This window comes from Diplocloster agilis, from assembly GCF_019042275.1.
Classification (GTDB): Bacteria; Bacillota; Clostridia; order Lachnospirales; family Lachnospiraceae; genus Diplocloster; species Diplocloster agilis.
In genome coordinates, this window is sequence record NZ_JAHQCW010000003.1 from 115,343 (window position 1) to 173,013 (window position 57,671).

The 57,671-nt window shown below is 47.9% G+C and carries 53 protein-coding genes (2 of these 53 running past the window's edge); 45 read left to right on the forward strand and 8 right to left on the reverse strand.

Features of this window, described 5'->3' with window-relative positions:
* Together gatA and gatB are read left to right on the forward strand one after the other, a co-directional pair.
* Nucleotides 1-69, forward strand: partial view of an Asp-tRNA(Asn)/Glu-tRNA(Gln) amidotransferase subunit GatA gene (gene gatA / locus KTH89_RS02985; protein WP_238720569.1) — the 3' portion only. The gene continues 1,398 nt to the left of window position 1, outside the view; 69 of the gene's 1,467 nt are visible here — the last part of the coding sequence; its start codon lies off the left edge, out of view; the stop codon is at nucleotides 67-69.
* A gap of 1 nt (nucleotide 70) precedes the next feature.
* Complete coding sequence (gatB, locus tag KTH89_RS02990; protein WP_238720570.1) at nucleotides 71-1,516, forward strand: Asp-tRNA(Asn)/Glu-tRNA(Gln) amidotransferase subunit GatB; 1,446 nt, start codon at nucleotides 71-73, stop codon at nucleotides 1,514-1,516.
* Nucleotides 1,517-1,812: 296 nt separating this feature from the next.
* On the opposite strand, the gene KTH89_RS02995 is transcribed toward gatB, so the two are convergent.
* The 6 genes from KTH89_RS02995 to KTH89_RS03020 all read right to left on the reverse strand — a co-directional run bounded on the left by KTH89_RS02995 (nucleotide 1,813) and on the right by KTH89_RS03020 (nucleotide 5,439).
* Entirely contained in the window at nucleotides 1,813-2,013 is a 201-nt protein-coding gene (locus tag KTH89_RS02995) for a cold-shock protein (protein WP_158342928.1), read from the reverse strand.
* Between the two features lie 147 nt (nucleotides 2,014-2,160).
* Entirely contained in the window at nucleotides 2,161-2,913 is a 753-nt protein-coding gene (locus KTH89_RS03000; RefSeq protein ID WP_238720571.1) for a PHP domain-containing protein, read from the reverse strand.
* Nucleotides 2,910-3,257, reverse strand: a complete 348-nt coding sequence (locus KTH89_RS03005) for a DRTGG domain-containing protein (protein ID WP_158342930.1) — start codon at nucleotides 3,255-3,257, stop codon at nucleotides 2,910-2,912. Before KTH89_RS03005 ends, KTH89_RS03000 begins: the two co-directional genes overlap by 4 nt.
* The gene (locus KTH89_RS03010; protein ID WP_158342931.1) at nucleotides 3,235-4,650 is read right to left on the reverse strand and encodes a [Fe-Fe] hydrogenase large subunit C-terminal domain-containing protein; all 1,416 of its coding nucleotides are present in this window, start codon (nucleotides 4,648-4,650) and stop codon (nucleotides 3,235-3,237) included. The genes KTH89_RS03005 and KTH89_RS03010 overlap by 23 nt, the downstream gene beginning before the upstream one ends.
* A 20-nt stretch (nucleotides 4,651-4,670) precedes the next feature.
* Nucleotides 4,671-5,093: an ATP-binding protein gene (locus KTH89_RS03015; protein ID WP_158342932.1), complete on the reverse strand. Its 423-nt coding sequence runs from the start codon at nucleotides 5,091-5,093 to the stop codon at nucleotides 4,671-4,673.
* Nucleotides 5,083-5,439: a DRTGG domain-containing protein gene (locus tag KTH89_RS03020; protein ID WP_158342933.1), complete on the reverse strand. Its 357-nt coding sequence runs from the start codon at nucleotides 5,437-5,439 to the stop codon at nucleotides 5,083-5,085. Before KTH89_RS03020 ends, KTH89_RS03015 begins: the two co-directional genes overlap by 11 nt.
* An 820-nt stretch (nucleotides 5,440-6,259) precedes the next feature.
* Between KTH89_RS03020 and KTH89_RS24845 the strand changes: the two genes are divergently transcribed.
* The 33 genes from KTH89_RS24845 to KTH89_RS03185 all read left to right on the forward strand — a co-directional run bounded on the left by KTH89_RS24845 (nucleotide 6,260) and on the right by KTH89_RS03185 (nucleotide 45,372).
* Nucleotides 6,260-7,531, forward strand: coding sequence for a collagen-like domain-containing protein (locus KTH89_RS24845; RefSeq protein ID WP_275061740.1), 1,272 nt, complete (start codon nucleotides 6,260-6,262; stop codon nucleotides 7,529-7,531).
* 852 nt (nucleotides 7,532-8,383) lie between these two features.
* Entirely contained in the window at nucleotides 8,384-8,878 is a 495-nt protein-coding gene (locus KTH89_RS03030; RefSeq protein WP_158342934.1) for an NADH-quinone oxidoreductase subunit NuoE family protein, read from the forward strand.
* A 3-nt stretch (nucleotides 8,879-8,881) separates the two neighbouring features.
* Nucleotides 8,882-9,439, forward strand: a complete 558-nt coding sequence (locus KTH89_RS03035) for an ATP-binding protein (protein WP_238720572.1) — start codon at nucleotides 8,882-8,884, stop codon at nucleotides 9,437-9,439.
* Nucleotides 9,436-9,810, forward strand: coding sequence for a (2Fe-2S) ferredoxin domain-containing protein (locus KTH89_RS03040; RefSeq protein ID WP_158342936.1), 375 nt, complete (start codon nucleotides 9,436-9,438; stop codon nucleotides 9,808-9,810). The genes KTH89_RS03035 and KTH89_RS03040 overlap by 4 nt, the downstream gene beginning before the upstream one ends.
* Before the next feature lie 14 nt (nucleotides 9,811-9,824).
* Entirely contained in the window at nucleotides 9,825-11,612 is a 1,788-nt protein-coding gene (locus tag KTH89_RS03045; RefSeq protein ID WP_158342937.1) for an NADH-quinone oxidoreductase subunit NuoF, read from the forward strand.
* Between the two features lie 14 nt (nucleotides 11,613-11,626).
* A complete protein-coding gene (locus KTH89_RS03050) occupies nucleotides 11,627-13,369 on the forward strand; it encodes an NADH-dependent [FeFe] hydrogenase, group A6 (RefSeq protein WP_158342938.1) in 1,743 nt (580 codons plus the stop codon).
* Nucleotides 13,370-13,440: 71 nt separating this feature from the next.
* Nucleotides 13,441-15,156, forward strand: a complete 1,716-nt coding sequence (locus KTH89_RS03055) for a [Fe-Fe] hydrogenase large subunit C-terminal domain-containing protein (protein ID WP_238720573.1) — start codon at nucleotides 13,441-13,443, stop codon at nucleotides 15,154-15,156.
* Between the two features lie 10 nt (nucleotides 15,157-15,166).
* Nucleotides 15,167-16,330, forward strand: coding sequence for a SpoIIE family protein phosphatase (locus KTH89_RS03060; RefSeq protein ID WP_238720574.1), 1,164 nt, complete (start codon nucleotides 15,167-15,169; stop codon nucleotides 16,328-16,330).
* Nucleotides 16,331-16,475: 145 nt separating this feature from the next.
* Nucleotides 16,476-17,312: a purine-nucleoside phosphorylase gene (locus tag KTH89_RS03065; protein WP_238720575.1), complete on the forward strand. Its 837-nt coding sequence runs from the start codon at nucleotides 16,476-16,478 to the stop codon at nucleotides 17,310-17,312.
* Nucleotides 17,313-17,367: 55 nt separating this feature from the next.
* Nucleotides 17,368-18,477 (forward strand): S-methyl-5-thioribose-1-phosphate isomerase, encoded by a 1,110-nt coding sequence (gene mtnA, locus KTH89_RS03070; protein ID WP_238720640.1) that lies wholly within the window; start codon nucleotides 17,368-17,370, stop codon nucleotides 18,475-18,477.
* A 76-nt stretch (nucleotides 18,478-18,553) separates the two neighbouring features.
* Complete coding sequence (locus tag KTH89_RS03075) at nucleotides 18,554-19,714, forward strand: BMP family ABC transporter substrate-binding protein (protein ID WP_238720576.1); 1,161 nt, start codon at nucleotides 18,554-18,556, stop codon at nucleotides 19,712-19,714.
* A 195-nt stretch (nucleotides 19,715-19,909) separates the two neighbouring features.
* Nucleotides 19,910-21,439 carry an ABC transporter ATP-binding protein gene (locus KTH89_RS03080; RefSeq protein ID WP_238720577.1) on the forward strand — a complete coding sequence of 510 codons (1,530 nt, stop codon included), beginning with the start codon at nucleotides 19,910-19,912 and terminating at the stop codon, nucleotides 21,437-21,439.
* Nucleotides 21,436-22,611 (forward strand): ABC transporter permease, encoded by a 1,176-nt coding sequence (locus KTH89_RS03085; protein WP_238720578.1) that lies wholly within the window; start codon nucleotides 21,436-21,438, stop codon nucleotides 22,609-22,611. The genes KTH89_RS03080 and KTH89_RS03085 overlap by 4 nt, the downstream gene beginning before the upstream one ends.
* A complete protein-coding gene (locus KTH89_RS03090) occupies nucleotides 22,608-23,567 on the forward strand; it encodes an ABC transporter permease (protein ID WP_238720579.1) in 960 nt (319 codons plus the stop codon). Before KTH89_RS03085 ends, KTH89_RS03090 begins: the two co-directional genes overlap by 4 nt.
* A 1,253-nt stretch (nucleotides 23,568-24,820) precedes the next feature.
* Nucleotides 24,821-25,282, forward strand: coding sequence for a cytidine deaminase (gene cdd / locus KTH89_RS03095; protein ID WP_238720641.1), 462 nt, complete (start codon nucleotides 24,821-24,823; stop codon nucleotides 25,280-25,282).
* Nucleotides 25,279-26,571 (forward strand): amidohydrolase, encoded by a 1,293-nt coding sequence (locus tag KTH89_RS03100; protein WP_238720580.1) that lies wholly within the window; start codon nucleotides 25,279-25,281, stop codon nucleotides 26,569-26,571. The genes cdd and KTH89_RS03100 overlap by 4 nt, the downstream gene beginning before the upstream one ends.
* Nucleotides 26,568-27,881, forward strand: coding sequence for an ABC transporter substrate-binding protein (locus KTH89_RS03105; protein ID WP_238720581.1), 1,314 nt, complete (start codon nucleotides 26,568-26,570; stop codon nucleotides 27,879-27,881). The genes KTH89_RS03100 and KTH89_RS03105 overlap by 4 nt, the downstream gene beginning before the upstream one ends.
* A gap of 240 nt (nucleotides 27,882-28,121) precedes the next feature.
* Nucleotides 28,122-29,543 (forward strand): ABC transporter substrate-binding protein, encoded by a 1,422-nt coding sequence (locus tag KTH89_RS03110; RefSeq protein WP_238720582.1) that lies wholly within the window; start codon nucleotides 28,122-28,124, stop codon nucleotides 29,541-29,543.
* Between the two features lie 129 nt (nucleotides 29,544-29,672).
* Nucleotides 29,673-30,581: a carbohydrate ABC transporter permease gene (locus KTH89_RS03115; protein WP_238720583.1), complete on the forward strand. Its 909-nt coding sequence runs from the start codon at nucleotides 29,673-29,675 to the stop codon at nucleotides 30,579-30,581.
* A 15-nt stretch (nucleotides 30,582-30,596) separates the two neighbouring features.
* Nucleotides 30,597-31,445, forward strand: coding sequence for a carbohydrate ABC transporter permease (locus KTH89_RS03120; RefSeq protein WP_238720584.1), 849 nt, complete (start codon nucleotides 30,597-30,599; stop codon nucleotides 31,443-31,445).
* A gap of 213 nt (nucleotides 31,446-31,658) precedes the next feature.
* Nucleotides 31,659-32,969 carry an alpha-L-fucosidase gene (locus KTH89_RS03125; protein ID WP_238720585.1) on the forward strand — a complete coding sequence of 437 codons (1,311 nt, stop codon included), beginning with the start codon at nucleotides 31,659-31,661 and terminating at the stop codon, nucleotides 32,967-32,969.
* A 44-nt stretch (nucleotides 32,970-33,013) separates the two neighbouring features.
* Complete coding sequence (locus KTH89_RS03130) at nucleotides 33,014-34,018, forward strand: N-acetylglucosamine kinase (RefSeq protein WP_238720586.1); 1,005 nt, start codon at nucleotides 33,014-33,016, stop codon at nucleotides 34,016-34,018.
* Nucleotides 34,009-35,094, forward strand: a complete 1,086-nt coding sequence (locus KTH89_RS03135) for an SIS domain-containing protein (protein WP_238720587.1) — start codon at nucleotides 34,009-34,011, stop codon at nucleotides 35,092-35,094. Before KTH89_RS03130 ends, KTH89_RS03135 begins: the two co-directional genes overlap by 10 nt.
* A 33-nt stretch (nucleotides 35,095-35,127) precedes the next feature.
* Nucleotides 35,128-36,453 (forward strand): alpha-galactosidase, encoded by a 1,326-nt coding sequence (gene melA / locus KTH89_RS03140; RefSeq protein WP_238720588.1) that lies wholly within the window; start codon nucleotides 35,128-35,130, stop codon nucleotides 36,451-36,453.
* Nucleotides 36,454-36,487: 34 nt separating this feature from the next.
* Nucleotides 36,488-38,329 carry a sensor histidine kinase gene (locus KTH89_RS03145; protein WP_238720589.1) on the forward strand — a complete coding sequence of 614 codons (1,842 nt, stop codon included), beginning with the start codon at nucleotides 36,488-36,490 and terminating at the stop codon, nucleotides 38,327-38,329.
* Nucleotides 38,304-39,848: a response regulator gene (locus tag KTH89_RS03150; RefSeq protein ID WP_238720590.1), complete on the forward strand. Its 1,545-nt coding sequence runs from the start codon at nucleotides 38,304-38,306 to the stop codon at nucleotides 39,846-39,848. Before KTH89_RS03145 ends, KTH89_RS03150 begins: the two co-directional genes overlap by 26 nt.
* Before the next feature lie 224 nt (nucleotides 39,849-40,072).
* On the forward strand, nucleotides 40,073-40,711 hold the full coding sequence (locus tag KTH89_RS03155; protein ID WP_158342957.1) for a hypothetical protein: 639 nt from the start codon (nucleotides 40,073-40,075) through the stop codon (nucleotides 40,709-40,711).
* A gap of 4 nt (nucleotides 40,712-40,715) precedes the next feature.
* Nucleotides 40,716-41,384: a class D sortase gene (locus tag KTH89_RS03160; RefSeq protein WP_158342958.1), complete on the forward strand. Its 669-nt coding sequence runs from the start codon at nucleotides 40,716-40,718 to the stop codon at nucleotides 41,382-41,384.
* Nucleotides 41,385-41,393: 9 nt separating this feature from the next.
* Complete coding sequence (locus KTH89_RS03165) at nucleotides 41,394-42,239, forward strand: hypothetical protein (RefSeq protein WP_238720591.1); 846 nt, start codon at nucleotides 41,394-41,396, stop codon at nucleotides 42,237-42,239.
* 27 nt (nucleotides 42,240-42,266) lie between these two features.
* Entirely contained in the window at nucleotides 42,267-42,989 is a 723-nt protein-coding gene (locus KTH89_RS03170) for a CpsB/CapC family capsule biosynthesis tyrosine phosphatase (RefSeq protein ID WP_275061743.1), read from the forward strand.
* Nucleotides 42,990-43,006: 17 nt separating this feature from the next.
* A complete protein-coding gene (locus tag KTH89_RS03175) occupies nucleotides 43,007-43,771 on the forward strand; it encodes a YveK family protein (RefSeq protein ID WP_158342961.1) in 765 nt (254 codons plus the stop codon).
* Nucleotides 43,772-43,775: 4 nt separating this feature from the next.
* On the forward strand, nucleotides 43,776-44,525 hold the full coding sequence (locus KTH89_RS03180) for a polysaccharide biosynthesis tyrosine autokinase (protein ID WP_158342962.1): 750 nt from the start codon (nucleotides 43,776-43,778) through the stop codon (nucleotides 44,523-44,525).
* Between the two features lie 52 nt (nucleotides 44,526-44,577).
* Nucleotides 44,578-45,372 (forward strand): hypothetical protein, encoded by a 795-nt coding sequence (locus KTH89_RS03185; protein ID WP_238720592.1) that lies wholly within the window; start codon nucleotides 44,578-44,580, stop codon nucleotides 45,370-45,372.
* 39 nt (nucleotides 45,373-45,411) lie between these two features.
* Here KTH89_RS03185 and KTH89_RS03190 read toward each other — a convergent pair whose 3' ends face one another.
* Together KTH89_RS03190 and KTH89_RS03195 are read right to left on the reverse strand one after the other, a co-directional pair.
* Entirely contained in the window at nucleotides 45,412-46,191 is a 780-nt protein-coding gene (locus KTH89_RS03190; RefSeq protein ID WP_158342964.1) for a class D sortase, read from the reverse strand.
* Between the two features lie 85 nt (nucleotides 46,192-46,276).
* Entirely contained in the window at nucleotides 46,277-46,609 is a 333-nt protein-coding gene (locus KTH89_RS03195) for a helix-turn-helix transcriptional regulator (RefSeq protein ID WP_158342965.1), read from the reverse strand.
* A 300-nt stretch (nucleotides 46,610-46,909) separates the two neighbouring features.
* Between KTH89_RS03195 and KTH89_RS03200 the strand changes: the two genes are divergently transcribed.
* From KTH89_RS03200 to KTH89_RS03245, 10 genes are all read left to right on the forward strand, one after another.
* On the forward strand, nucleotides 46,910-48,316 hold the full coding sequence (locus KTH89_RS03200; RefSeq protein ID WP_238720593.1) for a sugar transferase: 1,407 nt from the start codon (nucleotides 46,910-46,912) through the stop codon (nucleotides 48,314-48,316).
* 152 nt (nucleotides 48,317-48,468) lie between these two features.
* The gene (locus KTH89_RS03205; protein ID WP_238720594.1) at nucleotides 48,469-49,737 is read left to right on the forward strand and encodes a glycosyltransferase family 4 protein; all 1,269 of its coding nucleotides are present in this window, start codon (nucleotides 48,469-48,471) and stop codon (nucleotides 49,735-49,737) included.
* Nucleotides 49,738-49,752: 15 nt separating this feature from the next.
* Nucleotides 49,753-50,325 (forward strand): acyltransferase, encoded by a 573-nt coding sequence (locus tag KTH89_RS03210; RefSeq protein ID WP_238720595.1) that lies wholly within the window; start codon nucleotides 49,753-49,755, stop codon nucleotides 50,323-50,325.
* Nucleotides 50,326-50,340: 15 nt separating this feature from the next.
* Nucleotides 50,341-51,543, forward strand: coding sequence for a glycosyltransferase (locus KTH89_RS03215; RefSeq protein ID WP_238720596.1), 1,203 nt, complete (start codon nucleotides 50,341-50,343; stop codon nucleotides 51,541-51,543).
* A gap of 66 nt (nucleotides 51,544-51,609) precedes the next feature.
* Entirely contained in the window at nucleotides 51,610-52,836 is a 1,227-nt protein-coding gene (locus KTH89_RS03220) for a CDP-glycerol glycerophosphotransferase family protein (protein WP_238720597.1), read from the forward strand.
* Nucleotides 52,823-53,251 carry an adenylyltransferase/cytidyltransferase family protein gene (locus KTH89_RS03225; RefSeq protein WP_238720598.1) on the forward strand — a complete coding sequence of 143 codons (429 nt, stop codon included), beginning with the start codon at nucleotides 52,823-52,825 and terminating at the stop codon, nucleotides 53,249-53,251. Before KTH89_RS03220 ends, KTH89_RS03225 begins: the two co-directional genes overlap by 14 nt.
* Complete coding sequence (locus tag KTH89_RS03230; RefSeq protein WP_238720599.1) at nucleotides 53,244-54,308, forward strand: nodulation protein NodZ; 1,065 nt, start codon at nucleotides 53,244-53,246, stop codon at nucleotides 54,306-54,308. The genes KTH89_RS03225 and KTH89_RS03230 overlap by 8 nt, the downstream gene beginning before the upstream one ends.
* A gap of 33 nt (nucleotides 54,309-54,341) precedes the next feature.
* Entirely contained in the window at nucleotides 54,342-55,004 is a 663-nt protein-coding gene (locus KTH89_RS03235) for a CatB-related O-acetyltransferase (protein WP_238720600.1), read from the forward strand.
* An 18-nt stretch (nucleotides 55,005-55,022) separates the two neighbouring features.
* The gene (locus KTH89_RS03240) at nucleotides 55,023-56,531 is read left to right on the forward strand and encodes a hypothetical protein (RefSeq protein ID WP_238720601.1); all 1,509 of its coding nucleotides are present in this window, start codon (nucleotides 55,023-55,025) and stop codon (nucleotides 56,529-56,531) included.
* Nucleotides 56,528-57,671, forward strand: partial view of a lipopolysaccharide biosynthesis protein gene (locus KTH89_RS03245; RefSeq protein ID WP_238720602.1) — the 5' portion only. 314 nt of this gene lie beyond the right edge of the window; 1,144 of the gene's 1,458 nt are visible here — the first part of the coding sequence; it begins with the start codon at nucleotides 56,528-56,530; its stop codon lies off the right edge, out of view. Before KTH89_RS03240 ends, KTH89_RS03245 begins: the two co-directional genes overlap by 4 nt.

Genomic DNA, 57,671 nt, shown 5'->3' on the forward strand with positions numbered 1-57,671 from the left:
ATCCGGGCGGCATATACATGGGAATGCTCCGATGTGTCCGGGGCGCGGCAGCGAGAGGAGGAGAAGTAAGATGGCAAAACAGTATGAAACCGTAATCGGACTGGAAGTCCACGTGGAGCTGGCGACGAAGACCAAAATCTTCTGTTCCTGCAGCACACAGTTCGGCGGTGCGCCCAATACCCATACCTGTCCGGTGTGCACGGGTATGCCGGGCTCGCTGCCGGTACTCAACAGGCAGGTAGTGGAATATGCGGTTGCCGTAGGCCTGGCCGCCAACTGTCAGATCAATCAGTATTGTAAGTTTGACCGGAAGAACTACTTCTACCCGGATAATCCGCAGAACTATCAGATCTCACAGCTGTATCTTCCGATATGCCACGATGGCTATGTGGAGATCGAAACCGGGCCGGATAAAAAGAAAAAAAAGATCGGAATTCATGAGATCCATATGGAAGAGGATGCCGGTAAGCTCATACACGATGAGTGGGAGGACTGTTCCCTGGTGGATTATAACCGAAGCGGCGTACCGCTCATCGAGATTGTCTCGGAGCCGGACATGAGAAGCGCGGAGGAAGTTATCGCTTACCTGGAAAAGCTGCGGCTCCTGATACAATATCTGGGCGCTTCCGACTGTAAACTCCAGGAGGGCTCTATGAGAGCGGATGTGAACCTCTCTGTCCGGGAAGTGAACGCAAACGAGTACGGAACCCGGACGGAAATGAAAAACTTAAACTCCTTTAAAGCCATAACCAGGGCCATTGAGGCGGAGACGAAGCGTCAGATTGAACGGATAGAAGAGGGAAAGGCCGTAGTGCAGGAGACCAGACGCTGGGATGACAACAAGGAGTATTCCTATGCCATGAGATCCAAGGAAGATGCTCAGGACTACCGCTATTTTCCGGAACCGGATCTGGTGCCGGTACAGATCAGTGATGAATGGCTGCGGGCCATCAGAGACGCCCAGCCGGAGTTCAGGACTCAGAAACAGGAGCGTTATAAAAAGGAATACGACATACCGGAATATGATATCGACATCATCACGTCATCCAAGCATATGGCCGATCTCTTTGAGGAGACCACCGCGCTGTGCCGTCAGCCTAAGAAGGTATCCAACTGGCTGATGGGGGAGACGATGCGTCTGCTAAAGGAAAAGGGAATGGATCCGGAGGATATCCATTTTACGCCTGGGCATCTGGCGCAGCTTATTCAACTGGTGGATGAAAGAACCATCAACGGTACGGTTGCCAAGGAAGTATTTGAACAGATTTTTGACCGGGATGTGGACCCGGATGTGTATGTCCGGGAGAAGGGCCTGGGAGCGGTTACGGATGAGGACACGCTTAAGAAGGTAATAGAAGCCGTGGTCCGTGAAAATCCCAAATCCGTGGAGGACTACCGCGGCGGTAAGAAGAAAGCCATGGGTTATCTGGTGGGCCAGACGATGAAAGAGTTAAAAGGAAAAGGGGATCCCGGGATCGTGAACCGGATTCTGGGAGAACTGCTGAATCAGGAATGAGTGAAAAGACAGAAGATATGGAAACACGTTATATTACATTCTCGATAGGCCCATAAAAAAGGGTTGTGAACAAACAGTCAAAATACAAAGAGGGCTTACCATTTCAGCAACACGGAGATGATAGCTCTCTTTGTATATTGACTGTTTATTTATCCATTAGTGTACTTTTTAGGAAACAAAAAAGAGCCACCTTAGGATGGCTCTCATTTGTAATCTCGTATTCTACCTTGCTTTCTTCCTAATAGAGTCGCACTATTCTATTTAATAAAGAATAAGGCACATGGAAAACGATTTGATTAGAGTCTGGTTACGTTTACAGCCTGGGGACCTTTATCTCCATTTACGATCTCATATTCAACTTCCTGTCCCTCTTCCAGGGATTTGAAGCCGTCCATGTTGAGGCCTGTGTAATGTACAAATACATCATTGCCTTCAGAATCCGAAATGAATCCGTAACCTTTTTGGTTGTTAAACCATTTTACTGTACCTTTACTCATGATGATACCTCCAAAAAATTAAAAAATGTTAGTGTTTCGTTGCTCTCTGCAACACAAATAAAGAGTATCACAGAATGAAAAATCTGTCAATTATTTTATTCGTTTTGCACAATAAAACATAGAGTTTTGACATATATTTATGGTAGATTATAACATGGATTCGACATGATTTTGCAAAAAATCCGGTTTGGTTTTGAGAGCCGCTATGACGGCTTCCGCAGTCTTGGCTTCAGCGGAAAGAGTGTAATAGGGCTCGTGGATCAACTCCAGCTGGTGCGCATCCGAATTGCTGAGGATCCGGCACTGATCCAGGTAAGGATTTGATTTTTGGAGATCATGGAGCTTTTTCATATCCTTGACTTCCGCACAGGTAAACCGGCTGTCCTCCGGGATAAAACCAAGATTGGAGATGAGGCTGAATGCCGTCTTGTCTATATGGGCGGGAAACATGACGCCGTGATAACGGTCAACCAGTTCCCACAGACCTTCAAAGGAGATAGAGGTCGCGTTGATCAGAAGATATGGTAAGGTACCGGTGATTTCATCCTGTTCACTATAGATCTGCTGCTTTCCGAAGATATCCTCCCGGTTTGGAACCGGCGGAAGCCGGTCGCTGACATAGCGGTCGAATGCCAGTGCGTCCGAAAGGGCGGGAAACAGGCAGACCGCGTGAACTTCTTCCATCGTGGTCAGTTCCATACCCGGCAGTGCAAGAATCCCATACTCCGCGGCAAGCTTACACACGGCCGGACAGTTTTGGCAGCTGTTGTGGTCGGTAACCGCTATCACATCCAGCCCCTTGAGCATCGCCATTCCTGCAATGTTGGCGGGGGTCATGTCATCGTCGCCGCATGGGGACAGGCAGGAATGGATATGTAAATCATAATACAGATTCATCATGATACAGATTCATCCTGGATCAACCGGTAGATTGTAAGAGCGGTTTCAAATACCGGTTCCTGCGTGCTGAGAACCGTGATGCCCTGTGCCTGCGCTTTGGCAGCGGCCGCCTCATCCAACAACATACCTTCCGCCAGGATAATGCAGGCGGAGTCGGAGAGTGTCGCTACGGCCAGGGTATTCATGTTCCCCATCACAGTTACCCAGGCACAGCCTTCGGGCGCCCTGCTCATGGCGACGCTGAGCAGATCACAGCAGAAAGGTTTGGTTATTTCACGCCCCGTATCATCCCCGGCGTTTATGACGGTAAAGCGGTTTGTATTAATCAGGTCTTGTACTGTCATCTTCATTCTCCTTTTGTGTCAGAGGGTCCAGCCTGGCCATACGGCTGGAAAAATCGTGAATATAATCCTGGAGCATATGAATGCCGGCTTTTCCATCCCCATCGCCGTTTAAGAGAGAATTCGTAATCGCGGCAATCTCATCAGAGAGCTCGTGGATATCCTGCCGGAACAGATAGATACAATCATTTTCTTTCGCCTCGCCCCGGACGATATCCTCAGCCAGAGCCTTACAAGTAGGAGCTCCGCAGGAACCGCAGTCTAAACCCGGGAATTTCTGGCAGAGCCGCTCCACCTGATTCATTTTCAGAATACTGCTCTTTAGATCGTTTCCCAGACGGAACACAGGCTCATAGTTGATATCCTGAGTGAGATACAGGTTTTCCGCCGGCTCATCTCCCAGATGATTACAGGAAACCGGCATATATTTGCGGAGCTTTTTTAATTTAACCGCCGCCACATAAGGATTCTCAACCGTGAGGACCCCGCCGACACAGCCGCCGGCACAGGCGTCCAGTTCGATAAACTGCAGGTTAGGAAGCTTTTCATCCTCCAGATCCTCCAGCACCTGGATCACGTTCTCGATTCCGTCGGCCGCCAGATAATTATCGCTGATCAGACCGCTGGCTTCTCCCCCGCTGCCTCCCCAGCCGATCCCGATCTTGCCGGAGATCGACAGCTGTTTGGGACTGCGCTGCGCCTCTTTCATCAGGGGCAGCATCAGGGGATAAATCTCCTTAATCGCCAGCACGTGGTCGATCTCGCTTTTCTCAACGCCAAGCGGCGTCTTGGAATACGTCACCTTCGATGGGCAGGGGGACAGGAAAAATACACCGATCTCCTCCGGCTTATAACCGGTCAGCTTCACGGCTTTTTTCCGGGCCAGCTGCGCGGCTACCTCCACGGGGGGCTTCACCGGCAGCAGATGGCTCAACAGATTCGGAAACCGGACCCGGATCAGACGTACGACCGAGGGACAGGCCGTACTGATATAAGGCCAGTTATCCATATGTTCTCTGATATAGTTACGGGATTCCTCGGATACCAGCTCTGCGGCGCCGCTGACCTCATAGACATCGTCAAACCCCAGCATCAAGAGCGCACTCAGCACGATATTCGTATCGTCCAGATTGTTAAACTGGGCATACAAAGAGGGAGCCGGCAGGATTACCGTATATTTATATTGTTTCAGAGCATCCAGGTGGTCATAAGTAGCCACCTTCGCATGGTGAGGGCAGATGCGGATGCATTCTCCGCAGTCGATGCAGAACTTGCTGGTTATGCGGGCTTTGCCGTTACTCACACGGATAGCCGAGGTGGGACAACGTTTAATGCAGTTGATACACCCTTTGCACAAATCCTGCTGCAGACGCACGGAATGATAAAATTTATCCATGAATACACCTTCTTTTCCGGTCACATAGCAACCGTCATCGTGATTGTAGTACCGACACCCACGATGGTATCGATCTTCATTGTGTCGGAATATTTTTTCATATTAGGGAGTCCCATGCCGGCGCCAAACCCCAGTGATCGGATCTCCTCCTTAGCGGTTGAGTAACCTTCCTGCATAGCCAGACCTACATCCGGAATACCGGGGCCGGTATCCTTAAGCACCATCAAGATTTCTTCCGGAGAGATCTCCACGGTAATATCACCGCCGTTTGCGTGAATCACCATATTGATCTCGCCCTCATACATGGCGATAGCCACCTTTCGAATCGCCTCGGGACTGACATCCATCTGTTTTAATTTATTTTTCACATCGCTGCTGGCTTCCCCGGCTCTGGTAAAATCATCCCCGGAGACTTCATAGTGCAGTATAATCTTATCGTCCACGCACATCACCTCCGCGCATCCCCTGTTCATACAGTTTGCCGCAGGCAGTAAACATGCGGTATTCGGATACCATCAATGTGAGATTGCGTTCCATTGCCATGGACTTCATGTTTTCATCCGGCTGTTTTCCACGGACGAACACGATGCACTCAATATCCATCATTTCCGCGGTGCGCACCACCTGCGGGTTACACAGGCCGGTCAGCAGGATAGAATGTTCATGCAGATAAGCCAGCACATCGCTCATCATATCCGCGCCGCAGGCATAATGGATATCCAGATCCATATTTCCGCCGTCTACCACCAGCTTAGCTTCCAGCAAGCCTTGGATATCTTTTATTTTCAATTAAAAACCCCCTTTGCTAACTGTATAATATATCCACAGTTTAACATTTATCGGGGTGACATTCAACCAAAATGTAGTGGGGGAGGGAGTTCCTGGGGACTTTTTGGAAGGGCCGGGAAGCCCTCCGGGACCCGGGATGGGATGCTCCTGTCTTGGGTGGCGGGGCGGGCGCCTGTCCTTTGACGGGCGACGGGCTGTTTGCTGGCTGCTGCTAAGTGAAATCCGGGCCGCAGATTCAGGAACCGGGCCAATTCACCAGGAACGCATGAGGCGTTCCCGGTTCAGTGGCCCTTGCCCGTCGGACGTGAAGTCCGCCGTGCATCCTGAATCTGCGGTCCGGATTTCACTAAGCAGCAGCACAGCCGCCCTATGCCCGCCAAAGGACAGGCGCCCGCCCCGCCACCCAAGACAGGAACATCCCATCCCGGCCCCCGGAGGGCTTCCCTGCTTTGGTGAAAGGGTGCAGGCGGTTAATCCTTTAAGGAGATTGTGGGGAAAGCATTGCGGAGTATGCAGATTATAGAATGACTATTTTGGTGACGTGGGAATGAGTTTGGGGGGATTTGGACATGTGAGCTTTGGAGAGTGGTTCCGGTTGGCTGGATAATTGTTTTACTGGTTTTAATTTAAGAAAATTATTTTTGGAAATAAATCTTGGATGTGTGTATATAAGGTGATAAAGGATTTTTGATGCTTTGGTTGACACTAAATGTGTCTTTTTGATGGATATACAAAACATGGGACTATAAATAATCGAACAAATGCTCTATAATTAAAACAGAACAAATGTTCTAATATTATTCATAAGGAGGATACATAAATGTCTGATCAAAGCACTTATACACTGTTTCTTCCCGAAATTGGGGAAAACGGAAACTGGTACATCAACGGTATTGATACTGGAAAACCCTCTAAAGGCGAGAATGGCGTCACACCACGTATCGGTGAAGACGGATTCTGGTATATCGGAGATGAGAAAACTACCGTATACGCGAAAGGTAAATCGGCCTATGAAATTGCGGTGGATTATGGTTTCCAGGGGAGTATGGTTGACTGGATGAACGGCTTGAAAGGAGAGAAAGGCGATCCCGGAGAACAGGGAGCTACAGGACCGGCTGGAGAGCCAGGTATTGCCGGGCCGGCAGGACCGAAGGGTGACACTGGTGAGCAGGGCTTAAAGGGAGAGAAAGGTGATCCCGGCGAGCAGGGACCTGCTGGACCTAGAGGACCTCAGGGATTAAAAGGAGATCCCGGCGAGACAGGACCGGCCGGTCCGCAAGGCTTGAAAGGGGATAAGGGCGATACTGGGGCTGTTGGCTCGCAGGGGCTTAAAGGCGACACAGGAGCACAGGGTCCTCAGGGCGAAACTGGTGCGCAGGGTCCCAGAGGACTGACAGGGCCGGAAGGACCACAGGGCGCAACGGGGCCGAGAGGATTGACCGGACCGGAAGGACCGCAGGGACCTACCGGCGCTATGGGCCCGAAGGGAGATGTTGGCCCGAAAGGAGATCCAGGAGTGCAGGGACCGAAAGGTGACACCGGCGCGACAGGGCCACAGGGACTAAAAGGCGATAAGGGAGATCCAGGGGTGCAGGGACCGAAAGGTGACACCGGCGCGATAGGGCCACAGGGACTAAAAGGCGATAAGGGAGATCCAGGAGAAGCTGGTCCGATGGGACCGCAGGGCTTAAAAGGAGACAAAGGTGATCAGGGGCCAGTTGGACCTCAGGGCCCGAATGAGGCGAACTTGATTTATATGTCAAATAAAGAAACTACTGTGGAACAAGCTATCAATAATGTTAATAATAATTTAGCGAAGAAGGCGAATGCAGAAGATATTCTTAAACTTCGAACAAAACTGTATCAAGCTAACATCAATACCGGTGGGCAAACAACGATAGCATTGGAGTACAATACCGGCGACTTATGCGCCTTTTTGATTAGTGTACATGGTGCCTCCAACGCTGCGGCGGTTTCAGGACACTTACTTGGTGGTACATCAGCAAAACCTACCACCTTATTGCTATCCAACGCATCAATTGGGGCTATCAATCAGTGGTGTTACGCTGTCGTTGGCTATCTGTATAAATGATTATTTGAATAACTGGCAATATCGAGTCGATAAAGTATTCCTATTATTATTGAATAAAGACCGGTCCTATGGGACCGGTTTTTATATTCAGGGAAAGGAAATAGTCATTGGTCAGTTAATCATTATGAGTGACTGATAAAAGGGAATGATATCTGCATCAATTATACTCATATTAGATAATGTATACACAAAAATTATCGCTATCAACTCCTATTTACAGAGGTTACTTTGAGTACAGATATTGCGAGTGTAAAATCATTCTCATAAATCCAAAGAATACTTTCCAAACATATTATAAGGATATGGCGGAAATCTATTAACATTACCATGTCCTGAAAAAATGAAGATTCACAAAGTGGCGTAAGAATTGTCCACAAATTTTAAAGAAATAAAGATAGTAGGTTATGTTAAAGCATAAAGAATACATTGATGAAGCAAACATTAATGTAATCCAGGCACGCTATCCAGTTTTTCGTATATGAAAAATTTCCATGCTACATAAATTCCATAATAATAGGAAGAAAGAGATACAATACCCTACCCCCGCAAAACTAAGGCCTCACCAGTGTAGGAGCGGGAAGTGGAACGGGCGGTCTCCGGAGAGGGCGCCCGCTACGTATGCGCCCTCTCCGGAGACCGCCCGTTCCACTTCCCGCTCCGGCCCAATGCTCCGGCCCAATGCCCCGGCCTCGCATTTCACCCCAAGCCAACATAAATATAGGTAAATTTCACAAAAATTCCTAATCTGCCATTACTTATTTTCGTGTGAAAAATGGAATTATTTGTAGATTTTTTAACGGACTTGTGATAAAATAGTCATACTTATAGGTTTAATTACAAGGAGGTTTTTAGATGAGTGCCAAAAAGCAAACCGTTCCGTTTCAGGGAACGAAAGAGCAGGAAGCGGACCTGTTAAAAGTCATTGCCGAGCACAAAGACGAAAAAGGTTCTTTGATGCCGATTCTGCAAAAAGCGCAGGATATCTATGGCTATCTGCCGATCGAAGTTCAGACCATCATTTCGAATGAAACCGGGCTTCCCCTGGAAAAGATTTATGGTGTTGCGACTTTCTATTCTCAATTTTCCCTCAGTCCCAAAGGTAAATATCAGATTTCTGTCTGTCTTGGAACAGCCTGTTATGTAAAGGGCTCCGGTGATATTTACAATAAATTGATGGAGAAGTTAGGTATTGTCGGCGGAGAATGTACTCCGGACGGCCGTTTTTCACTGGATGCATGCCGGTGTGTGGGCGCCTGTGGTCTGGCACCTGTTATGATGATCAACGGTGAAGTTTACGGAAGATTAACAGTGGATGACATCGACGATATTCTGGCGAAATACGAATAGCCTATGATGCCTGAAATTTCACTGAATGTGCTGGATGTGGCTGAGAATTCTACCAGGGCGAAAGCTTCCTTGGTGGAGATATCCGTAGCGGTGGATACGAAGGCAGATACCCTGGTCATTCAGATCAAGGATGATGGCTGCGGAATGACAGAGGAGCAGTTATCCCATGTGGAAGACCCGTTTTTTACAACCCGGACGACCCGTAAGGTAGGACTTGGAGTCCCGTTTTTTAAGATGGCGGCATTGGCTGCCGGCGGAGATTTTTCTATAGAATCGAAGCCTGGGGCCGGAACATGTGTAACAGCGGTATTTGGATTGTCCCATATTGACAGGATGCCCCTGGGGGACATGACCAGTACGATTCACACACTTATTATATTTCACAAGGATGTCGATTTTCGATATACATATGAAGTGGATGGCAGAAGCTTTACGCTGGATACCAGAGAATTTCGGGAGGTTCTGGGGGATGTCCCCTTTGATGAACCGGAGGTATCCGCATATATTAAGGAATATTTAACGGAAAACAAAAAAGAGACAGATGGAGGGATCTCGATATGAAGTCTTTGGAAGAATTGAAAGCAATCCGTGAGAGAATGCAGGGACAGGTCGGTCTTCGCTCAGAGGACTCAAGCCAGACCAGAGTAGTGGTAGGTATGGCAACCTGCGGTATCGCCAGCGGTGCGAGACCGGTATTAACCACCCTTTCCGACGCGGTTCAGGAAAGACATCTGGATAATATAGCGGTAACCCAGACCGGCTGTATCGGCCTGTGTCAGTATGAGCCCATCGTGGAAGTGATGGAACCCGGTAAGGATAAAGTGACTTATGTGAAGATGAATCCGGAGAAAGCTCTGGAAGTAGTGGAAAAACATCTGATCCGTGGTCAGGTTGTACAGAAATATACTTTGAACGCTGAAAATATTAAATAGGAGGGCCAGTGACTATGTATCGTTCACACGTATTGGTTTGTGGTGGAACCGGATGCACTTCCTCCGGAAGTGAAAAAATCATCACGACACTAGAGGAAGAGATTAAGAATAAAGGCCTGGAGAATGAAGTGGCCGTAGTCAAGACCGGATGCCACGGCCTGTGTGCTTTGGGACCGATCATGATCGTATACCCGGAAGCAGCATTTTATGCAATGGTAAAAGCAGAGGATATTCCCGAAATCGTAGAGGAACATCTGTTAAAAGGAAGAGTGGTCACCAGACTTCTGTATGATGAGACGGTTACGGATCACGGAGTAACCGCATTAAATGATACGGATTTCTATAAGAAACAGCACAGAATCGCATTGAGAAACTGTGGTGTCATCAATCCTGAGAATATCGACGAATACATCGGAACCGGCGGATACGAAGCTCTGGGCAAGGTGCTGACAGAGATGACGCCCGATGATGTGATAAATGTTCTGCTGGACAGCGGATTGAGAGGCCGCGGCGGCGCAGGTTTCCCTACCGGAAGAAAATGGGCGCTGGCTAAGGCTAACGATGCCGATCAGAAATATGTCTGCTGTAACGCCGATGAAGGCGATCCCGGCGCTTTCATGGACCGTTCGGTTCTGGAAGGCGACCCTCATGTAGTACTGGAAGCCATGGCGATCGCCGGTTATACCATCGGAGCGACCCAGGGTTACATATATGTGCGTGCGGAATATCCCATCGCCGTAGAACGTCTGAACATCGCCATCAACCAGGCCAGAGAATATGGTCTGCTGGGCAAGAATATCTTCGGAACGGATTTCTGCTTTGATATCGATCTCCGTCTTGGCGCAGGCGCTTTCGTATGCGGAGAAGAGACCGCTTTGATGGTTTCCATCGAAGGAAACCGCGGCGAACCCAGATGCAGGCCTCCTTTCCCGGCGCTTAAGGGTCTGTTTGCAAAACCGACGATTCTGAACAATGTAGAGACTTATGCCAATATCCCTCAGATCATCCTGCACGGACCGGAATGGTTCGCTTCCATGGGAACCGAGAAGTCCAAAGGAACGAAAGTATTCGCTCTGGGCGGAAAGATCAACAACACGGGCCTGGTGGAGATCCCTATGGGAACCACGCTGCGTGAAGTAGTGGAAGAGATCGGCGGAGGAATCCCCGGAGGCAAGAAGTTTAAAGCGGCACAGACCGGCGGACCTTCCGGCGGCTGTATCCCAGCGGAACACTTCGATATTCCGATCGATTACGATAACCTGATCAGCATCGGCTCCATGATGGGTTCCGGCGGTCTGATCGTTATGGATGAAGACAACTGTATGGTTGATATCGCCAAATTCTTCCTGGAGTTCACGGTGGATGAGTCCTGCGGAAAATGTACCCCCTGCCGGATCGGAACCAAACGTCTCTACGAGATGCTGGATAAGATTACCAAGGGCCAGGGTACCTTAGAAGATCTGGACAAGATGGAAGAACTCTGTTACTACATCAAAGAGAACGCCCTTTGCGGTCTGGGACAGACGGCTCCCAACCCGGTGTTATCCACGCTTCGCTATTTCAGAGATGAATATATCGCCCACGTTGTGGATAAGAAATGTCCGGCTGGCGTCTGTAAGGCTCTGTTGTCCTACAAGATCGATGCGGATAAATGTAAGGGTTGTACACTTTGTGCCAGAACATGTCCGAACAACGCGATCATCGGCGTGGTCAAAGAACCTCACGCAATCGATCAGAGCAAGTGCGTAAAATGTGGAGCATGTATGGAAAAATGCCGCTTCGGCGCTATCTATAAAGAGTAATGGAGGATTCAAAAATGGAAAATATTACATTAAAAATAAATGGTGTAGAAGTAAAAGCACCTGCAGGCTCTACCATTCTGGAAGCAGCCCGGCTTGCCAATATTGAGATTCCTACTCTTTGCTTTCTGAAGGATATCAACGAAATTGGCGCATGCCGGATGTGTGTCTGCGAAGTGAAAGGTGCGAGAAGTCTGGTTGCTTCCTGTGTATACCCGATCAATGAAGGAATGGAAGTGTGGACCAACACGCCCAAGGTTCTGGACTCTAGAAAGAAAACATTGGAGCTGATCCTTTCCAACCATCACAGAAAATGCCTGTCCTGCGTCCGCAGCGGTGACTGTGAACTTCAGAAACTCTGTAAAGACCTGAAGGTGGAAAATGAGGACATGTACGAGGGAGAAATGCAGGATTTCGATATCGATGATTCCGCAGCCCACATGATCCGTGACAATAATAAATGTATCCTCTGCCGCCGCTGCGTTGCAGTCTGCGCGAATGTGCAGGGAATCGGCGTGATCGGCGCCAACGAGCGCGGTTTTGTCACCAACATTGGTTCCGCGTTTGAGATGGGCTTAGGGGAAACCAGCTGTGTATCCTGCGGCCAGTGTATCGCCGTATGTCCTACGGGCGCATTACGGGAAAAAGACTTTACCGATGACGTGTTCGCAGCGCTTGCAGATCCTTCCAAGCATGTGCTGGTGCAGACAGCTCCGGCGGTCCGCGCGGCTCTTGGAGAGGCTTTCGGCCTGCCGATCGGTACCAATGTAGAAGGCAAGATGGCGGCGTCCCTTCGCCGTCTGGGCTTTGATAAAGTGTTTGATACGGACTTCAGCGCCGATCTTACCATCATGGAAGAGGCTCATGAGTTCCTGGACCGTGTACAAAACGGCGGAGTTCTGCCGATGATTACCTCCTGTTCTCCGGGCTGGATTAAATACTGTGAACATTATTTCCCCGATATGACCGAGAACCTCTCCTCCTGTAAATCTCCTCAGCAGATGTTCGGCGCGATTGCGAAGACCTATTATGCGGAGAAGATGGGAATCGATCCGAAGGATATCGTTATGGTCAGCGTAATGCCCTGTACCGCGAAGAAATTCGAGATCGGCCGTGACGACCAGGATGCAGCCGGCGTACCGGATGTAGATATCGCCATCACCACAAGAGAACTGGCCAGGATGATCGAACGCGCAGGTATCCGTTTCCTGGATCTGCCGGATGAGGACTTCGACGAGCCTTTGGGATTATCCACTGGCGCTGCCGTGATCTTCGGCGCTACCGGTGGTGTTATGGAAGCAGCTCTTCGTACCGCAGTGGAAACACTGACCGGAGAGGAACTGGCGTCCGTAGATTTTACCGATGTTCGCGGAACGAAGGGAATCAAGGAAGCTACTTACAACGTAGCGGGTATGGATGTGAAGATCGCGGTGGCTTCCGGCCTTGGCAATGCCAGAGAACTGCTGACGAAGGTGAAAAACGGCGAAGCGGATTACCACTTCATCGAGATTATGGGATGCCCCGGCGGCTGTGTAAACGGCGGCGGACAGCCCCAGCAGCCTGCATCCGTCCGGAACTTTACCGATATCCGCGCGCTGCGTGCAAAGGTCCTGTACGATTCGGATGCCGGAAAACCGATCCGGAAATCTCATGAGAACCCGGCCATCAAACAGCTGTACGCGGAGTACCTGGGAGAGCCCGGAAGCCATAAGGCTCATGAAATTCTGCATACCAGCTATGTGAAGAGAAGTGTGAACTAAGGATATAAAATATGCGGCTGCCGGATTGGCAGCCGCATTTGGATTCTTATAAACGATTAAGGAGGCCACACATGAACGTCATTGATTTTCAAAAAGCCAATTGCCGGAACTGTTACAAATGTGTCCGGTCCTGTTCGGTAAAAGCGATACGGATCAAGAACGAACAGGCCCAGATCATGAACGAGCACTGTATTTTGTGCGGGCACTGTCTGGAGGTATGTCCCCAGAATGCCAAGACATTTTCCAGTGATCTGGACCGGGTGAAGAGCTTTTTAAGACAGGGCCAGAAAACGGTTATTTCGATTGCTCCGTCCTATCTGGGGGTTATGAAATACACCCATCCGGGCCAGGTGGTTACCGCTTTGAAGCAGCTGGGATTTAAACAGATCCGGGAGACTGCCGAGGGAGCGGCCTATGTGACCAACGCTTATCACCGTATTCTGGAGGAGGGCAGCATGAAGAATGTAATTTCCACCTGCTGTCCCAGCGTCAACGATTTGATTGAGAAATATTTTCCGGATCTGACCCCCTATATGGCGCCGGTGGTATCGCCGATGGTGGCCCACGGCATGCTGATCAAAAAGCAGCTGGGGATGAATACAAAGGTAGTCTTTTTAGGCCCCTGCATTGCCAAAAAGGAGGAAGCGGAGCTGGATGAGCGGACTTCCGGCTGGATCGACGCGGTGATCAATTTCTCCGAGGCCGAGCAGTGGATGGAGGAGGAAGGGATCGAGGTAAAGGCGCTGGATCCCTCTCCTATGGATAATCCGGATCCGAAGGTAAACCGTCTGTATCCGGTCAGTTCCGGGGTGATGACTTCGGTGGTGGCCAAGAACGGAAAAGACACTTACCGCAAGCTGTTTGTGGACGGACTGGATAATTGTATTGATCTGTTCCGCGGTATGGCGAATGGAGAACTGGAGCATTGCTTTATCGAGGCGAACGTCTGCGAGGGCGGCTGTATCAAGGGCCCCGCGATCAGCAAAATGGAGGTTTCCAGGTTTAAGGCTAAGCTGGATATCGAGGAACAGATCGAGTATGTCAGTCCGGACTATCCGGAGGCACCGCCGGAGGTAGATCTGGAAAAGCAGTTCTACTCCCGGGTGGAGAAGGAAAAAATGCCGACGGAAGAGGAAATCAGGAGTATACTGCGCAAGACCGGCAAATACAGCAGAGAAGACGAGCTGGACTGCGGGGCCTGCGGATATGGTTCCTGCCGGGAGAAGGCGATCGCGGTATTCCAGGAAAAAGCTGAGCTTGGCATGTGCCTGCCCTATGCCTTTGACAAAGCCAATTCTATGGCAAACACGGTGATGGAGCAGACTCCGAACGCGATCCTGGTTGTCGATCAGGATATGCGGATTATGGAATTTAACAAAGCGGCGGAGAAGATGTTTAAACAGAGTAAATCCGTGGCGGTGGAGAAATATCTGTTCGAACTGATTGATCATACGGATTTCTTGTATGTCTACGACACGCATGAGCCGATCGTACATAAGCGGGTGGCCTACGAGGATCTGGGTATTTATACAACCCAGACGTTAGTGTACGTCAAAGAGCAGGATGCGGTCCTTGGAATCTTCGAAGATGTGACGGAAGAGGAAAATAATAAGAAAAAGCATTACCAGCTCCAGGTCGAGACGGTGGAAATGGCCCAGAAGGTTATCGACAAGCAGATGATGGTTGCCCAGGAGATCGCCGGACTGCTGGGTGAGACTACGGCTGAGACCAAGGTCACACTGACGAAGCTTCGGGATTCGATCTTATTCGAAGGTCAGGAAGAATAGGGGGAAAGCCATGGATGTCAGCGTAGAAGTTTCCTATAAAAGTTTAAATAAGTTTCATGAAGAGCTGTGCGGGGATAAAGTCGAAATCATCAAGACGGCGGATTCGGATATCGCCATTTTGGCGGATGGAATGGGCAGCGGGGTCAAGGCCAATATTCTGGCCACGCTGACCTCTAAGATTCTGGGGACCATGTTCCAGAACGGGGCGTCCATTGAAGATGCGGTGGAGACTATCGTTAAGACACTGCCGATCTGCCAGGTCCGGAAGGTGGCCTACGCCACATTCAGTATACTGCAGATTTTCCACAACGGGGAAGGATATCTGGTAGAGTTCGACAACCCGGAATGTGTACTCATCCGGGATAAAAAACTGATGGATATCCCCTTCACGCACCGGGAACTGGAGGGAAAGGATATCCGGGAATGGCGGTTCCAGGTGCAGATGGGTGACTGCTTTGTGCTGATGAGCGACGGCGTAGTATATGCGGGGGCCGGTGAGATTCTGAATCTGGGCTGGACCCGAGACAGTATGGCCGAATATGCGCTCAAATGTATGAAAACCACCACGTCGGCTTCCAGGCTCACGGCCATGCTAAGCAAAGCCTGTGACGATCTCTATCTGCAAAAACCCGGGGACGACACTACAGTCTGTGTGACCAGAGTTATTCCCAGACGCCTGGTCAGTATTTTTACCGGTCCGCCGGAGGATCCGGATGATGACCGGAAGCTGATGGAGCAGTTCATGAGCGAAGCCGGCTGTAAAGTCGTGTGCGGCGGCACCAGCGCGAATATCGCCGCCAAATATTTGGACAAACCGGTCGTCACGCAGATCCAGAACACTTCCAGCGATGTGCCGCCTATGGCAGAGATCGAAGGGATGGATCTGGTTACCGAAGGAATCATTACGATGAATAAAGCATTGAAGCTTTTAAGACAATATGTAAGAGATGAGGTCGATGTGGACTTCTTCCTTGCCCTGGACGAGGACAACGGCGCCGCCAGATTGGCCAAGATCCTGATCGAGGAATGCACGGAACTAAAGCTCTTCGTAGGCAAAGCCGTCAATCAGGCCTACGATGCCACCATGGATCTGGATCTACGCATGAATCTCATCGGCCAGCTCAAATCCGTGGTAGAGCAGATGGGCCACCGTGTAGAAATCATCTACTTCTAAGAGGGGACAGGCTCATTCCGTCACCGGCGGGGCCGGCCCCAGACGAACGGCGGAATGTGCCTGTCCCCGTAAGCGCCCCGAAGAGCACAGGCACGAATAACCCAAACCCCAATAACAGATAAGAAAAAAGCAAAGGAGACCTACCATGAACCAAGTATACGAAAAATTACAAAAATGCTATGAGAGCGTAAAATCCAAAATAGACTTCCAGCCCAAAGCAGCGCTGATCCTGGGTTCCGGCCTTGGCGATTACGCCGAAGGCATCCAGGTAGAAGCAACCCTTAACTATTCCGATATCGAAGGCTTTCCGGTATCCACCGTGCCCGGCCACAAAGGCCGTTTCATTTTCGGCTATGTAGAAACCGTACCGGTCGTTATCATGCAGGGCCGTGTCCATTACTACGAAGGCTACGACATGTCCGACGTTGTACTTCCCACCAGGCTTATGCGGATGCTGGGAGCCGAGGTACTATTCCTGACCAACGCCTCCGGCGGTATCAACTACAACTATCAGGCCGGAGATTTCATGCTGATCCGGGACCATATCCTGAATTTCGTCCCCTCTCCATTGATCGGCCCCAACATCGATGAGCTGGGCACCAGGTTCCCCGACATGAGCGACGTCTACGATTACAAGCTCCGCCGGATCATCAAACAGACCGCACTGGAACAGAATATCCCGCTCCAGGAAGGAGTCTACATCCAGCTGACCGGGCCCAACTTTGAGACCCCGTCGGAGGTGCGCATGTGCAGGATACTGGGCGCCGATGCCGTAGGCATGAGCACCGCCTGTGAAGCTGTGGCGGCCAATCATATGGGAATGAAGATATGCGGTATCTCCTGCGTTTCCAACCAGGCAGCCGACGCGGCCAAACAGCCGCTGACCCATGAAGAGGTACAGGAGATGGCGGACCGCAAGGCGCCGATGTTTAAGAAGCTGATCACCTCATCCATCGTAAACATTGCCAAAGAAATTCTATAACAATCCTTTTCAAACGAATAATCCATAAATAGCCGGCCGAATAATGACGCCGTATATGGGGATACTTAAGAAGGAGGAAAATGGATTGGAAAATCTGGAAAAAATAACTCACGTTGAAAATGTAAAATTAAGTGAAGACGGAAAAAATGTAATCATCATAGATCAGACGAAACTGCCCAACAGGGAGGAGTATCTGACACTCCACACGGCTGGGGATCTCTATGAGGCTATATTCGAACTGAAGGTGCGGGGAGCCCCGGCCATCGGAATCTGTGCGGGGTATGGTATCTATGTGCTGGCAAGACAGATTGAAACGGAGGATTATGACCGGTTTTTAGAGGAATTCCGTAAATATAAAGAATATCTGGATTCTTCCCGCCCGACCGCGGTAAATCTAAGCTGGGCGCTGAACCGTATGGAAAATGTGGTCACTTCCCATTCGGATCTCCCGGTTTCAAAGATCCTGAAACTGCTGGAACAGGAAAGCCGTATGATTCAGGAAGAGGATATCCGGATGTGCCGGGCTATATCGGAATTCGGACTCTCCCTAATCCATGACGGAGACGGTGTCCTGACCCATTGCAACGCGGGACCTCTCGCCACATCCCAATATGGAACCGCGCTGGGCCCGTTATTTTTGGGAAAAGAGCGCGGGATGAATTTTAAGGTGTTCGCGGATGAGACCAGGCCGCTCCTGCAGGGGGCCAGACTGACTTCCCATGAATTGGCCAAAAGCGGTATCGATGTGACCTTGATCTGTGACAATATGGCAAGCCTGGTGATGAAGAACGGCTGGATACAGGCATGCTTCGTGGGCTGCGACCGGGTGGCTGCCAACGGCGACACGGCGAACAAGATCGGGACCAGCGGCGTGGCGATACTGGCGAAGCATTACGGGATACCACTTTATGTGCTGGGTCCAAGCTCCACCATTGATTTAAACTGTGCGTCCGGGGAAGACATAACCATAGAGCTGCGGGATGCCGATGAAATCAAGACGAAGTTCTATGAGGAGCCCATGGCGCTTCCGGAGGTGAAATGCTACAATCCGGCCTTTGACGTTACGGATCATACCCTGATCACGGCCATAGTGACGGAGGAAGGAATCTGCTATCCTCCTTTTACGGACAGCCTTGCCGAAGTGTTCAGAAAGAAAAGGAGCTGATGCTCCTCTGCCATAGCTAGAATCCGGTACTTACGCCGGCTCCGTATTTTTCCGCTTCACAAAAAGGAGGATTATTATGAAAAGACCCTTGAGAGTGTTGGCGGTATGTGTGCTGATGGCTCTGACCGGCTGCCGCGACAGTCAGAAGCAGGAACCGGCTGCACCGGAAACCGGGAATAACGCGGAGGACGGCTTGAAAATCGCGATCGTTACCAGCCCCACCGGTGTGGATGACGGCTCTTTTAATCAAAATAATTTCGAGGGTGTGCAGGCATTTTTGAATACCCATCCGGATTCCGGCGTCACGCCGGTCAATGAACCGACCGGTGACAATGCCGCATCCGTACAGGCGGTGGCCGATATCGCCGCCGACTATGATGTGATTATAGCCCCCGGCTTCCAGTTCGCGGGCATCGGGCAGCTGGCCGCGGATAACCCGGATGTAAAATTTATCCTGGTGGACTCCTATCCAACGGATGCGAACGGGGAGGAAACAGAGCTTGCGAACGTCTACGCCATGCAGTTCGCGGAGCAGGAGGGCGGCTTTTTTGCAGGCGTCGCGGCGGCGTTGGAGACAAAGACCGGTAAGACGGCTGTAGTCAATGGCGTGGCTTTTCCATCCAACGTCAACTATCAATACGGATTCGAAGCCGGGGTGAACTATGCGGTTAAAAACCTGGGGGCCAAGGCGGAATATGTGGAAATTCCCGCATACGCCGGTACCGATGTGACGAACCGGAATATCGGCGGTAATTATACAGGCAGCTTTTCCGACCAGGCCCAGGGAAAAGTGATCGGGCAGGCTTTGATCGCCCAGGGAGTGGATGTGCTTTTCGTGGCGGCGGGCGGAGCGGGAAACGGCGTATTTACCGCGGCCAAGGAGGCGGGGGATGTAAAGGTGATCGGCTGTGATGTGGATCAATACGATGACGGCGTCAATGGGGAGCGGAATATTGTCCTCACCTCAGCGCTAAAGATCATGGATAAAAATGTGGAGAAGCAGTTAAATGCCATAGCGGATGGTACCTTTCAGGGAGGAAATAATCTGTTAAAGGCGGACAGTGATTCCACCGGTTACGTGTCCGAAAAAGGGCGGCATCAGCTTTCCGGCCACACGATAACAAAACTTGAGCAGGTCTATAACCAAGTCAAGGACGGGACAATCGTTCCGCCGTCCTATACGGGGAGTAACACGCCGGATGACTTTCCGGGACTTGATACGGCAGTACGACAATGACAGGAATATCTATATAACCAATGGGGGCAGACACGGACAGCGGCTGCCCCCTGCGTTTTTTCTAAAAAGTGAAATTTGAAGAAATACAAATCAGAAGAATACAAATCGAAAATTCTGTAAATCTAAAATCATAGAATTCACAAAAGAGAACAATAACATAAAAGCAATAACATGGAAAAAAGGAGCGGCCCCGGGATGGAGTATATGGTGGAAATGAGGCATATTACCAAAAGATTTCCTGGAATTGTAGCCAACGATGATGTTACCATTCAGATTCGCCCTCAGGAAATTTTCGCGCTGTTGGGAGAAAATGGAGCGGGGAAATCCACTTTGATGAGTATGCTTTTCGGGATGTATGAGCCGGATGATGGGGAGATCTGGATTCGTGGAGAAAGAGTGCGGATCACTTCCCCAAATCAAGCGGCCGGATTGAATATCGGTATGGTTCATCAGCATTTTAAACTGGTGCAGAATTTTACGGCTGCCGAGAATATTGTACTGGGGACGGAACCGGTCAAGAGACTTTTTGGCGCCTTACCATGCTTTGACAAACAGCAGGCGGAGCAGCAGATCCGGGATTTGTCTCACAAGTATGGCCTGGAGATCGATCCTGCGAAACGGATATCTGATATGGATGTGTCAGCCAGACAGCGGGTGGAAATTCTGAAAATGCTGTACCGCAGGGCGGAAATCCTTATTTTCGACGAGCCCACCGCTGTATTAACCCCTCAGGAGATCCGGTTCCTTCTAGAGATTATCCGGGAGTTAAAGGATCAGGGGAAGACGGTTATACTGATTTCACACAAATTGGAGGAGATCAAGCAGATTGCCGACCGGTGCGCCGTATTGAATCACGGGAGACTGACCGCTGTCCGGGATGTAAAAGATACCAGCACAAGAGAGATGGCCGCTTTGATGATCGGAAACGAGCTGCCGGAACCAATGGAAAAGAAGGAAATTCAGGTAAGCCGGGAGATATTGCGGGTGGAACATCTGACGGTGGAAAATAAAAATCATCTTCCGGTTGTCCGGGACGTATCCTTTTCCGTCCGCGGCGGTGAGATTTTCGCAGTGGCCGGAGTGGCGGGAAATGGACAGATCGAATTGGCGGACGCCATTGCGGGCCTTTTGAAAGCGAAGGACGGCGGCATTTATCTGAACGGCGCGGATATCAGCCAATTTAATGTGAAAAGGCGAATTGTGTCCGGTCTTTCTTATATCCCTGAGGATCGGCAGACCACCGGGCTGGTCCTGGATTTTTCACTGGCAGATAATCTGATCCTGAAGAAATATGGCAGGGAACCGTTCTCGCGCAGGGGAATACTGAATCCGGATGAGATCGGCAGATATGCGGAGGAATTGATTGGACGCTATGATATCCGAAGCGCCCGCGGAAAAAGGACTCTGGTACGTTCTATGAGCGGAGGAAACCAGCAGAAAGCCGTGATTGGAAGGGAGATTGACCTGCAGAACCCGCTGCTGATATTTGTTCAGCCTACAAGAGGCCTGGATATCGGAGCGATTGATAAAATACACCGGCAGATCCTAAAAGAGAGGGAGGCGGGGAAGGCCATTCTGCTGATCTCCCTGGAACTGGATGAGATCATGAAGCTTTCGGACACTGTCGGAGTCATATATAATGGCACCATGACCAGAATCTCGGATGCAAAAAGCCTGACCGCCGATCAGATCGGCGCGTACATGATGGGGGTGAAAGGTGCATGAAAAAGGGAAAACACCTCATCCAAAGAGGGCTTATCCTGCTCTTGGGAAATGAAAAGACACAACCTATTACCCTCCCTCTTTTTGCCGTTTTTCTAAGTCTTTTGCTCGGCATGGTTATTATCGCAGTGACCGGCGCAAATCCTGTGAACGCCTATCAGAACCTGCTGCAGGGCTGCGGCATATTACCGAAGCCCTCCTATGCGGCTTACAAAAACAGCTTTACGGACTTTACCGGATTTTTGAATGCATGGACGCCGATGCTGTTTGCCTCGCTGGCCGTGGCTGTGGCTTTGAAGGCTGGAATGTTTAATATCGGAGTATCAGGGCAGATGCTGATTTCCGGTTTCATGGCATCCATCCTGGCCGGGTATGCTGACGGCCTGTCCGGACTTACCGCCAAATTCCTGGTATTGCTGGTGGGAATCGCTGTAGGGATGCTGTCCGGAGGTCTGGTGGGATGGCTCAAATACCGGTTCCGGGTAAATGAAGTGGTATCCACCATTATGTTGAACTATATCCTTCTGTATGCGGTCAGCTTCTGCATCCACATGTGGTATATCAATCCCGTGTCCAGACAGTCCGCCCCGGTAACACAGGCTTCCAGGCTGACCTTGCTGGATGTATCGGCAGGAGGAATGAAAATCGATATACCGCTTGGCATACTGCTGGCCATCGGTATCGCGTTTCTGCTTCGGTTTCTCCTGAACCGTACCACATTCGGGTTCGAGATCCGGGCGGCCGGGAAGAGTCCGGAGGCGGCAAGATACGCGGGGATGCAGGTGGGTAAAAATATGGTGCTGGCCATGATGCTATCCGGAGCTCTTTCCGGTCTGGCGGGAGTTACCTACTATCTGGGATATTTCGGCTCCATCCGGCCTAAGGTGCTGCCGGCTGTCGGGTTTGACGCCATAGCCGTGGCCCTGCTGGGAAACTCGAATCCGGCCGGGGTGATTTTGTCTTCTTTTCTCATATCCATTCTAGAAAAAGGAAATACGTATATGAGTTCCAGATCCGGGGTGCCGGGAGAGATCGCCTCGGTGATCACAGGAATTCTGCTGCTGGTCAGTGCCTGCACCGGCTATATCAGATACCGAATCAACCGTCTGAAGGAGTGCGGACCGAATACGGAGGAGAAGGGGCGGAAAGGCAGAAGGGGGGAGCAGTCGGTATGAACAGGATGATCATTGACGGTTTGGCGTTTGCGCTGCCCCTGTTTATTATGGCCGTTGGCGGAATATACAGCGAACAGAGCGGAATCACGAACCTGGCGCTGGAAGGTTTTCAGGGCGTCGGGGCCTTTACGGGAGCTTTGTTTGTGATTATGAGCGCCGACGTGCTAAAGCCCGGTTCCCTGCCGCAGATTTTGCTGGCGTTTGCGGCGGCTATGGCCGGCGGAGCGGTATACTCTCTTTTGCATGCGTTATTGTGTATCCGTTTTCGGGCCAATATGGTAATCAGTGGGATCGTGATCAATATTCTGGCGATGGCAGTCACCGCCTATCTGACGAAACAGCTGAACCCGCTGCTGACGGGCGCGCCTTCGGATAAATTCCAACTGGGGGTCTCCATGCGTATCACGATACCTGTGCTTTCGAATATCCCGGTGCTGGGCGTTGTATTTAAGGATCTTTATCTGTTTGAGATATGGATTGTTCTGTTGGCCGTGATTGCTTGGTTCATTCTATATAAATCCAGATTCGGGCTTCGGCTGCGTGCCTGCGGGGATCATCCGCAGGCGGTTGATGCGGCGGGAGTGCGTGTGGAGCGGATACGGCTTTGGGCTGTTCTGGTGTCCGGCGCTCTGTCCGGATTCGCGGGTATGTGTTTTGCGTATTCGATATCGGCTAGTTTTTCTTCCGCCATCTATGCGGGATATGGATATCTAGCCATAGCGGCCATGATATTCGGTAACTGGAAGATCCTTCCCGCCCTTGGCGCCTGCCTGCTGTTCGGATTCGCCCGCTCCGGAGGCAATGAGATCGTGCTTCTGCTGCAGATGCCGGGCGCTTATGCGGATCTGGTCATGATTTTGCCCTATTTGCTGACGCTGCTTTTGCTGGTGTTCTTTTCCGGGAATAACCAGGCACCGCGGGCTTTGGGAGAAGTCTATGAAAAGGGGAAACGCTGATGGGGTGGGAACGGTTCTTCCTTGGATTTGGGCAGTTTGGGCGGGCCCGCTGTTTAAGGCTGGGCACAGCGGCAGAATCCGGGGTTACCCCCGGCGGCCGGGTACTTTTGTGTCTCCCTGGAAGCGCGGAGGGCTTGCGCTGGCCTCTACTAAGTGGAATCGGAAAGCCGGGTTCAGGATGCATGGCGGACTTCACGTCCGACGGGCAAGAGCCTATTCACCAGGAGCTGTCGCACTAACTTAGCGTTCTTCCTGAGGGCTTCGTATGACTGCTGCTTAGGGATTGGAACCGCGGGCGGTATCCGGGGACGCTCCGGGCGGCCGGATACTTTTGTGTCTTCCTGGGAGCGCGGAGGGCTTGCGCTGGCCTCCGCTAAGTGGAATCGGAAAGCCGGGTTCAGGAACCGAGCCTATTCACCAGGAACACGTGATGTGTTCCCGGTTCAGAGGCTCTTGCCCGTCTTTCCGATTCCGCTAAGCGGAGGCTCAGCCGCCCTATGCGCTCCCAGGAAGACACAAAAGTACCCGGCCGCCCGGAGCGTCCCCGGATACCGCCCGCGGTTCCAAACCCTAAGCAGCAGCCATACGAAGCCCCCAGAAAGAACGCTAAGTTAATGTGACAGCCCCGGTGAATAGGCTCTTGCCCGTCGGACGTGAAGTCCGCCGTGCATCCTGCCCCGTCTTTTCGATTCCACTAAGCGGAGGCTCAGCCGCCACTATGCGTTCCCAGAGAGACACAAAAGTACCCGGCCGCCGGGAGTAACCCCGGATTCTGCCGCTGTGCCCAGCTTTAAGCAGCGGGCCTGTCCAAACTGCCCAAACCCAAGGAAGAACCGTTCCGGGTACCCTGCGAGGTTTTTTCAGCTTCTGTGTAAGTTTTCTAAGATCTGGCCATAGCGCTTCGAATACACGGGATAAGCCGCTTGGTACCGAAAAATCCCGTTTCTGCCTTTTGTGCTTTCATACATGGCATTATTTTCTGCTTTGATAGAATGTGATGTCTTGCTGCGTGGGATAGGGTAGGAGTAGCTGTTTTACGGGGATTGGCCGGATATTATTTATGTAATTACTTATTTAAATTACTTATTTATGTATTTACTTATTTGCTATCATTGACTGGAAATGGTAACATAGTATTTGCAGTAGATTTATAGTCAACAGAATTTTTAATCTATGGTTGATTTACCGCATAGGTATTGATATGCTAAATGAGGAGATAACGTTTGGAGAAGGAGAGAATGGAGAGTAAAAATATGAATGCGGTGGAAGGGAAAAGGGAGTTTCTTATCCAACAGGCTTTAGAAGCGAGAGAGTATTCTTATGCTCCCTACTCCGGCTTTTGTGTGGGCGCAGCTTTGCTTGGAAAGTCGGGGACGGTTTATACCGGGTGTAATATAGAGAATGCGGCGTATGGCCCCTCTAACTGCGCGGAGCGGACTGCGTTTTTTAAGGCGGTGAGTGTGGGGGAGAGGGAATTTGAGGCTATTGCCATCGCCGGAGGGCCTGGGGCGGAGGAACCGGATGACTTTTGCCCGCCCTGCGGAGTATGCAGGCAGGTTATGATGGAATTTTGTGATCCGGAGGAATTTCTTATTATTTTGGTAAAATCAGCGGTTCAGATGATGGATTACAAACTGGCAGATCTGCTCCCTATGGGCTTCGGGCCGGGGAACCTGGGACGTCAGGATCAGATAAAAGAAGGAGGAGAATTATGAACACACGCTTTTATAATGCTAGGATACTGACCATGGAAAATGGATTCATGATCGAAGAAGGGGAACTGTGGGTGAGATCCAACCGGATCGTCTATATCGGGACGGGTAAGGATAGGGACGCAGTGGAGAATATGGTTACGTGGGACCGGGAGATCGACTGTAAGAAGAACCTGCTGATGCCCGGGTTTAAAAATGCTCATACCCATTCTGCCATGACCTTTTTAAGATCTTATGCGGATGACCTTCCGTTGCTGGAATGGCTGAACAGGCAGGTGTTTCCCATGGAGGCCAAGCTGTCGCCGGAGGATGTGTATCATTTATCGAAATTGGCGATTATGGAATACCTGACCAGCGGTATAACCGCTAACTTCGATATGTATTTTTTCCGGGATCAGATCGCGAAGGCTTCCGTGGACACGGGATTTCGTACGGTTTTGACCAATGGGTTGAACGATTTTGGCGGGACGGTGGAAGAGGAAGAGGCGGAATATCTGAAATTCAACGCTTATCACGAGCTGATCAGCTATCAGCTGGGCTTCCACGCAGAATATACGACGAACCGTTCCTTGCTGGAAGGGCTTGCGGCGCTGGCGAAAAAACATCACGCGCCGGTATATACCCATAATTCCGAGGGCCGGCCGGAAGTGGATCAATGCCTGGAACGCTATGGGATGACGCCTACCGTTTTTCTGAATAGTTTAGGGATGTTTGATTACGGCGGCGGCGGTTATCACTGCGTGCATATGTCTGAGGCGGATCTGGAGATATTCCGTGACCACAACATGTTCGTTGTGACCAACCCGGCGTCCAATGCGAAGCTGGCCAGCGGAATCGCTCCGCTTCAAAGGATGATGAACATGGGCATCCGGCTGGCAATCGGAACGGACGGGCCTGCCAGCAACAACTGCCTGGATATGTTCCGGGAGATGTTCATGGCTACCTCCCTCCAGAAGCTTAGACTGGATGACGCGTCCGCGCTGGATGCTAACGATGTTCTTTATATGGCTACTGTGGGCGGCGCCAAGGCGATGCATTTGGATGAATGCGATACGCTGGCGGAAGGTAAGCTGGCGGACCTGATTATGATCGACCTGCATCAGCCAAATATGCAGCCGATTAACAATATAACCAAGAACCTGGTATACTCCGGAAGCAAGAGTAATGTGAAGATGACCATGATCAATGGGCGTATCCTGTACGAAGACGGGGTTTTCGCTATCGGTGTGGATCCGGAGGAAATCTACTCCATTGCCAATGAAACCATACAGAGGATGAGAGAACAAGGGTGAAATCAGGAAGCGGTCGTTTCAAATATACAGGATGGCTGTGTGCCGTCCTTATCATCATCGGTCTGACCTTTTCCGGCGGTTGCGCCGGAAAAGAGGAGGTGCAGCCGGTGGAGATTACAGTGGTCCACGGCTGGGGAGGCACTGCGCAGACCCACAAAGTGGTGCGGGAAATTTATCAGGAATTTTCCGCACTCCGCCCGGATGTTATCCTAAAGGAGCAGGCATCTTCCGACAGCACCATCGCAGTGGAAAAGGCCAATGATATGCTGGCGGTGGACCGGATGCCGGATGTGGTCAGCACCAACGGCCTGTCCTATTTTGTGCAGAACGCGGTGACCAAAGGGATGGCGCTGGATTTGATGCCCTACATAGAAGCGGATGATGAACTTAAGGCTTCCATCCATCCTTCCGTGTTAGAAAGCTGGACTACGGAGGATGGGAAGCTCTATACGCTTCCGGATGCGCTGGAAGTGATGGGGTTTTGGTTCAACGCGTCTTTTTTCCGGGAGGCCGGGATCACGGACGCAGACGGAAACGTGAAACTGCCGGATACCTGGGAGGAGTTCTTCGGGGACTGCGAAAGGCTGGATGCCTGGTGTGAGAAGCAGAGTTCCGGTATGTCCGTGTTCGCGCTGGAGGATATCCAGGTGGTGGAAGACTTCCTGCTGGCCCGGCTGGCCGGGGCTTCCCCGGAAGGCTTGGCTATGGCTTCGGCTATGCCGTCTGATTTTGATACCCCTTCTTTTAAACGGACACTGCAGGACGCAGCGCGTCTCTATTCTTACTCACAGGATGTCGACAACATTGACAATGCGAGACAAGCGTTTTTGGACGGACGCAGCGTGATTTATTTTAACGGAGTCTGGGAGAGCGATATTTTCCGCGGTACCGGTATCGAGGGGGAGATCGGTTATGCCGCTTATCCCACGGAAAGCGGCGCTTCCCTATCTTATATCTCTCCGTCCTCCGGATATGTGGTTTACGATAATCCGGATCCGGGGCGCAGGAAGGCCAGTGTAGAATTCCTGAAATATATGCTGAGTACAAAGGTACAGAACCGTTTGGCCATAGATACGGGCCAGGCCCCCTCGAATCCAAATGTGGACAACGCCATGATCAGGGAAGACTATCCGCTGCTGGGCAATGCACTGGAGGTAGCTCATGGAGCAGACCTTCAGATTAAAAGCATCAGCTCGGTATGGGATGCCGCCGCGGTGGATTTCCTGAAAGTTGAGCTTCCGCAGGCCTGCCTGACCGAAGAAGGCAGGCTCCGGCTGGTTAACGGGCTGAACGGACAGCGCGGCGAATGATTGGGGACATGTCCCAAATTGAAATGGACATGTCCCCCAACAGCCGATAGATGCACTTATTTTACCGGACAGGATGCCGCAGTAAAATAAGTGCATTTTTTACATCGTTTCGGTGGCTGCCGGTAAAAAATGTATCACATTTTAGCGGCTTCTGTTTATTCAGATATTCCCTCCCGTTTGTTAAAGTAATCTTGTAAACGAAAGGATGGATCTGCAGGATTCAAAGAAAGGGAGGATTATATGAAATTCAGGAAGGTTCTGAGCGTTACATTAGCGGCGGCTATGACAGCGGCCCTGGTATTGACCGGGTGCGGCAGCAAACCGGCGGAGGAGACGGCGGATAATCAGGCGTCGGCCGGAGAGGATAAGAGACAGAATACCGATGCCGAACCGGCGGATCAATCGGAGCAAGGGGATAAAAACGGCGGGCTGCCAACGGTTACCTTTACCCACGGGTATTATCATGACGAATCAGAGTGGGCGGCAGCGGGGGAGATGCGCAAGATCTATCAGGAATTTGCGGATGCCCATAAGGATGAGTTTAATTTTGTGATCGTCGCCGATGAGAGCGGAGCGGAAGGGATTTATAATACGGCTCTGAACGATATCAGCGCCGGGGAATTTTATGACATCGCAGATTTTGGCGGCTGGGATATCGTGCCGGTGGCGGCTAACGCGGATATGATACTGGATCTGAAGCCCTATCTGGATGAGGACGCGGCGTTTAAAGCGGGCGTGGGGGTCTGCTATGATCAGAATCTGACAGAGGATGGCAAGATCTATTCGGTCAGAGAGCAGATCGAAGGCGTTGGTTTCTGGTATAATCAGGCGCTGTTTGACAAAGCCGGCGCGGTTTCGCCGGACCAGTGGCAGACCTGGGCGGATTTTGATGCGGCAGTGGAGAAGCTGACGGCGGCCGGAATCACACCGTTCGGCCTGAACGCCGGATGGCCGACGAATATATTGGCCGCAGCATATTCCCAGAGAGATGACGCTTGCAGAACGTTCTATAAGAGCGGAAGGAAGGTGACCAGCTTTGATGATCCCACCTTCAAGGAGACTTTAAGTTTTATTCAGACAAAAGCGCTGCAGAAGATCGACGCTGCCAACTTCGGCCCCGGCGGAGACGATGACGAGCAGTACCGCACCGACTTCTTCGAGGGAAACACGGCGATGCTGTTCAACGGCGTATGGGATGCGGGCGGCTCCGTGGACTGCAAGGCAGGGGCTGAGAACATCAGGCCGGCGGTATTCCCGACCAATGAGGCCGGCAAGAAAGCATCCTTGTTATCCGGGGGGACCGGTTTTGTCGTATCGTCTAAATTGGACGAAGCGCAGACACAGGCATGCATCGAGTTCATAAAATATATGACCAGTGAGGAAATTGCCAACCGTATTATCTCGGCGGGTATCGGAATGGCTCCCAGCACGGCCGTGGATTATAAGACATTGGCGGATTCCGTGGATACGGCGGACGCAAAACTGTTGGTCCAAGCCTGCGGCCTGTGCCAGAATGCGGACTACCAGGCGCTTGGATGGGGCAATACCTTCGGGGATGCGGAAGGAGAGATCCAGGCAAAATACGCGGGATTAAAAGATGGTTCCAAGACGGTGAATGATGTGGTGAAAGAGCTGGACCAGTTTCTGGAAGCGGCGGAGTAAGCCCTCCTGTTTGGAGTGGGACAGGTAACTGATGGAAAATGAAAAACCGGGCTGTTTCTTCCGGGACCGGCAGCATGCGGCCGGCCGGCTGCGGAGGAGCAGCCTTGTACCGCTTTGGGAGGGTTGGGCTTGAAAAAACGAAAATGGCTCACAAAAAGAAATGGTTTTATCTGTGTATTTTTATTACCGGGGATCTTGCTGTTTATCGTCATCTATGCCTATCCCCTGGTGAATATATTTTTTACATCCTTTTGCAAATGGAACTACAAGAACTTTATAAGCCCGGAGTTTCTGGGATTTGGACAGCTGTTTGACAATTATATTAAGCTGTTTACCGTAGATGCCAATTTTCAGCGGGCGCTTGTGAACACGATAAAATGGGTGGCGCTTACCCTGGTGATCCAGGTACCCTTTACCCTTTTGGTAGCTCTCGTGCTGTCGAAGAAACCAAAGGGATGGAAGCTTACGAGAAATGTGTTTGTCATTCCGAATATCATTTCCACCGCAGCCATCGGGCTGATCTTTTTAAATATTTACAGTCCGTCCCGGGGAATCATCACGGAGCTTTGTAATAAAATATGGCCAGGCTCTAATATCAGCGTGCTGGCCAATGAAAAGTTCGCGTTCTGGGGAGTGACATTTTCTTTCATCTTGTTCGGCGGCTCCCTGTGCCTGCTGCTGCTGACCCAGATCTTTTCCATCGATCCAGGAATCTATGAAGCGGCCAGGGTGGACGGCGCCTCGTCCGTTCAGATCGACCTGAGAATTACCCTGCCCCTGCTTCGCCCTATGATCGGGACCATCGCAGTGATGGCGGCGAACTATGGCCTGCTGCTGTATAACGAGGTGGCGTTGATCACCGGCGGCGGACCGGATAACGCCACCTACAGCCTGAGTTACTATATTTACAAGACGGCGCTTGGCAGCACGAAGCTTAATTTCGCCAGGGGAAATACGGCCGGAGTGATTCAATTCATACTGGGAATCCTCATGGTGGGCGCGATCAACAAACTATTCCGTACGAATAAAGCGGATTGAGGAGGGGGAACAGCGATGAAGAAAATAATGGAAGCGCGCAAAACAGGGAGGGAGGGCGGCATATGGGGGTTCTTGGGAAAATATCTGCTGATCGTTTTTGTGATATTCCTGTCTGTCTATCCGATTTTGTGGGTATTTCTCTCTTCCTTTAAGAAAAATCCGGGCGGGCTGTCGCTGCCGGATGAATGGATACTGGACGGCTATATCACCATATTTACCAAACTGGATATTCAAACCTATTTTCTGAACAGTATCCTCATTACGGTTATATCTACAGCGGTCAGCGTGCTGATTGTGGCCATGTCGGCTTATATATCCGCGAGAATTGAGTTCAAACTGAAGGGACTGATAACGGCGATGTTCGCTGCGACGTTGTTCATTCCATCGATTTCGATCAGTTTTCCGATCTACCGGCTGCTGGGAAATCTGGGACTGAAGGATACGCGGACCGGGTTAATTTTTATCTACTCGGGCCTGGGGATTGCGGTGACCTTTTTTATCATCCGCAGCTATTTCCTCACGATTCCCAGGGAGATGGAGGAGGCGGCCAGGATGGACGGATGCGGTTATGCCTCCACTTTTTTCCGGATCATTGTACCGATCGCGAAGCCGGGTTTGTCCACCGCGGCGATCATGGCGTTTTTAAATAACTGGAATGAATTCTATTTCGCCTCCATCCTTCTTAAAAGCAAGGAGAAGATGACCATACCGGCGCTGCTGGGACAGTTCACCACCGCTTATTCCAAAAATTTGAACGGGATGTTTTCCGCTATTATAGTTGCGGTAGTTCCCACGATTCTTGTATTCTGCCTGCTCTCGGAGACCTTTGTGAAATCGCTGACCGCCGGAGCGGTGAAAGGCTAAGTGGGCTCAGAAAAGGCGATAGATTGACGGGTGGAACACCCGCATGACAAGGCGCAGCGAGCCATCCTTAACGATTCTGATGTGACTTCGGCGGTGTCCGAGGGCTAATTATGTTTCACTAGGGCTATCCGGTCAACCGGGGAGAGCCTGGGGGCAGACGGCAAGTATGGCGTACAACAATAATATAAATAAACGAATCAGGAGGATGAGAAAATGACGGGGATAGAAGAACGGGAAGCCCGGACGAAATGGTTTCTACACGACCGTTTTGGAATGTTTATACACTGGGGGCTGTATTCCATACCCGGACGGGGGGAGTGGGTGCAAAGCGACGAGCAGATTACACAATCCGAGTACGAGGCTTATGCCCGGGAGTTTAATCCGGCCCGTTTTGATCCGGAGCAATGGGCCTTGCTGGCCAAACGGGCGGGTATGAAATACGCGGTATTGACCACGAAGCATCATGAAGGATTCTGCCTGTTTGACAGCGCCTGTACGGATTATAAAAGCACGAATTCACCCTGTAAAAGGGATCTGGTCAGGGAGTTTACGGACGCATTCCGGGCGCAGGGATTAAAGGTGGGATTTTATTATTCCCTCCTGGACTGGCATCATCCGGATTACCCGGCGTATGGGGATATGTACCATCCGGACCGGAATCATGAGGAGTATAAAGGAAAGTCCCATCAGTTCAGCCGGTACCTGGAATATCTTTACCGCCAGGTGGAGGAACTGATGACAAATTACGGGAAGATCGACCTGCTCTGGTTCGACTTTTCTTATGAGGGGCATTCGGGAGAGGATTGGAACGGGGAGGAGCTTCTGCGCATGGTGCGGGGACTGCAGCCGGATATTATCATTAACGGCAGGCTGGAGGCGAACGGAGAGAATTACGGGTCGGTTATGACCGACGAGCCTACGGTGTTTTCCGGCGACTTCGCCTGTCCGGAGATGATTATTCCGCCGGAGGGGCTTAAGACGCCTCTGGGCCGCCCGATTCCCTGGGAGGCCTGTTTTACGTTAAATAATAACTGGGGATACGCTCCGAACGATCTCCATTATAAAAGCGCCGGGCAGATCATCCGCAAACTGGTGGAATGCACCAGCAAGAATGGAAATATGATTGTCAACGTGTCACCGGATGCCATGGGCGAGATACCGGCCAGGCAGCAGGAGATACTGGAAGAAGTGGGCCGCTGGATGCGTAAAAACGAAAAGAGCATCTGCGGCTGCGGAATGTCCGGGCTAGAGAAACCCGAGTGGGGCAGGTATACCAGAAACGGCAACAAGATCTATGCCCATATTATGGAAGAAAGCATCGGGCCAATCGCTCTCCCGGGACTCGAGGGCAGGATTAAAAAAGCCAGACGCTTATCCGACGGATTTGAAATGCAGCTGATGACACCCTGGGTGGCGAAAGAATTTCCCGGCTACGCATTTATGAATTACGGGACACCGGAATGCTTTTCTTTTTCGGTAGAGGAATCGCCGGACACGGTGATCGAATTAGAACTCTGTGAGTGACTGCATACTGGAATTCCCGGTACGGGATAACGGGAGGAGGAACCATGAGCTATTATATAGGAATCGACGGCGGAGGGACAAAGACTGATTTTATCCTTTGTAACGAAGCGGGAAAAATATTGGCCGGCAGACGGTATGGCAGCGCCTCCCACAAACAGATCGGGGTGCGCGGCGTCGTGGAGCTGCTGCGCGGCGGAATCCGCGGTCTGCTGGAGGAGGCCGGCATAGCGGATGCGGTGAAGACAAGAGGAGATGCCCCATTCTATGGCTGTTTTGGAATGCCGATGTACGGGGAATTTCCCGAATACGACCGGCAGATTGAGGCGGATATCAAGCGTGAGCTTGCTTTTTATCATATCCGGGTGGTAAACGATGCCCAGGCGGGATGGGCCGGTTCCCTGGGAATGCAGCCGGGAATCAATGTGGTGGCGGGGACCGGTTCCATCGGATTCGGGGTAAATGAAGAGGGAAAGACGGCCAAGGCCGGAGGCTGGAGTGAGTTTTTTTCCGATGAAGGCTCCTGTAACTGGATCGGCAGACGGACGGTTGAATATTTTGCGAAGGAGGCGGATGAACGGCTTCCCAAAGGGGCGCTGTATTATCTGGTGAGGGCGCACTTGCAATTAACGAGGGATATGGAAATTATTGAAAAAATAGAAGAGGAGTACGCGCCCAGCCGCGACAAGATGGCGTCCCTGCAGCTTATACTAAAAGAAGCGGCTTTGGCCGGAGACGTGGCTGCGTCGTATCTCTATGAGGAAGCGGCCGAGGAATTAAGTCTGATCGTGGGTGGGGTATACCGGCAGCTGTTTGATGAACGAACCTGCCTTGTGTCCTGTTCCGGAGGCCTTTTCCTGGCGGGGGACTGTATCCTGGTACCCTTTCAAAAGAAACTGGCGGAATATCCGGTTACTTTGATTCCTCCCAGACTGGACCCGGCCCGCGGAGCTTTGCTGTTGGCCTCTTCCTTTGGAGACGGGAAGCTTACGGCTGAAATATTAGAAAAAACGGAAAATAGGATAAAATCGGAGGTTAAGATATGTATCTGACGGAAAAAGAAATCATGAGCCAGCACCTGGCGCTAAAAAAGACCCGGGAGTATATGAACGGACAAAGGCAGGAGCTTCAGGCCTTTTTTGGGCGGTATCCCCAGCACAGATTTGTTTTCCTGGGCTGCGGTTCCAGTTTTATGCTGGCAAAGAGCGCCCAGTGTATGTTTGGGGCTTGCGCGGACACATCGGCATACGCATTGGCCGGGGGAGACTATCTGGTCCATCCGGATTACTATAAGGAAATGATGCAGGACAGTATCCTTGTAACGGTGTCCAGGTCAGGACAGACCTCGGAGATCGTCCGGTCCGCAGCTCATATCAAAGAGAGATATGGCATTCCGATCCTCTCCATCTCGATGAAGGATCAGAATGATATCATGCCCTACAGCCATATGGATCTCACCATGGACTGGTGTTACGATCAGAGTGTCTGCCAGACCCGGACCGTGACGAACCTGTATCTGGCGCTTGCGATGCTGCTGGGATTTTACCGCGGTGACGATCAACTGCTGGCAGATCTGGCGGCGGCGGTGGATGCAAATGAAGAATACACACGGCGGTACCGGCCGGTATTAAAAGAGATCGCGGCTAAAAACTGGGATCACGCGGTAGTACTGGCGGACGGACCTTTAAATGGCCTGGGTGAGGAAGGCGCGCTGGCTTTTACAGAGATAGCCATGGTGCCGGGGCAGTGCTTTCACCTGCTGGACTATCGGCACGGACCAATGGTTTTGAATGGAGAACACACGCTGACCGTAGTTTTCGTTCAGCCCAAAGAAGGGACATTACAGGCAGATTTGATTCGGGATTTGCAGCAGCGCGGAGGGACGTTGGTAACCGTTTCTGCGTCTGAAGAACCGGATCGGAAAGAGGAACTGCCGGGAGTGGATGCAAATGTTGAGATCGGCGGATATACCGGATGGATCGCCAGTGGAATTTCATTCATCTTCGTCTGCCAGATACTGGCTTTTGAAAAAGCGATGGCGCTGGGACAAAATCCGGATAAGCCGAAGGGGCTGGATGCGTTTATTACATTAAACGGAGGAAATGAAGAAACAGCTGGCACCGAATGAAGGCCAGATAAAAAAAGGAGCGGTTGACAGCCTATGAAAAAAATTACATTTATCGGAGCCGGAAGCTTTGATTTTACCAGGGAACTGGTGAGGGACCTGCTTACGTTCCCCGCATTCCGGGACGCCAGGATCTGCCTGATGGATATTGATGAAGAGCGGCTTGCATTCAGCCGGTCCGCCTGTGAAAAGATTAAACTGGCAGGGGGTTACCCGGCGCGGATCGAAGCAACCACGGACCGCAGGAGAGCGCTTGAGGGGGCGGATGGTGTCGTCATCACGATTCTAAGCGCGGGGCCGGAAATTTTCCGGAAGGACATCGAGATTCCGTTTCAATACGGGGTGGATCTGTGCGTGGGCGATACCAGAGGGCCGGCCGGCATTTTCCGGTTCTTACGTACCGCTCCGGTGCTGCTTGAGATCTGCCGGGATATCGAGAGGTACTGCCCGGATGCCTATGTATTAAACTATACGAATCCGATGGCATTAAACTGCCGGTATCTGCAGGAAATGACAAAGGTAAAAGTCACGGGACTCTGCCACAGTGTCCAGCATACCGCGAAAATGCTGGCGGACTGGATCCATACGCCTATGGACCGGGTCTCCTATCTATGTGCAGGTATCAATCACCAGGCTTTTTACCTGAAATTTGAAGTGGACGGAAGGGACGCCTACCCGATGATCCGGGAGGCTGTGGGATGCCCGCAGGTATATAAGGAAGAGCAGGTGCGAAATGAACTATTCCTGCACCTTGATTACTATCCGACAGAGAGCTCCGGTCATAATTCTGAGTATTATCCATGGTTTCGCAAGCGAAAGGATCTGCTTGAAACTTACTGCACGCATTCCACAGGCTGGAATCCGGGAGCGCATGCTTACATCCTGAATGAATATTTCAGGCGGGCCAATGAATGGAAAAAGGATATACAGGATTGGCTTGTAAAAGATCAGGTGGATCTGGAGCGGGGCCAGGAATATGCAGCTTGTATTTTTAACGCCTTGTTCGGAGATCAGGAGCCTTATACCTTTAATGGAAATGTCCGCAATGAACAGTATATTACCAATCTTCCGGATGGCTGCTGTGTGGAAGTGCCGGTCACGGTGGATGCGAAAGGCTTTCATGTCCAAACCGTAGGAAATCTGCCGGATCACCTGACCATGCTGATCCATACAGCCGCCGGCAGTGAGGAACTGGCCGTGAAAGGATGTATACAAGGTGACCGGCGCCTGGTATATTATGCGGTGCTGGGTGATCCGCTGACCAGCGCGGTGCTTAGTATGGAAGAAACCCGTCGGATGGTGGATGATATGTTCATGGCCAACGAAACCTATTTGCCTCAGTTTGCAGGTATGATAAAATAGAAGATAGTATTTCCGTCAAGGAGGATCTTCTGCAATGGCAAAAAGACAAAAACGGCCATCCCTGCGGGCCAAGATGATATCCATAAACCTGGGGATCACGGTGTCGGCGCTCATTCTGTGCGGAGCCATATTTGCGGTGTCCGTCTGGATGATCATGGGGAAATATATCGATCATGATATTGACTTTTTCCTGACAGAGACCAGCCATAATGTGGCGGACAAGATCGAATACCTGGAACAGGTGGTTTTAAAACTGAGGGATTCCGATGAGATCATGCGCTGCCTGGAGCGGGATAACACCGCGTTCGAAGACGAGGCCGCTGCGCAGGAGGCGGAACTGACTTTCGGGAAAGTAGTGGATATCAGCAGCCAGAAAAACACCAATGGAGCGAATCTGCCCATAGTGGATGAAATTTATCTGTTCTCCAAAAACCAAACGGTATTCCGGATTTCTTATTATTCGATGATCTATTCGGAGGCAGAGAGCAGGCTGCAGGCGGCGGAGGAGATTTACAGCCGTTTTAACCAGGAAGGAAGAAGCGCCCGGGACGATTATGCCTATATAGACGGCGGGGACCGGATTTATCTGGCCTTTCTCCTGAATGATGCGAATATGAGTCCGGTGGGGACGCTGGTCTACGTGATCAGGAAGGATTCTTTTGATATGATGATGGAGGATATCCATCAATATGAGAACTCTTTTTGGACCGTCTACGACCGGAAGGGGAATCCGGTGGCGGGGGAACAGGGGCAGAGCGTGTCTCAGATGCTGCCTGATTTTCAGAATACGTGGAAATACGTTCCGTACCGCACGAAGCTTGGCAACCGGGCTTACCGTGTCTACAGCGAGGAATTGGGGATGAACCTTCGCATGACGGTTGGAATGCCGGAGAATCAGACGTTTGCTTTGATGTTCGACTCTGTAAAAATTTATGTGGGTATTATCCTTCTGATTACCTTAGCGGCAGCGGCCTTGTTTTTTCTCGTTATCTACCGGCTGACCAGGCCGCTTAAGGAGGTGACCAGAAACCTGCAGCTGGTTCAGGAGGGCAAGTTTGACACAAAGCTGCCGGAATATAAAGCGGAGGAATTCTATGAAATCAGCCGCACGTTTAACGATATGACCAGCTATGTCAGCCACCTGATCAGCCAGGTTTATGAAAAACAGCTGTCCATCCGGGAAATGGAACTAAAGTTCCTGCAAAGCCAGATGAATCCTCATTTTATGTTCAATGTACTGAATACCATCGCGCTTCAGGCGAAAATGGATCAAAACGAGGAACTATTTCAGATGATTACCTCTTTTTCCCAGCTGATTCAGGCAAAGATCTACCGGAAAGATACCGAAAAGGTGCAGATGAGGCAGGAACTGGAGTATGTACAGTATTATCTGTATCTTCAAAGTTTCCGGTATGGGGAGCGGCTGCGCTATGAGATTCAGGTGTCGGATGAGAAACTGACGGAAATGTTCATTCCCAAGCTCTGTATCCAGTTGATCGTGGAAAATGCCGTGGTACATGGAATCGAGCCAAAAGCGGAAAATGGATTTGTACGGGTGGAAATCTATCAGAAAGAAAATGAAATCTGGATCGATACCACCGATAATGGAATGGGATTCGGCCGGGATGGCGAGATCCCGCTGCCGCTGCCGGAGAACGCAAGGGAAGAGGGGCATAACCGGGTGGGCCTCAACAACGTACACCATCTTATACAGCTGATGTATGGGGAAGCGTACGGCATAGAGATTTATTCCGAAAATGGAAAAGGATCCCGGATCAGAATCCGTATCCCTTATGAGAAAACGGAAACCGGGAAGGGCGGAATATGTGAGGAGGGGGGGACTGGACAAGATGTATCGGGTAATGTTGGCAGATGATGAACCTATTGTGAGAAAAGCCCTGACCACGCTGACTAACTGGCAGGAACTGGAGTGCGAAGTGGTCTATGTGGCGGCTAACGGACAAGAGCTGATCGATCATCTGGAATCGGAGAAGCCGGATATCGTGGTTACGGACATCCGCATGCCGGTAAAAGACGGAATCGAAGTGGCCAAATATATCCAGGAAAAAGAACTCCCCATAGAAGTGATTATTTTGACTGCCTATGCGGATTTTTCTTACGCCCAGTCAGCGGTGAAATATAATGTGGTTGACTATGTGACAAAAACGGGAGCTTTTGACGGACTGATTGCCGCTGTAGAAAAGGCAAAGCAGTCATTAAAGGCGCGCAGTGAGAGGCTGCAAAAATCCGACCGGACAGTGCTGGCGGAAAACCTGTTCAAAGGGATTCTGGACGGGTCTGTTTATGATACCCAGGAGATCGCAGAAAAACTGGCAGACTTGGATATTCATATGGACAGGTTTGCGGTGCTGGTGCTTCAGTACCGCCTGGAAGCCAATGTGAAACGGGAACGGCGCGATAAGATCTATCACAGCCTCATGAATTTTTATTCGATGGTATTCGGAAGCCAGCTCCTGCAGGGCGTGCTGGTACGCAGGAATATGGCCGCCGTGTTTTTAAACGGCCTGAACGAGGATTATGCGGAGCAGCTTCGCCGGCAGTGCGTGCAGGTCACCGATATGATGGATAACTTCATGGGGCTTCAGGTGTATATCGGCGTCAGCAGTCTGTGGCGGAGTACGGCCGGTATCAAAGCCGCCTACGAAGAGGCGGAATACGCTCTCGGAAAAGATTTTCTGGACCGGCGGGTCAAAATCAATTTTTACCGGGAGGAGCCGGGCAGAAGCGAACTGCTGTCCGCAAAGGCGGAAGAAGAAACAGACCGGCTGTGCCAGGAGATACAAAAGGGGCATGCGGATGAGGCGATTAAGCTCTTCCAACAGGTATTGGAGCGCCAGAAAGAGAGCGGCTACACGGCCAATATGATCAAAAATTCCGGAATCCAGATTCAGAATAATTGCCGGAAATATTTAAGCACCCATGGAAAAAATCTGTATGAAGCCACCGGGCTGTCCCACAGTATCACACATCAGATCTACGAATGCCAGCTGGCGGAAGATTACATCCGTCTGATGGAGAGAATCATCCGGCATACGGCCGAGGGAATCCATCAGGCGGCGGACCGCCGCAACAGTCTGATCAGAGACTGCGAGAACTATATATCAGAACATTATGATAACTGCACATCGGTAGCGGATATTGCCAGAGCCATCGGCACCAATTCCAGTTATTTAAGCCGCATCTTCAAAGAAGCTACCGGCCGGACGATTATCCAGACTCTGAACCGGAGGAAGATCGAAAAAGCGAAAGAATTTTTAACCGGCGGGGATATGAAAATTTACGAGGTGGCGGATGCGTTAGGATTCGAGAATACGACATATTTTTCCCATTTTTTTAAAAAACATACGGGCGTATCGCCGAAAGATTATAAGTAATGTTGTTTCATTTGGAATCACATGGGAATCACATGCTAATTATGACGGAAAAACGACAGTTGGTGAATATTTACAGTTAAATCTGTTTTATTTTGGTAAATTTGAAAAATATAGGTTGAATTTCATGGGTTAACAGTTTATAATACTGAATATACAAGTACAACCTATACTTACGTATCCGGCTGGAAACAGCCGGTCAAAATTGAATAAGGAGGTAGAGATAGGTGAGGAGTATAAAGCGGATTACAGTATTTTTATTGGCCGCTGTCATGACAGTTGGTATGTGTATGACAGCATTTGCAGCACCTGCAGGCGTTAGTGAAGGTGAAGAGAAGTTATTAAACGAAGCTGTTGCTCATGCGAAAGCGCTTGGAATCGACACAGATGCTTCCGCTGCGTTCAAGAGTGCATACAGCCAGGCGGAAGCCTTCCTGGTAGTTAATGGTTTGAATGACGGCCAGATTCAGGCACTTTCCAACGCGATGAACGCTGCTGCCACAGACGCGAAAGCACAGATGGATCAGTATGGTGTTTCTAAACTGGCGGATCTGAAAAATGTGGAAGGATTTGATTATGCAGCTTATCAGAGTGCAACGGTACAGACCTTAGCGAAAAAAGCTACGGATGTAGGTATCACGGTTAAAGTAGATGCGAATGGTAAAGTTTTCGCAGATATCCCCGATAAATCCAGCAGCTCTTCCAGTAATGGCGGAAGCGGAAGCTCAATCAGCACAGAGGGTGTGATCAAACAGACCGGTCTGAATCTGAATGCGACTGCAGCTGTTATGATGCTCTTAGTAGCAGGCGTTGTCCTTTGCGGCGTATATGCGAAGAAAAGAGATCTGTTAAACGGAGAAGCTTAATTTTATGGCTATCGCAAAAAAATGGAAAAGATTAATGGCATATATTTATATGCCATTAATTTTTACTGTTATCGGTTGTGTATTGGTGATTACAGCGCTTTCGCCGGTGATAGACCTGACTTATCAGGTGGCGAACATGGTAGTGGCTTCGGAAGTTCCGAATTTTGCCAGAGAACTTAACTCGATCTATGTGGAGCCGACCGCAGCGCAAAACGATGAAAATATAATCCCCTTTGACAGCTTACAGCTGCCGGGAGTGGGCCAGCAGTATGGTGAGATCAGCTGTGAGAGAATAGGGCTTAACGGGCCGCTTTATTATGGGGATACCAATCAGATTTTGAAGGCAGGAGTAGGTCAGTATACCGGAAGCTTTTTCCCGGGATTCGGCAGACCCCTTCTTTTGGCTGCCCATAACACGACATATTTCAAACCGCTTCAGGACATCAAAGAAGGTGATGTGGTAACGATCAAGACCAGTTACGGGGTCTATGAATATCAGGTGACAGGCAGCCGTGTGGCGCATCATCTGGACGATACCGCATATGATCTTATGCAGGACAAAGAGCAGTTGATTATGTACACCTGTTATCCGTTTGAGATGCTGGTGGGGATTACCAAGCAGGAGCGTTTGTTTGTCTATGCGGATAAGATATCAGGGCCTGTGGTGGAGTAGGAGGAGACTATGGCGGATCAACGAAAAAGAAGAAAAAGAAGAGTATTCCTGCTTTCCAGTGTATTAAGCTTTCTGTTATCGGTGCTTCTGACGTTCGCCTCCTATCTGTCGGGCGTGTATGTGGGAGGCCTCAATCCGGCGTTTATTCTGGATGACTTGAACAAGAGCGGTTATTATGAAAGCGTACAGAAATATTTTTATGATACTGCGGAGTCTCTGACTCTGCCCAGCGGGCTGCCGACCGAAGTGACGGAGGGAATCGCACCGCTTGAATATGTATATCAGGAAGTACAGAATTATGTAAATGCCTGTTTTAAAAATCAGGACTACAGCTTTTCCCTAAAGACGATGGAGGACAAGCTGAACGCCAATATTGAGGCGTATCTGGAAGAAGAAAACCTGGTTCTGACAGCGGAACAGCAGCAGAATAAAACCGATTATATCAAAATGATTACGGATGAGTTTGTACAGGATGCGAAAGTACCGTTCCTGCACTATTTTGTCAAAATCAAGGATATCGGTGTAAAAGTGATGAAGATTGCTTTGCCGGCTCTGCTTGTGTTGTCGGCCGCCTGTATTTTTCTGCTGATCCGTATGCAGAGATTCAAACACAGGGGAGTACGGTTTATTACTTACAGTACGATCGCAGCGACGTTTATGTCGGGGCTGCCTCCATTGATCGCACTGCTGAACGGTTTTTATAAGCGAATCAACCTGGAACCGGAATATTTTTACTTATTTGTATCAACTTATATAGAAAGAGCGCTGATGTGCATTGCCATTATCGGTGCGGCTTGGTGTGTGACGACAGGAATTTTGCTGGGAGTCATTCATTTCCTGAAGGGCAGGGCATAGTGGACAGGATGGTGTGTAGCGTAAATGATGGAATTTATTGATATTCATTCCCATATTCTGCCAGGGGTCGATGATGGCGCCCGTAATATGGAAGAAACTCTTAAAATGGCAGAAATTGCATATAAGGAAGGAATTCGTACCATATTTGCCACGTCTCACTACCGGCCCGGCCGTTTTGCCTGCCCCAAAGAAAAACTGCGGGCCAAGCTTTCAAAGACCCAGGAAGAAATCAGCCGGTTTTTTCCGGAACTTAAGCTGGTACAGGGTAATGAGATATATTATGGTATGGAAGCGTTGGAAGCGATACAGGAGAAGAGAATCTGTACGCTGGCCGGTTCCCGGTATATACTGGTAGAATTTTCCGTATCCTCTGAATTTGGTTTTGTCAGGGATGGTTTATATAAAATAATACTGGAGGGATATCGTCCGGTATTGGCCCATGTGGAACGTTATCATGCCGTATGCAAGAAATTAGACCAGATCGCAGAGCTCTTGGAGCTGGGCGTGGGCATACAGGTGAATGCGGACAGCATCACGGGCGAGAGCGGATATCAGCTAAAACAGATATCCAGAAAGCTGTTGAAGAGGGACTATGTACATTTTGTGGCAACCGATGCGCACAGCAGCAGATCGAGAACCCCCAGGATGCAGGCTTGCGCCTCCTATCTGACCAGGAAGTATGGGGAAGATTACACGAAGGCGCTGATGTTTCAGAATCCGTTGAAAATCATATGGAATGAGGAACTATAGAAAAAGGAGTTTTTTACATGGACACGAACGTGAACAACACGAACGATGAAATAGAGATTGATCTTCGGCAGATCTTTTTTGTATTGCTGGACAAAATCTGGATAATTATCCTAAGCGGAATCGGTTGCGCCTTGTTGGGCCTGATGATCAGCAAATTTTTTCTGGTGCCGGAATATGAGTCCACGACCCAGCTCTATGTCATCAACCGCCAGACGGAAGGAAAAGTTTCCAGCGCGGACTTAAGCGCCGGAAGCCAGTTGACCAAAGATTATAAGGAATTGGTGATCAGCCGTCCGGTTACAGAACAGGTGATCAGCGATCTGAATCTGGATATGACCCATGGACAGCTGGAAGATAAAATCACGGTGGAGAATCCCCAGGACAGCCGGATATTGAAAATTATTGTTCGGGATACGGACCCTTACCGGGCAAAGAGTATTGCAGATGCCATGGCTACCGTTTCGGTGGACACCATTGCAACGGTGATGGAGACAGAAAAAGCGAATATCATCGAACAGGGCGATCTGCCGATGTCTCCGGTAAGCCCGAATGTGTTTAAGAACACGGTAATCGGCGGAGCGGTTGGCGCCTTTTTGGCCATATTGATTATTCTGGCGGTATTCCTGCTGGACGACACGATCAAATCCGAAGACGATGTGGAAAAGCATCTGGGCTTAAGCGTACTGAGCGTCATCCCCATGCAGGAGGATGAGAAAAAGAAAAAGGGTGCCAGGAAAAAGTCAGCCAGTGGAAATGCCAGCAAGACGGCAAGAAGAGGTTAATAGGATGCAGATAGATAAGAGTAATTTTGAAAACAATAAAGTGCAGAAGGTTAGCATAAGGGAAGGCACTAGCCTGGACTACCGGACAAATGAAGCCTATAAAAGCCTGCGGACCAATATCCAGTTCTGCGGAGATGATATCAAGACTATCGCGGTCACCAGTTGTATGCCCAATGAAGGAAAGTCCAGTGTGGCTTTTAACCTGGCGATTTCTCTGGCAGAGTCCGGAAAAAAAGTGATACTGTTAGACTGCGATTTAAGAAAGTCTGTCCTGGTAGGCCGTTATAAGATCAGTAAAGGGGTAAAAGGGATGACCCATTACCTGACCGGTATGCACACCATCGATCAGGTGATCTGCTCGACGGATGTGGAAAATCTGTTCGTCGTTTTCTCCGGTCCTGTCCCGCCAAATCCTGCGGAGCTTCTGGGTAACCGGTATTTTTCCGCTCTGATGAAACAGCTGCCGGAGTTTTATGACTATGTGATCATTGACACGCCTCCTCTAGGAAGTGTGATCGACAGTGCGATCGTGGCACAGCAGTGTGACGGGGCAGTGATGGTCATCGCTGCAAATCAGATCAGTTACAAATTTGCCCAGAAAACCAAGGAACAGCTGGAAAAAAGCAATTGCAAAATCCTGGGAGTCGTATTGAATAAAGTGGATATCCGTGAAAATGGGTATTACGGAAAATACTACGGCAAATATTACGGAAAATACTACGGAAAGTATTATGGCAACTACGGATCTGACTGATCGCGTTTATGATATTAGACGAAAGAAAAACATAGGACCGGGGTGGTAGTCTATGGGTAAAAAAATTGCGGTAAGCGGTATAGCCGTTTTGATCATAATAATGATTGGCGTATCTATCGTTTTCTTCCTGACGGATGATCGGGAAGGGCCTGGTATTGAATATACCGATAAAGAGATCACATATCACGAAGGTGACGACACAAAAGAGCTGTTGAAAGATGTCACGGCGGTGGATGCCAAGGACGGAGATGTCAGCAGCAGTCTGATTATCGAAAATATTATTATTCTGTCCGATAATCAGAAAGCAAAGATCATATATGCGGCAAAGGACTCAAAAAACAATATTACTAAGGTAAGCCGTATTGTGAATTATGCCGCTGACCGGGGAACCGGATCCCGTTCGGATGATTCTGATAGAGAAGATGAGCAGACAGACGAAGGCCCGGGTTCACAAACCGGTGAGAACCAGCCGGGTAGCGGGGACGGAAATAACTCACAGGCGGCAAATGGCAGCAATGTGCAAAATGCCGGCCAGGACAGTCAGAATGATACGGAACAGGGAGAAGGCGGTCAGGAGGATCCGGAGGATTCCTTAAATCCGGGCGCGCCTAAGCTGAAATTAAAATCAGCAGCGGTAACCGTACCTGTCGGCACGGAACTGGTTCGAAGAAATTTTGTGGAAGAGATTACAGATGATAAAGACAGCCAGGAATTACTATGGAAGAGTATAAAGATGGACGGGGAGTTTCATATGAATGAGCCGGGCGTATATCATCTGGAACTCTATGTGGTAGACTCCGACGGCAATAAATCGAACAGAGAGAAACTGACCCTGACGGTTCAGTAATATGAAAAAACAGATCACCTGCGGCAATAACAGATATTTTTAAGGCATGAGAGAGGGACCGGCGATTCGTTTGGCATAAATGAATAATCGGTCTTTTTTGCCGGGAGCCCCATAAAAGGGGTAACAGGTATACAGGATCAGGGTTTCTTCTGTGGTATCCAGATCGTAGGTGGAAGTATCGTACATACTGGCGACTTTTGTCTCGGCGATTTCATAATCATATTCGCCGTAGCTGGTTTGCAGGTGGATGATATCTCCGGCCTTAGCATTTTCCAGGGGACCGAAAAATTTTGACGTATTATGGGCGCAGATAATGGTCTGCCCGGCGGAACCCGGAAGCTTGCTCCCTTCATACATGCCGGCGCCCTGTTTCAAAATAGCGTTTGTATCGCCGTAGATGAGGGAGAGATTCAGACCCAGCTGTTCGGAAGAGATGGTGCCGAATGCTTCCCCGTGTTCAGGAACCGCTATATCGGAGAGTGAAATCGCAGCGGGTTTTGGCGAAGGTGTTTCCACTGGAGTATCGCGGGCCATACGGGCGCTATCTAACGCATAGGCCAGACGTAAAGCGGTTTCTTCCTGTGATGTTTGTGACGTTGAATCCGGCGGGGACATAAGCTCGCATTCGGATGACAGCAATGCGGAAGGTATGGTGGACAGATTTTGGCTAAAGATGTGAATAATTCCTGAGCACAGGAACGAGAAAAGCAGGATGAGAAGAGTAAAAATAAAGGGCAAAACCATATAGAGACAAGGATGTTCTTCCTTATTAACTTTTTGTTCTTGTTTAATTACTTTATGATAGGCCGATGCTTTCATTGTTTGCTCCCGATATAAGTTAAACCTGTTTTACTTTCTATTATAAAGAAATGGCTTAGGAAGTCAATGCCGATCGGCCACAAAATTATTTGTGGGAATCTGATAATCCCTGTATGTAGGCGAGAGAGCGGAGCTGCTGAGTCTTGTCAAAGGTGCGGTAATAAGTGATGATTCTGATTTCATCAGAATTAAGGGTTCCCTCTTTGATCGGGTTTCTCACGTCGCTTCGATTCATGATGTAATCCATGCTGGCATTGAATAATTCGCTTAGTTTCATAAGAGTAGTCAGACTGGGAAGATGTTTTCCCACTTCATATGCACTGATGGTTTCCTGTGTGACTCCAAGCTCCATACTAAGGCGTACTTGAGTAATTCCTTTTTCCAGTCTTAGTTCCCGGATCCTGTTTGCTTTTCGCATAAAATATCATTCCCTTTTATGTGTTGTGAGACTCTAGAATTAGTAGCGACACTGATATTTTATCACGGATCTTTCATTGCGATAGATGTAAATACTGTATATGGTACAATTTTCAAATGTTAATTTTTGGTAATTCGGTGCTTTTGTGTCAAAATTCGTGTCGAAAATGCATATAATAGAGGTTAAACTTGTGAAAAATACAGGTATGTGCTATAGTATGGTGATGTAGGGAGAGCAATCAGGAATGCTGTCAGATGGGGTACAGAAGAAAATGTGAAAGATTATAGGTGAGTGGGTAGTATGAATTCATCGAATAGTAAGATGCAATACCTTTATTTTATGCTTGTAGATATGGCCGGTACTTTATGTTCCTTTTTCCTGGCCCTTTTTATAAGATATGGTTTGGAATTAAGACAGCAGTCGTCTGTTTATAAAACTACGGTTATCGTATTGGTTTTTACCATAATTTGTACTTCCTACTTAATGGAACCTTACAGAGACATAGTTCGGCGGGGATATTTTCAGGAATACAAGAATGTAATAAAGTGCAGTCTGGCGCTGTTGGTGATATTGCTTTCATTTCTGTTTTTTACGAAACAGAGTGATGAATATTCAAGAATGGTTTTCTTCTATTTTTTTACATTAAATGTAATCCTTACTTATATGATGCGGGTATTTTTTAAAGGATATCTGGTAGGGCGGTATCGAAGCAGTATTGAGAGCGCCAAGGTAATGATTGTCACTACAAAAAACAAAGCAGCGGATGCGGTCCGCAAGATGAAGGAAAAAGATATCTGGTTTTACCAGGTGAATTCTCTGGCTATTCTGGATGAGGATCAGATCGGGGAGGTGATCGAAGGGATCCCGGTCAATGCAGGTTATAAAGAAATGTTTGAGTCGGCCAGGCTGGGAGTACTGGATGATGTACTGATCGATATGCCTCATGATTATCAATATATGAAGGATATCATCAACTCATTTCAGGATATGGGAGTGCGGATACATATTAATTTGCAGGATTTTGAACTGAAGCTGCCCAATGAGCGTGTCGAGCGGATTGGCGGGTTTACGGTCATAACCTCTGATGCCAATGTAAGGAGCCAGCTGCAGTTACTGATTAAACGGGTTATGGATATTTTTGGAAGCATCGTAGGATTGCTGATCACCGGAATTGTTTCCGTGTTTTTGGCTCCAGCGATCAAGATAGAATCCCGGGGACCGGTATTTTTCTCACAGACGCGGGTGGGAAAAAACGGGAGGAAGTTTAAAATCTATAAGTTCCGGTCCATGTATGCGGACGCCGAAGAACGCAAAAAAGAACTGATGGCCAATAATAAAATGCAGGGGAATATGTTTAAGATGGATAATGATCCCAGAATTACAAAAGTAGGGAAATTTATCCGGAAGACTAGCCTCGATGAACTGCCGCAGTTTTGGAATGTGTTAAAGGGGGATATGAGTCTGGTGGGGACGAGACCGCCTACGGTGGATGAGTTCGAGAAGTACCAGATCAGGCATAAGAAGCGATTGAGTATCAAACCTGGGATCACGGGATTGTGGCAGGTCAGCGGCAGGAATGATGTCACGGACTTTGAGAAGGTGGTCGAGCTGGATAATGAGTATATCGATAACTGGAATCTTGGGGTGGATGTGAAGCTGATTCTGTTGACGGTTTGGGTGGTGCTGACACGAAGAGGGGCTGGATGATGGGATTGAGGGAATATCTAAACGTGTAACGTCAAAATAATAGCAATTATTTGGAGGTTGGGTAAATTGAAAGCGAAATATTCTCCTAATATCCAATAAGACTAGCGAAATCCAGTGCCATACATTTGATATATAAACAGTAGGACAACACAATGGTTCAGATGAAGAAACGACTTTTAATATATGCACATTACTATGTGCCAGACACCGCATCTACAGGACAACTGCTTAAAGAACTGGCAGAAGGGATGCGGGATACCTTTGAAATTACGGTAATCTGCGTAGTGCCGAGCTACTTAGGTACGATCAAAGATCAATATAAAACTCAAAAGTATTATAGAGAAAATATCAATGGCATAGATGTGATAAGAATCCGGGTGCCAGAGTTTAGTAAAACAGATAAACTCAGCCGCATCATTAATATTCTCGCATATTTCTTCGGAGCGATGGCGGCTACCTTCAAGGTTGGGAAGCAGGATTATGTGTTTTCCATCTCCCAGCCGCCTATTCTCGGTGGATTAATTGGTGTCTGGGGTAAGTGGATGAAGCACGCCAAGTACATTTACAATATCCAGGATTTCAATCCAGAGCAGACCATAGCTGTGGGATACAGCAAAAATCAGCTGATTCTGAAAGCTATGATGTGGCTTGATAAGTTTAGCTGCAAGCGCAGCAATCTGGTTATCACAGTCGGGAGAGATTTGATCGATACATTAAATAACCGATTCAAAAATAATCCGCCGAAATCTGCTCTTATCAACAACTGGATAGATGAAAAGGAAATCTATCCCTTGGAAACCAGCCACAAAAGTGTAGAAGCCTTTAAGAGAAAATATTCTCTAAACGGTAAATTTGTCATTATGTACAGTGGTAACATCGGTCTGTACTATGATCTTGAGAATTTAATAAAGGTTATTAAGAAATTCAAGCCAGGAACTAAGGCAGCCGATGGCAGAGAAGTTGTTTTTTGTTTTGTTGGCGCTGGATCCGTCTTAGAAGATCTAGTGAAATATAAAGAAGCGAACCATATGGATAATGTGGTGTTCATCCCATATCAGGCTAAAGCTGATCTAAATTACTCTTTGAATGCCGGGGATGTCCACTGGTGCGTGAATGCGAAAGGTATTAAGGGTGTTTCTTGCCCCAGTAAATATTATGGTGTGGCTGCAGTTGGGAAACCGGTGCTTGGCGTTCTGGCGAAAGGGTCCGAGGTGAGGAGCCTTATTGAAACTTCGAAAAGCGGACTTTGCTGTGAGCCAGGAGAATATGAAATAATCAAGAAGAACATTCAGTGGTTCATTGATCAGGCTGGCAGCGATGAGTTGAAGGCCATGGGTATGAAAGGTTATGAGTATCTGATAGACCATCTGACGAAAGAAAAATCAATATCCAGATATGTAGAGGAGATTTTGAAATTATAGAGGAGACTGAAAAGAATGAACAGTAACTGGTTCAAAGTAGTAATGAAGATGACCGGGGTGAAATACGGAAAGAACCTGTTACTGAAGGGAATACCGGTTATCTTTAATAAGGAAGGCGCAAAGATCGAAATTGGAGACAATGTAACAGTTAAGAGCAGTTTCCTTTCAAATCTTGTAGGGCTTTATAGCCGGACAATTATTGTAACAAGGGCAGCAGGTGCAGTTATTGAAATTGGTAATAATGTAGGGGTTTCCGGTGTGACAATTTATGCGCGAAAAGGAATTTACATAGGGGATAACACTGCCATCGGCGGTAACTGTAAAATTCTTGATAACGATTTTCACCCTATCGACACAGAAGACAGGTTGAAACTATTATGTGATATCCACGGTGGTGATAGTGACTTGATTCCGAGTAAAGAAATTCATATCGGCAGGAACTGTTTTCTCGGATGCAATAGCATCATACTTAAAGGTACCGTCATCGGCGATGGATGTGTAGTAGGCGCCGGTGCGGTAGTTACCGGAAAGTTTGGCGATAACTGTGTGATTGCCGGTAATCCGGCTAGAGTTATTAAAAAGATCTGAGGTGGCAAATACAAGATGCAACTACTATGGATTGGATGCCTTGAAAGCGAGGAAGAGTTTAAGGTAAAAGCGGGAAAAGGGTATGACCTTGCATCTGCACAAGTGTCACAACAGAATTTAGTGTCTGGGCTGGAGCAGGTGAGCGGTTTGTATTTTGATTCGATTAACGGAAGTGTATTACCACCATATCCCGTATATCGGGATAGAATCATAGCTCCGGTTACGTGGAGTCATGTCAACGGTTCTTACGACATCAGTGTTGGCTATAAAAATGATAAATACATAAACCGCATCAACTGTAAAAACGCCATGCTTAAGGCGGCAGATGATTGGATTGAAAAAAGATATAGGCAGAGGGAACTGGTAGTTTTTGTATATTCCATGCGTTCTGCTCCAATGGCTGCAGCATGTAGAATCAAAAAGGAAATTACTAAGGCAAGGATTTTTCTGATTGTTTCAGATCTGCCGCAGTTTATGGATTTGGGCCAGAATAGAATAAAAGCTATGTTGAAGCAGATCGACTGGATAACTATAAAAAAAATGCAAAGTAAATTTGATGGAGCAATTCTTTATGCTTCAAAAATGGCCGAATATCTCAAGCTTCCGGATGATAAATGGATGCTTATGGAAGGAAGTTTTAATCCGGGGGATGAAATAGACAGCGCTAAAGAGAAGCGACAGAGTAAAGCTATCATGTATTCCGGAAAACTGGACAAAGAATATGGCATTCCTATGCTCTTAGATGCATTTATGCAGATTGAAGATGAAAATATCGAATTGTGGCTTACCGGCGGCGGAAATGCGGAAAATTATATTGGGCAGTGCGCAGCAAAAGACAAAAGAATAAAATATTATGGCTTTTTGCCTACACGTACGGATGTACTTAGAAAGCAAAAAGAAGCAGATCTACTAATAAATATGAGATTACCATCCGAGCAGGCTTCAGCCTATTGCTTTCCTTCAAAGCTATTTGAATATATGGTTTCCGGAGTTCCTGTTATTTCTTTTCAGTTAGAAGGAATACCGGAAGAATATTTTGAGTATTTGATCCTTGTGGAGTCTGAAAGCCTAAAATGTTTAGTCGACGCAATAAAGGGAGGCTTGCAGATGAGTAACGCAGAACGGTTAGCCATGGGAAAAAGAGCGAAAGCATTTATTTACGATGCTAAAAATAATATAACGCAGAGTGAACGCATCTGCCAATTTGTGAATTTGTAAAAACGTTAAAAAGGAAAGGCTTAAGACGATTCAAATTAAAATGATCCATCAAAAGAGGTTGCACTAATGAATGGCTCTAAGACAACAATAAAAAGTTTGGTAAGAGATATTACATATTTCATAATGCTTTATATCAGTAAAATTCTTGTACATTTTCCTAAAAAGGAAAATTTATGGGTATTTGGAGCATGGCGCGGCAAGTTATATGCGGATAATTCTAAATATATGTTTGAATATGTAAACAAATTTCATCCGGAAATTAACGCTGTCTGGATTAGTAGAGAAAAGATAGTTGTAAAAGAAATACGCCAAAAAGGTTATAAAGCCTATCATCGTAATAACCTAATGGGAATCATGACTTGTTTACGGGCTCAGGCAGCATTTTTAACAGAAGACCGACACGATATCAGTAGGATTCTGATATCGGGTGCCATAATTGTTCAATTATGGCATGGGATGGGGATCAAGGACATTATGAGAATATCTCCTAAAGAACGCAGCTCCGTACAAGAAAGATATGATATGGTGGTACATTCTCATCAAGATGAATATTGGATGGTAGCTTGTGAAGAAGCAGTTGAAAAGTATTCGAAAGCCTTTTCTCTATCAAAACAAAAAATGTTTATTACCGGACAACCCAAAGACGATACTTTTATTAATATTGCTGGCAATGTATTTATTGAGCGAATTAGAAAGGCTCATTCTAACTGCAAAATAGTTGTTTACTTACCAACACATAGAAATTTTGGAGCAAAAGGTACGACGGCTGTTTTAAGCTACGAAGTTTTGAAAGAAGTAAATGATAAGCTTGCTCAGAAAAATATTGTTATGATTTTTAAGCCTCACGCACATGAATTTAAAAACTATGATGGAGTTAATGTTGATTTGTCTAATATAGTTTTTGCCACAGATTCTCAAGTGTATGGGGATGTATATGAGTTTTTGCCAGTGTGCGATATGATGATAACCGATTATTCGGGTGTAATGCTTGGTTATCTGGCAAGCAGAAAACCGATGATTTATTTTGCGTATGATCTTGATGAATATATTTCCGCAGATGCCGGTTTTTGTTATACCTATGATGAAGTTACCGCCGGACCGGTATGCCGCAGTTGGAATGAAGTGATTGAGGCGTTGGGACAATTGGCGCAAGAGGATGTTTATGCCGAAAGAAGGGAACAGCTTCGAAAGAGGTTTTGCCCAATGGCGGATGGTGATAGTTGTAAGCGCATTTTCATGAAAGTACGGGAAATAAGAACAAACGCAGGAGTTGGAGTGAATGAAAAAGTATAAAGTAGGATATACACAGGGAGTATATGATATGTTTCATGTCGGGCATCTGAATTTACTTCAGAATGCAAAAGAGTATTGCGATTACCTGATCGTTGGTGTCAATACGGACTCACTTGTACAAGATTATAAGAAGAAATCTCCTGTCGTTTCTGAACAGGACCGGCTTACCATCGTATCAAATATTCGCTGTGTGGATAAAGCCATATTGACTGCAACACTCGATAAGATAAAAATACATAAAGAAATTGATTTTGATGTTATTTTCATTGGCGATGACTGGAAAGGAAATCCCCGCTGGGAAACAACTAAAATTGAACTGAAAAAAATAGGGGTAGACCTTGTTTTTCTTCCTTACACACAGGGAGTCAGCAGTACGTTAATGCGCTGTCAGGAAAAGGATGCCGTTTATGAATAGACATGATTTTTTAATAAAGCACCCTAAGCTTGATTATCTGCAGCAATGCCTGCGCCATTTTAATGATAGGGAGTTTGTAGATGTAGTAAACGCTATTAACCGCGATCCAAATCTATTATATTTTGTGGCAAATGGTAATTTATATCCCAATATTCTATTCTATGATATTTATATGGATTATCCATCCAAAGGTTTTTTTGCTTTGTTTATTCAAACATTAGACGCCTTGCGTTATGCAGAGCGTTTTCATCTTGTTCCGGTAGTCACGTGGAGTGACCGCTGTCTTTATAAGGCGGAACAGCCTATTAACGGAACCAATAATCCATTTTGTTATTATTTTGAAGCGGTCAGCGAATTCGATCGTGACGAAATAGCGAAAGCTATGCGTGTTTTAAAATATAAGGATGCGCAACGGGCTTTAGACAAAGAACATCCCTTTGGAGTAGTTTCAAAAACAATAATAGAGAACGACTGTTATGAAGAGTATATTAACGAAAATGCACTTGTTTATAAAAAATATATCAAAATGAAAAAGACTGTACAACAGAGACTGGATCGCTGCCTGACGGAGATTGCTTTTGAGGGGAAAGTGCTCGGTGTTCATGTTCGTGCAACTGACTTTAACAAGGGCTATGTAAACCACGCTATGGCTGTGGATAGCAATGAGTATATGGACCATGTTATACAAGCCCTGGCTGTACAGCATTTTGACCGTATTTTTCTGGCCACAGATGATGCATTTGTTGTGGAAAAGTTTCAGTTGAAATTTGGTTCCAAAGTGATTTTTTGCAAGGATGTTTGCCGGTCTTCGGATGGTATGGCTGTACATTTTGGAAATAAGGATGGTAAAAATCACAAGTATCAGTTGGGTTTGGAAGTTATTCGGGATATGTATATACTTTCCTGTTGCACAGGACTGATCGGTGGATTTTCCAATGTGTGCATAATGGCTCAAATAGCAAAAAAAAGTTACGGTTGTGAATATGAATACTTAGATATTATTAATAAGGGATTTAATACGGTTGGAAAAACAACTTATCAGGATCATTACAAGTGATGGGACAGATTGCATATGGATGGATCTATTAGAATGGCAAAGAAAATAAATGTATTGAAACAGAAGAAGGCTTTAAAAGGGCGTGTAAAGATTGGACGCAACGTAGTGCTGGATGATGCGGTAGAGTTCGAAGGTGCAAATTCACTGGCTACGGGGTGTAACTTTACAAGCTCTACACTTGGTTTTGGTTCTTATGTAGCCTCAAATTCTTTTATACGTCACACTGAAATCGGAAGATATTGCTGCATAGGAAAAAACGTACGTATTATTGATGTCACACATCCTAGCAGTACATTTGTCTCTGTGCATCCTGCATTCTATTCACTCAATAATGCAACAGGTACCTCTTTTATTGAAAACGAGAAGTTTCAAGAAAAGCTGATAATAGATGCCAACTCTGATATGGCGGTAATAATCGGGAATGATGTGTGGATTGGTGATGGAGCCCAAATAATCGGCGGGCATAAAATCGGTGACGGGGCCATCGTTGCTGCAGGTGCTGTTGTGACGAAAGATGTTCTCCCCTATTCCATAGTTGGCGGTGTTCCGGCAAAAATAATTCGGTTTCGATTTGAAAAAGACGATATTAATTATCTTATGCAGCTAAAATGGTGGGATAAAGATCGAGAATGGATAGAGAAACATGCTGCCTATTTTGAAAACATTAAACTTCTTCGGCAATACACTAATTTATAATTTTAGGAGGATGTTTCTTTGGGTGATTTTATCATTATCTATATGAAACGACTGTATCATATCTTAAAGCGGAACAAGATTCATAAATCAAAAAAAATAATCTGTACGAAAAAACAGCTTTTAGAAAAGCATATATATTACGAAGATTACGTAGCGTCAATTTATAACGAGATAGTAAATTATCAGAATTCCATAAATAACGAGTTAAATGAACCCTCTATATATTTTACAGGATATAGTATTTTAAGCTATAACGGGGACCGGATGGGGAAAGTTCTTGGACGTGACGGGAAAATTTATAGAGGCATTTATCCAGAAAGTGTTCCGTCGTTTCGTAAATTATGGAGCACGGGTTTGCTTCAGATTTTAGGTGAACATAATTTAATTCCCAGAACTATCATCACGGATTATTTTTCGGATGAGTATCCGATTATACTGGAGCATCAAACCGTAGATATTTCGGTATCCAGCTTGTGGAATACAGAAATGATAAAGGATGCAGCCATTTTAATATGTCTCATTAAACAAATAGCCCAACGAGTGGGATTTACTCTTCATGATGGTCATATCAATAATGTATCGTTTGAGAAGGGACAACCAATCTTTACAGATATCGGTTCAATCGTTGAAGACCAGGGACAAGCAACCATATGTGATCGAGAAATTTTATTCACTGCAATCTATAGACTAATCTTTCATTTCCTTGGAAATAGTTTGCTGAAACATATTCAATTATATGATGAAACCAATAACGCCATCTGGGTAAGTCCAAGATTTTATGACGATTTAGTTCGGGAATATGTACATGCCTTAAACGTATATGAGAGGTATCATTTATTCCATAGTTCATGGCAATGTAACCGGATTATATATCGTATGTTCAGGCGATATGAAGTTCTTCCTGAGTATATAGATTGTTTATTTCCTATGATTTCGGAAAAAGAAAAAGAGTTTGATGATTCTATATATATGGATATAGAAGTATTAGGGGATGAATTAGAAAAAGCGGATATAACGTTTCATTCAATTGTTGACGTGGGAGGGAATTCAGGAAAATTAGTAAGAGTATTTTATAGCAAATTTAAATGCAGGACTATAGCACTGGAAAATGATGATACCGAGTCCGGAATCATTTATAAACATTGTGTTAAAGATAACATTCCTATTAATACCTTTGTGTTTCATTATTTATATGGAGCCAGCGACGAGAAATTGAAATCTATACGGGGAGATATCGCTGTATGTTTGGATTTAACACACAGCAACGTGGCATACCAACGCTTTAAAGCAGATTCCCTTTTTAACTCATTATGTAAATTAAGTAATAGGTATGTGGCAATATCATACTATCCGAATAAGGAGAAAGTATTAAAATATGATCCGTATTTAAGGAAAGATGGTACAGAAGATATAGGAATGTTCGAAAATGTTTTTAGATCTTTTTTTGATATTGTTATCCGAAAAGAAATAGGGGACAGAAATAGCAGAAATTTTAGGATATTGTATGTTGGAAGGAAGAATGGATGATGAGATTTTTACAAAATATTTTTACGAGATATGAAAAAATTTCAGCACCCGTAAAAGCTTCTGTCTGGTTTACTGTCTGTGGTATTATTCAAAGAGGTATTTCACTTTTTTCAACGCCCATATTTACACGTTTGCTAACGCCGGAACAATATGGAGTTTTTTCAGTATACAATTCTTGGTATGATATTATTTCGATATTTGCGACATTAAATATATTTTATGGCGCTTATAATAATGCAATGACAAAATTTCAAGATGACAGAAATAGAATTACTTCCAGTATGCAGGGGTTGACTACCATATTGACTGTGATTCTCTTTATTGTCTATACCATTGCCAGTGATTTTTGGAATGGAATCTTAAATTTGTCTTCTTTATATGTCTATGCAATGTTTGCTGAGATGTTGTTCTTACCTGCCTATAATTTCTGGGCCGCCAGTGAAAGATATGATTATAAATATAAACGCCTGGTTATAATGACAGTTGTTATCGCAGCCGGCAGCCCGCTTTTAGGCATTATAGCTGTGATAAATACATCTTATAAAGCGCAAGCACGTATCCTTTCTTATGTTTTTGTTCAAGTTTGCGTTGGTTTAGCTTTTTATATTTATAATTTATATAAGGGGAAGAGCTTTTTTAATAAAAAATATTGGAAATATGCTCTGATATTAAATATACCACTTTTACCACATTACCTATCCAGCACTGTGTTGAATCAAGCGGATCGAATTATGATCAATAACATGATCGGTTCTGGCGAGGCTGCTATTTACAGCGTAGCATACAGTGTGGCCAGTATAATGACGATAGTCACTACAGCGATCAAAAATACTTTCACTCCATTCATGTACAAATCGTTAAAAAACCAGAGTTATGGCAAATTACGAACCACATCAAATCTATTGATCGTTCTTGTTGGCGGTTTTACATTAATTGCAATGGTGATGGGACCTGAGGTTATCTATTTCTTCGCTTCAAGTGCGTATCACGATGCGATCTGGGTCATTCCCCCGGTCGCTTGTGCTGTATTCTTTAAGTTCCTTTATCCTATGTTTAGTACCGTTGAATTTTATTATGAGAAGACAGGATTCATACTCGCAGCCTCCTGTGCCGGGGCAATTATAAATATTATTCTAAATT

What these genes read in the sequence shown, in the direction of transcription:
- gatB (WP_238720570.1), top strand. Translation starts at nt 71, where the DNA reads ATGGCAAAACAGTATGAAACCGTAATCGGACTGGAAGTCCACGTGGAG.
- KTH89_RS02995 (WP_158342928.1), bottom strand. Translation starts at nt 2,013, where the DNA reads ATGAGTAAAGGTACAGTAAAATGGTTTAACAACCAAAAAGGTTACGGA.
- KTH89_RS03000 (WP_238720571.1), bottom strand. Translation starts at nt 2,913, where the DNA reads ATGATGAATCTGTATTATGATTTACATATCCATTCCTGCCTGTCCCCA.
- KTH89_RS03005 (WP_158342930.1), bottom strand. Translation starts at nt 3,257, where the DNA reads ATGACAGTACAAGACCTGATTAATACAAACCGCTTTACCGTCATAAAC.
- KTH89_RS03010 (WP_158342931.1), bottom strand. Translation starts at nt 4,650, where the DNA reads ATGGATAAATTTTATCATTCCGTGCGTCTGCAGCAGGATTTGTGCAAA.
- KTH89_RS24845 (WP_275061740.1), top strand. Translation starts at nt 6,260, where the DNA reads ATGTCTGATCAAAGCACTTATACACTGTTTCTTCCCGAAATTGGGGAA.
- KTH89_RS03030 (WP_158342934.1), top strand. Translation starts at nt 8,384, where the DNA reads ATGAGTGCCAAAAAGCAAACCGTTCCGTTTCAGGGAACGAAAGAGCAG.
- KTH89_RS03035 (WP_238720572.1), top strand. Translation starts at nt 8,882, where the DNA reads ATGATGCCTGAAATTTCACTGAATGTGCTGGATGTGGCTGAGAATTCT.
- KTH89_RS03040 (WP_158342936.1), top strand. Translation starts at nt 9,436, where the DNA reads ATGAAGTCTTTGGAAGAATTGAAAGCAATCCGTGAGAGAATGCAGGGA.
- KTH89_RS03045 (WP_158342937.1), top strand. Translation starts at nt 9,825, where the DNA reads ATGTATCGTTCACACGTATTGGTTTGTGGTGGAACCGGATGCACTTCC.
- KTH89_RS03050 (WP_158342938.1), top strand. Translation starts at nt 11,627, where the DNA reads ATGGAAAATATTACATTAAAAATAAATGGTGTAGAAGTAAAAGCACCT.
- KTH89_RS03055 (WP_238720573.1), top strand. Translation starts at nt 13,441, where the DNA reads ATGAACGTCATTGATTTTCAAAAAGCCAATTGCCGGAACTGTTACAAA.
- KTH89_RS03060 (WP_238720574.1), top strand. Translation starts at nt 15,167, where the DNA reads ATGGATGTCAGCGTAGAAGTTTCCTATAAAAGTTTAAATAAGTTTCAT.
- KTH89_RS03065 (WP_238720575.1), top strand. Translation starts at nt 16,476, where the DNA reads ATGAACCAAGTATACGAAAAATTACAAAAATGCTATGAGAGCGTAAAA.
- mtnA (WP_238720640.1), top strand. Translation starts at nt 17,368, where the DNA reads ATGGGGATACTTAAGAAGGAGGAAAATGGATTGGAAAATCTGGAAAAA.
- KTH89_RS03075 (WP_238720576.1), top strand. Translation starts at nt 18,554, where the DNA reads ATGAAAAGACCCTTGAGAGTGTTGGCGGTATGTGTGCTGATGGCTCTG.
- KTH89_RS03080 (WP_238720577.1), top strand. Translation starts at nt 19,910, where the DNA reads ATGGAGTATATGGTGGAAATGAGGCATATTACCAAAAGATTTCCTGGA.
- KTH89_RS03085 (WP_238720578.1), top strand. Translation starts at nt 21,436, where the DNA reads ATGAAAAAGGGAAAACACCTCATCCAAAGAGGGCTTATCCTGCTCTTG.
- KTH89_RS03090 (WP_238720579.1), top strand. Translation starts at nt 22,608, where the DNA reads ATGAACAGGATGATCATTGACGGTTTGGCGTTTGCGCTGCCCCTGTTT.
- cdd (WP_238720641.1), top strand. Translation starts at nt 24,821, where the DNA reads ATGAATGCGGTGGAAGGGAAAAGGGAGTTTCTTATCCAACAGGCTTTA.
- KTH89_RS03100 (WP_238720580.1), top strand. Translation starts at nt 25,279, where the DNA reads ATGAACACACGCTTTTATAATGCTAGGATACTGACCATGGAAAATGGA.
- KTH89_RS03110 (WP_238720582.1), top strand. Translation starts at nt 28,122, where the DNA reads ATGAAATTCAGGAAGGTTCTGAGCGTTACATTAGCGGCGGCTATGACA.
- KTH89_RS03120 (WP_238720584.1), top strand. Translation starts at nt 30,597, where the DNA reads ATGAAGAAAATAATGGAAGCGCGCAAAACAGGGAGGGAGGGCGGCATA.
- KTH89_RS03125 (WP_238720585.1), top strand. Translation starts at nt 31,659, where the DNA reads ATGACGGGGATAGAAGAACGGGAAGCCCGGACGAAATGGTTTCTACAC.
- KTH89_RS03130 (WP_238720586.1), top strand. Translation starts at nt 33,014, where the DNA reads ATGAGCTATTATATAGGAATCGACGGCGGAGGGACAAAGACTGATTTT.
- KTH89_RS03135 (WP_238720587.1), top strand. Translation starts at nt 34,009, where the DNA reads ATGTATCTGACGGAAAAAGAAATCATGAGCCAGCACCTGGCGCTAAAA.
- melA (WP_238720588.1), top strand. Translation starts at nt 35,128, where the DNA reads ATGAAAAAAATTACATTTATCGGAGCCGGAAGCTTTGATTTTACCAGG.
- KTH89_RS03145 (WP_238720589.1), top strand. Translation starts at nt 36,488, where the DNA reads ATGGCAAAAAGACAAAAACGGCCATCCCTGCGGGCCAAGATGATATCC.
- KTH89_RS03150 (WP_238720590.1), top strand. Translation starts at nt 38,304, where the DNA reads ATGTATCGGGTAATGTTGGCAGATGATGAACCTATTGTGAGAAAAGCC.
- KTH89_RS03160 (WP_158342958.1), top strand. Translation starts at nt 40,716, where the DNA reads ATGGCTATCGCAAAAAAATGGAAAAGATTAATGGCATATATTTATATG.
- KTH89_RS03165 (WP_238720591.1), top strand. Translation starts at nt 41,394, where the DNA reads ATGGCGGATCAACGAAAAAGAAGAAAAAGAAGAGTATTCCTGCTTTCC.
- KTH89_RS03170 (WP_275061743.1), top strand. Translation starts at nt 42,267, where the DNA reads ATGGAATTTATTGATATTCATTCCCATATTCTGCCAGGGGTCGATGAT.
- KTH89_RS03175 (WP_158342961.1), top strand. Translation starts at nt 43,007, where the DNA reads ATGGACACGAACGTGAACAACACGAACGATGAAATAGAGATTGATCTT.
- KTH89_RS03180 (WP_158342962.1), top strand. Translation starts at nt 43,776, where the DNA reads ATGCAGATAGATAAGAGTAATTTTGAAAACAATAAAGTGCAGAAGGTT.
- KTH89_RS03185 (WP_238720592.1), top strand. Translation starts at nt 44,578, where the DNA reads ATGGGTAAAAAAATTGCGGTAAGCGGTATAGCCGTTTTGATCATAATA.
- KTH89_RS03190 (WP_158342964.1), bottom strand. Translation starts at nt 46,191, where the DNA reads ATGAAAGCATCGGCCTATCATAAAGTAATTAAACAAGAACAAAAAGTT.
- KTH89_RS03195 (WP_158342965.1), bottom strand. Translation starts at nt 46,609, where the DNA reads ATGCGAAAAGCAAACAGGATCCGGGAACTAAGACTGGAAAAAGGAATT.
- KTH89_RS03200 (WP_238720593.1), top strand. Translation starts at nt 46,910, where the DNA reads ATGAATTCATCGAATAGTAAGATGCAATACCTTTATTTTATGCTTGTA.
- KTH89_RS03205 (WP_238720594.1), top strand. Translation starts at nt 48,469, where the DNA reads ATGGTTCAGATGAAGAAACGACTTTTAATATATGCACATTACTATGTG.
- KTH89_RS03210 (WP_238720595.1), top strand. Translation starts at nt 49,753, where the DNA reads ATGAACAGTAACTGGTTCAAAGTAGTAATGAAGATGACCGGGGTGAAA.
- KTH89_RS03215 (WP_238720596.1), top strand. Translation starts at nt 50,341, where the DNA reads ATGCAACTACTATGGATTGGATGCCTTGAAAGCGAGGAAGAGTTTAAG.
- KTH89_RS03220 (WP_238720597.1), top strand. Translation starts at nt 51,610, where the DNA reads ATGAATGGCTCTAAGACAACAATAAAAAGTTTGGTAAGAGATATTACA.
- KTH89_RS03225 (WP_238720598.1), top strand. Translation starts at nt 52,823, where the DNA reads ATGAAAAAGTATAAAGTAGGATATACACAGGGAGTATATGATATGTTT.
- KTH89_RS03230 (WP_238720599.1), top strand. Translation starts at nt 53,244, where the DNA reads ATGAATAGACATGATTTTTTAATAAAGCACCCTAAGCTTGATTATCTG.
- KTH89_RS03235 (WP_238720600.1), top strand. Translation starts at nt 54,342, where the DNA reads ATGGCAAAGAAAATAAATGTATTGAAACAGAAGAAGGCTTTAAAAGGG.